The following is a 55893-nucleotide window of genomic DNA, read 5'->3' as shown; positions in this document are numbered from 1 at the left end:
GCGACGCCAATCACCGCAATATCATCCGCTATGCCGATCTCCTCCAGCACCCGCATGACACTCGATAGCTGCCCTTTGCCGCCGTCGATCAGGATCAGGTCCGGCAGGATGGTCTCGTGGCCTCCGGCCTTGGCTTCCGGGTTTTCTTCGCCTTCCGCAAAGTTGCGGAACCGCCGTGCCATCACCTCGCGCATCATCGCGAAGTCATCATTGGTCTGCGCCTCGCGGATGTTGAACTTGCGGTACTGGCCCTTCTCGAACCCGTCCGGCCCGGCCACCACCATTGCGCCCACGGCCTTGCTGCCCTGAATGTGGCTGTTGTCGTAAACCTCGATCCGCTGCGGGGGTGTGTCGAGTTCGAGAAACTCGGCCAGCTCGCGGTTGAGCTTTGCCTTGGTGCCGGTTTCCGCCAGCCGCCGCTCCAACGCCTCCACAGCGTTGCGCTGCGCCTGCGCCATCAGCTTGCGCCGGTCACCACGCTCGGGGACGGAGATCCGCACCTTGCGCCCCGCCACCTCGCTCAAAGCCGCCTCGATCAGCTCGCATTCGGGAAGGTCGCGATCGACAAGAATGGTCGGCGGCGGCGGCACTTCTTCGTAGAATTGCAGCATCACGTCCGCGAGCACCTGCGCCTCCTCCACATCATTGGTGTGGCGCGGGAACAGCGCGCGGTGACCCCAGTTCTGCCCGCCGCGGATGAAGAAGGACTGGACGCTCATCTGCCCCTTGCTGGCGGCAAGCGCGAAGACATCCGCGTCGCCCAGCCCCTGCGCATTGATCGCCTGCGAGCCCTGAATGAAGGTCGCCGCGCGCAGCCGGTCACGCAGCATCGCTGCGGTCTCGAAATCGAGGTTCTGGGCAGCCTCGGCCATCTGTCGTTCGAGATCGGCTTGCACTGCGCCTGACTTGCCCGAGAGGAAATCCTTCGCCTGCCGCACCAGCGCGTCATAGTCCGGCTCGCTGACCCGTCCCACACACGGCGCCGAGCAGCGCTTGATCTGGTAGAGCAAGCAGGGCCGGTCGCGGTTGTTGAAGAAACTGTCGGTGCAGGATCGCAGCAGAAACAGCTTTTGCAGCGCGTTGAGCGTGGTGTTGACGCTGCCCGCGCTGGCGAAGGGGCCGTAGTAATTGCCCTTGGCCCGCCGCGCGCCGCGATGCTTCTGGATGCGCGGAAAAGCATGATCGGCGCGCAGCAGGATGAAGGGAAAGCTCTTGTCGTCGCGCAGCAGCACGTTGAAGGGCGGGCGGAAGCGCTTGATCAGCTGCGCTTCGAGCAGCAGCGCCTCGGCTTCGGAATTGGTGGTGATGATCTCCATCGAACGGGTCTGGCTGATCATCCGCAGAATACGCCCGGACAGCCCGGCGATCTGGGTGTAGTTGGCGACACGCGCCTTCAGCGATCGCGCCTTGCCCACATACAGCACCTCGCCCCGGGCATCGAGCATCCGGTACACGCCGGGAACGGGCTTCAAGACCTTCACCGTCTCGCGGATCGCCTGCAACCCGCCTTCCAGATCGGGTTGCGCGCTGGACACGGTGTAGGCGGCGCGCTCTTCGTTGAAGCGCTCCGCACCGCGCGGATCGTGAGGGGTGCCTGCGGGGGTCTTGGCCATGGGGTGCAGATAGGGACTGCGGGGGGCGATTGGCAATTCCCGCGCGTGCGCCTATCCGCGCCTCTATGGATCAGTTCGACGTCATCATCCTCGGCGCAGGTGCGGCCGGGCTTTTTTGCGCCGGGCAGGCGGGCCAGCGCGGTTTGCGGGTCGCATTGCTGGAAAAGGCCGATGCGCCCGGGAAGAAGATCCTGATCTCGGGCGGCGGACGCTGCAACTTCACCAATCTGGGGGCCGGGCCTGACAATTATCTGTCCGCCAATCCGCATTTCGCCAAGAGCGCACTTGCCCGTTATACGCCCGCCGACTTTATCGCGCTGGTCGAACGATATGACATCGCGTGGCACGAAAAGACGCTGGGGCAATTGTTCTGTGTTGGCTCGGCCAAGCAGATCGTGGCGATGCTGCTGGATGAATGCCCGCCTGACAGGGTGACACTCACCTGCGGGGTCGATGTAGCGGAGGTCGCGCGGGGGGATGACGGGGCGTTCACCGTCACCGCCAGCGATGGCCGCAGTTGGCGCGCTCCCGCTTTGGTGATCGCCACGGGCGGCCCCTCGATCCCCAAGATGGGGGCGAGCGATTTTGCCTATCGCCTTGCGCGCCATTTCGGGTTGAAGGTGGTGGAGCCCCGCCCTGCCCTCGTGCCGCTGACATTGGGCGGCGAAGACGCGCTGTTCCGCGAGCTTTCCGGCGTCGCCGCGCCGGTGCGGGCGCGGGCTGGCAGGGCGGAATTCGCCGAGGCCGCGTTGTTCACCCACAAGGGGCTGTCAGGCCCGGCGATATTGCAGGTCTCGTCCTATTGGCGGCACGGAGAAGAGGTTGGCATCACCTTTCTGCCCGACGCCGCAACCGACTGGCTACTGGCGGCCAAGCGCGATCGCCCGCGCACGCATTTGCGGACGCTGCTGCGCGAAGCCCTGCCCGCGCGGCTCGCCGATGCGCTGGCCGACCGGATCGGGCTGGAGCGGGAATTGGGCAACCTGTCGGACAAGGATTTGCGCGCTGCGCAGACCCAGCTGGCCGACTGGCGGTTTGCCCCGAACGGCACCGAGGGGCTGGCCAAGGCCGAAGTCACCGCAGGGGGCATTGCCACGGCAGAGCTCTCCAGCCGCACGATGGAGGCCGGCAAGGTGCCCGGCCTCTATGCCATCGGCGAGGCGGTCGACGTCACCGGCTGGCTTGGCGGGTACAACTTCCAATGGGCCTGGGCGAGCGGCTATGCTTGTGCAGAGGCGCTCGCCCAGAGGACCTAGAACAACTTCCGCAGATCGATGCCGAGGTAGAGGCCCAGCGGGTCGATCACGAAGGGTTGGTAATTCACCGGCGTGATGCCGTTCGAATCCCGCACCTGTCGCTGCGCATCGAACAGGTTGTCGGCCACGAGGCTGACACGGAAGTCCTTGAGCAGGCCTTCGTTCTTGCCCGTGATTTCGCCCATGTTGGCAAATACCCGCAGGTTGAAGGTGACGATGTCGTCGAAGAACAGGTCGGTGCTGCCGACCGAACCATCAAGCCGCGTCTCGCCGGTGTAGATACCCGAGAGGCGGAAGCCCATGCCCTTGCCGAACAGACCTGCTTCCAGCCGGCTCGAATGGCGCGGCTGGCCGAAGGCACCGGTCGCCTGCCCGTCGAGCTGGTCGAGAGGATCGAGACCGGTGGCGATCAGGATCTCGTTCTTGAGCTCGATCGTGTGGGTCAGGTTGAAGAAGTAACGCCAGCCCGGGAAGCTGCGCTGGGCGAGCGGGTTGAACGCCGGACCGCCTGCCGGTGCTCCGCCAGCCGCTGCCGGAGGGCCGCCAGCGCCCTGTGCCGCGGGCGCAGCCGCGCAGAAGCGCTGCTTGAACTGCTCCAGCGCCTCGGGCGGGATATTGCCATTGGCGTCGCGCGACCGGTCGAGCGCCATCTTGATGAAGGCGGGATCGACGCCCGGAAGTTCGGCCGAGACGTCCTCGCCGCGTTCGATCTTGGCGACCAGCTCGGCAATGGCGGTGGTGCCATCCGGGCCGCAGGCGCGTTCCCGGAAGGCGGCGAGCTGCGGGGGGAGACCAGCCGGTGCCCCGCCTGCGCGAGCGCCTGCTGGAGCACCCGGTGCACCGCCACCCATCATGGCCGGATCAAAGCTGCAAATGCGGGTGCGGAACTGTGCCAGACGGGCTGGATCGATTTTCCCATCGGCACCGCGCACCCGCGCCAGCATCGGGGCGAGACGCGCAGGGTCAATGCCCGGAAACTCGGCAGAGATATCCGCGCCGCTATCGATAGCGGCCACCAGCTTTTCGAGGAAGGCAAGCCCATCATCCGCGCACAGGCGGGTGCGGAAGGCCATGAACTGTTCGCGCTGCTCGGGCGTGGGCGCACCGCCAAAGCCGCCGCCAGCGGGAGGCCCGCCCGCGCCTGCTTGCGGAGCCGGAGCCGCACCCGTGGTTGGCGGAGCAGGCTGGGGCGCCGCAGCCGCAGGAGCGCCGCCGCCCCCGCCGAAGCGTCCACCGCCGCCGCCGCGACCGCCAAAGCCGCCGGGGCCACCTTCGGCAGGCGCACCGATGCTGCCATTGGTCGAGAAGGTGAACTGCACGCGGTCAGCCCGCGTCTCGGCGAAGCTCACCTGACGCCGGTCAACCCGGACAATCCGGCCGCTGCCATCACGCGTCACCCGGCCCGGGAAGGCCGCTTCGATGTCCGAAGTGATCTGCGGGAAGCCGCTCACCACATTGTCCGAACGGTTGCGAATGTAATCCACCGTCAGGCGCGAATTCTCCCAGAACGGCAGCTCCCAATTGGCCGAGAACTTCCAGTCGCGCTGGGTTTCAGCCGGGAGATCGGGATTGCCGCCGGTCAGCACCTCGGCCAGCACCGTCTCGCCGCGCACCAGATCGAAGACCGGCACGTTGAGATTGACGATCTGCGGATTGCCGAGGGAGGTCAATCCCGGCGCAACCTCGCGCCAGATGTAGGTCGCGGAAAGGTCAAGCCCGTCAACCGGTTGCCAGGTCAGACCGGCGTTCCAGTCTCCCAGCACGCCAAAATCGCTAAGATCCTCGACCCCGGCCTGAAGGTTGAGGGTGAAGCTGCCGAGCGCATCGAGGAATTCCTCGCGGCGGCTGGTCAGCGGGATCACCACATTGGCCCCGGTCGACAGATTGCGCCGGGTCAGCGCCACATCCTGACCGGAGCGCGTATCGGCGCTTTCAATCCGCTGCCAGTTGAGCCCGACATCGAAGGTCGCGAGCACTTCCCCTGCGGGCAGGTTGACGAGCGGGCCTTCGAGCGTGGTCAGCGAGCTTCCGGTGATCGAGCGGCTGCGCGCCAGATCAAAGCCGTTATCGGTGTCGGTCGGCAGCGGGCCGGTGACGGCAAGCGTGCCAGCCAGCGCTGCGTTCTGGAACACCTGAAGCTGGTCCGGCCGCAACCGCCGGTCGATGGCGGTCTCGCTCTCGGCAAGCGAACCATCGAAGGTGCTGGTCAGGCGGAAGGCGTTGACCGGCTTGGTGATCGACCCTGCGGTCGACACCGTGTCGGTCGAGGACCGCCGGGCCAGCGGCGTGTCCCCGCCAAAGGTGCGCACCACGCCCGGTCCGGCCGGCGTTGCGCTCAGCACCACGGTGTTCAACCCGTCAAGGCTGCGGCTTTCGTTGCGGGAGTAATTGATGTTGGCACTGAGCGAGGTTCCGCTGTCGATGATTGCCTTGGCCCATGACAGGTTGGCATCAAGGCCGAAGGTATCGGCCAGCAGGCTGCGGAACCGCGCCGGATCAGGATCGCCCGCAACCCCGGAGACCGAACCGGGTGTCTGGGGAATGTCGCGCTCCGCCTCGGTCAGAAGGCTCGCGTCTTCAACCTGGATGTTCGCATTGATCCGCCCGCCATCGGCGATCTTGAGGATGCCAAGCTGCTGTTCGTTGCGGCTGTAGCCCCCGCGCGAAGGCGCCTCGAACTCGAGATCGACCTGGCGGTTCGAATAATTGTCCTTGAGGATCAGGTTGATCACGCGGCGATCAGGCGGAAAGCCGAAGCGCTGGGCCACTTCTTCGGGAAATACTTCGACCCGTGCGAGCGATTCAGGCGGGTAATTGGCGAATTCGCGGAAGGAACCGATGCGGATTCCGTTGACGAGGATCACCGGTTGCCCGCCGCCGCCGCGCCCCCGCGCAGAGCCGGTGCGCGCACTGATCTGGGCGATCAGATCGGTGATGGACGTGACGCCCTCGGCAGCAATCGCCGTCTCGTCAAGCTGGAGCAAGGGAGCCTGATCGACGAACAGCTGTCCGCGCAGCCGCCCGGAACGGACGATGATCTCGTTATCGCTGCCAACGGTATCGCTTGCGCTTTCGGGTTCCTGTTCTTCGGGCTGGGCAACAGTCTCGGGCTGCGGCTGGACAGTGGTGCCCGCTGTTTCCGCAGAAAGCGGCAGCGTGACCGCAAGGCACAAGGCACAGGTGCCTGCGCGCAGACCGGCGCGGGAAAGCGGGGAGAGGTTCATGTAGTCCCTTTGGTTACAAAACTAGCGGCAGGGCGGCTGTTACCGCTCCCTTGGGGCCATTGGATTACGCATGGTGCGGCCCGGCAGATGCGTGCCGCCATGTGAACGGAACCTGCGCAAAGCCCGGCAGATCATAACCCCTAACGCACGAGCCTTCCCTTTTGGTTCCCGCATCGCTAAAGCGCAGCCGCAAATCGACGGGCGTATTGTGCGCCGCAAAACGAAAAAGGAATTTCATGGCCAAGGAAGAACTCCTCGAAATGCGCGGGCGCGTGGTTGAGTTGCTGCCCAATGCGATGTTCCGGGTGGAGCTTGAAAACGGCCATGAGGTTCTCGGCCACACCGCGGGCAAGATGCGCAAGAATCGCATCCGCGTGCTGGTGGGCGACGAAGTGCTGTGCGAGTTGACGCCTTATGACCTTACCAAGGCGCGCATCACCTACCGCTTCATGCCGGGTCGCGGCGGCCCCGGCCCGCAGTAATTGCCTGCGGCCCTGATGGGCGCGCCTCATCTCACACTGGCTTCGGCTTCCCCCCGGCGGCGCGAACTGCTGGGGCGGCTCGGGCTTGATCCGAACGCCGTCACCCCCGCCGATATCGACGAGACCCCGCTCAAGGGCGAACTTCCGCGCGCCTATGCCCTGCGCATGGGCCGTGAAAAGGCTCTGGCGGTGGACGCGCCCGGCGTCGTGCTGGCAGGCGACACCGTGGTCGCGGTCGGACGGCGAATCCTGCCCAAGACCGAAACCGAAGCGGAGGCCCGCGCCTGCCTCGAACTGATGAGCGGGCGTCGCCATCAGGTGCTTTCCAGCATCGTGCTGCGCGCGCCCGACGGCACTCTGCGCGAGCGCTTGTCGGAGACGATCGTCCATTTCAAGCGGCTGAGCCACGAAGAGATCGCTGCCTATCTTGCGGGCGGCGAATGGCAGGGCAAGGCGGGCGGCTATGCCATCCAGGGCGCGGCGGAAGGCCTGATCGAATGGATCAGAGGCAGCCATTCGGGTGTGATGGGCTTGCCGCTCTATGAAACGCGGGCGCTGCTGAAGGCGGCGGGGTTCGCGCTTGGCTGAGTGGCTGATCGAGGACGGCATCGGCGAGCGGCGGGCGCTGCTGGTCGAAGGCGAGCAAGTGCTGGCCGCAAAACTGTTCTGGCAGGGCGAATTGGCCGCCGGCGCGCGCGTCACCGGCAAGCTCGCTGCCAAGCTCAAAGGCACCCGGCGCGGGGTCGCGCTGCTGGATAACGGCGGCGAGGCTTTGGTTGATCAGCTCCCCCCGTCGGTGACCGAGGGGCAGAGCCTCGATCTGGTCATAACCCGCGCCAGCCTTGCCGAACGCGGTCGGCTTAAGCGCGCGCAGGCGCGGGTGGCGGGAGCCGATGCGCCCCCGCCGTCCCCCGCCATCCCTGAAGGCCGCACCGTCCGGCGCTTCCCGGCAGGCCTTTGGGAGGAGGTGTGGCACGCAGCGTCCTCCGCCAGCCTCGACTTTCCCGGCGGCGAAGTGCTGGCCAGCGTGACGCCTGCGATGACGGTGATCGACATCGACGGCATCGGCACCCCGCGCGAAGTCGCGCTGGCGGCGGTTCCGGCGGTTGCGCGGGCCTTGGCCTGGTTCGATATCGCGGGGAACATCGGCATCGATTTTCCGACTCTCGCGACGAAGGAGGATCGGCGCGCTGTCGACGCTGCACTTGATGCGGCGCTGGATCACTGGCCGCATGAACGCACCGCGATGAACGGCTTCGGCTTCGTCCAGCTTGTGGCGCGGCTCGAAGGACCGTCGCTCTTGCACCGATTCGCCACCGCCCGGCTCGGGGCATCGGCGCGGATGGCATTGCGGCAGGCAGAACTGGCAGCGGATCAGGGGACCGGGCGGGTGCTGCAACTGACCGTGCACCCCGCTCTCAAGGCAAAGCTGGATCAGGCGTGGCTGGACGAACTGGCCCGCCGGACCGGGCGCGTGTTGGACATCGCATTCGATCCAACACTTGCGATAGAGACAGCCAATACCCAGCTTGTCCCCGCATGACCCTATCTGCGCATAAGCCCTGCCCGATCTGCCGTAAGCCACGGCACCCGGATCATCATCCCTTCTGCTCGGCCCGCTGCCGGGATCGGGATCTGGCGCGCTGGTTCTCGGATTCCTATGCCGTTCCCGGCCCGCCCGCCGATCCTGACGAAGTGGCGCAGGAAAGCTGGCGCGAGCAGGATTGAGCGGCGCGCGATATTCCTGCGCAATGCCCACGAAATCCCCTTGCCAACACTATCCGCCTTCGCCATAGGGCCGCTCTCATTTGCTCGCCGGGGCAGCCACATGGCTTTTCCCCGTCGCTCGCAGCGAATGCCCGGGTAGCTCAGGGGTAGAGCAGCGGATTGAAAATCCGCGTGTCGGTGGTTCAAATCCGCCCCCGGGCACCATTCGCTAAAGGCCTGAGCCGAGCTGGGAGTGCCGACCTGATGTCCCGCCGCACCAAACTCTATGAAGGCAAGGCCAAGATCCTCTACGAGGGTCCGGAACCGGGCACGCTGATCCAGTATTTCAAGGACGATGCGACCGCCTTCAACGCGGAGAAGAAGGGGACGATCAACGGCAAGGGCGTGATCAACAATCGCATCAGCGAACACGTCTTCACCCGTCTCGCCCATATCGGCATCCCGACCCACTTTATCCGCCGCCTCAACATGCGCGAGCAGCTGATCCGGCAGGTTGAAATCATTCCTCTGGAAGTGGTGCTCCGCAATGTCGCTGCCGGCTCGATTTCCAAGCGCCTCGGGATCGAGGAAGGCGAGCCTCTGCCGCACACGCTGATCGAGTATTACTACAAGGACGACGCGCTCGGCGATCCGTTGGTCGCCGAAGAGCATATCGCCTGCTTCAACTGGGCGTCGAACGAGGAGATGCACGACATTTCCTCGATGGCGATCCGCATCAATGATTTCCTGTGCGGGATGTTCGCCGCGATCGACATCCGTCTGGTCGACTTCAAGCTGGAATTCGGCCGCCTGTACGATGGCGACTACAGCCGCGTGATCCTCGCCGACGAGATCAGCCCGGACGGCTGCCGGTTGTGGGACATGAACACCGGCGAGAAACTCGACAAGGACCGCTTCCGCCGCGACCTTGGCGGCGAGGAAGAGGCTTACCGCGAAGTTGCCCGCCGTCTGGGCCTGCTCAATGGTGAGGACAACGGCCCGGGTGAGGTGTTCGACCTGTCCCACGCTCGCTCGCGCCTGCGTGGCCCGCCGCCCCTGAAGAAATAGGCTGACAGCCCTTTTTCAGGCGCTACTCTCGGCAAGGTCGCAGCCTTCCGAAAGGCGCTTGATATCCATGCGGAATTTTCCCTTTGTCGCCAGCCTCTTGCTGGCACTGTCACCGCTCGCTTTAACCACCGCGCTCGCCGCGCAGGAAACCCCCGCCGCCGAAGCGCCAGCTGACGCGCCCGCGCCGGTCTGGGCCTTCGAAAGCAGCGACGTTCCGGTTGATCAGGGATATACTTTCGGGCGGCTCGGCAACGGGATGCGCTACATCATTCGCCGCAACGCCACGCCCGCGGGCACGGCGCTGGTGCGGATGCGGGTGGATTCGGGCGCGCTGGAGGAAACCGATACCGAACGCGGTCTCTCCCACTATCTCGAGCACATGGCCTTCAACGGTTCCAAAGGCATCCCCGAAGGCGAGATGATCAAGCTGCTTGAGCGCGAGGGACTGGCCTTTGGTGCAGACACCAATGCCTCGACCGGGTTCGAAGCAATCACATACATGCTCAACCTTCCGCGTAACGACGAGGCCTTGCTCGGCACGGCGCTGATGCTGATGCGCGAGACCGCAAGCGAGCTGACCATCTCGGAAGACGCGGTTAAGCGCGAGCGCGGCGTTATCCTTGCTGAAAAGCGCGACCGGGCCGGCTTCCAGCAGCGCAATTTCGAAGACAATGTCGCCTTCCTCGCGCCCGGCGCGCGATACGCAAACCGCATCCCGATCGGCACGTCGGAGGTTCTTGAAGGTGCGACTGCCGCTCAAATCCGCGCGCTCTATGAACGCACCTATACGCCTTCGAACACAGTGCTCGTCGTCGTCGGCGATTATCCGGTCGAAGTGGTCGAAGCCGCGATCCGCACGCGCTTTGCCGACTGGAAACCTGGCGCTTCCCCCGCCGATCCCGATGCCGGGCCGATCGACGTGACAGCCATGGGCAAGACCGACATCCACATCGATCCCGCGCTGTCCGAAAGCGTCGCGATCAGCCGCCTCGCCCCGTGGCGCGACGAGCCTGACACCATCGCCAACCGACGCGGCGGTCTGATGCGCGGGATCGGTTATGCGGTCATCAACCGCCGGCTTGCGCGGTTGGCGCTGACGCCCGACGCGCCGTTCCGCGGGGCGAGCTATGGCACCGGCGACATTTTCAAAGAAGCGCGCATCACCAGCCTGTCCGTGAGCAGCGTCGACGGGGAGTGGAAGAAGGGGATGCTCACCGCTGTGCGCGAGGTCAATCAGGCGCTCGCCTACGGCTTTACCCAAGCCGAGGTGGCCGAGCAGCTCGCCAATATCCGCACCGCGCTGGAAAATGCTGTGAACTCAGCGGACACCCGCAGCAACGCGGTGTTCGCGGGCTCGGCGCTGGCTCTTGTCAGTGACGAGCGTGTGCCGACCACGCCGGAATGGGCTCTTGCCGAGTTCGAACGCCTCGCCCCCGAAATCACGCCCGAGGCGGCATGGAAGGCCGTGCGGGCCGACGCCGCACCGCTGGAAGAACCGCTGATCCGCTTCGAAGGTCGCACCGCGCCCGACGGCGGCGAGGCAGCACTTCGCGGTGCCTTTGCCGAAGGCATCGCCCTGCCAATTGCCGCGCCTGCCGATACCGGCCCGCTCGCCTTCGGCTACAGTGATTTCGGCCCGTCAGGCACGGTGGTGTCCGATACCGTTGAGGAAAGACTCGGCATCCGCCGCATCGTCTTTGCCAATGGCGTGCGATTGAACGTGAAGCGCACCGATGTGCGCAAGGATCGCATCGCCTTTTCCTTCGCGCTCGATGGCGGCAGCCTGCTGAACACCAGGGAGGCCCCGCTAGCGACCTATCTGGCGGGCTCGCTCGATGGCGGCGGGCTCGGCAAGCACAGCACCGACGAGCTGACCAGCCTGTTCGCCGGGCGCAGTGTCTCGCTCCAGTTGGGGCGCAGCACCGACACCTTCACCGCATCAGCCATCACCACTCCGCGCGATCTGTTGCTGCAGATGCAGGTCACCGCGGCGCTGATCACCGATCCCGGTTACCGGCCCGAGGCGGTCGAGCGGTTCCGCAAGGGCATCGACAACTTCTTCAACACCCTCACCTCCACCCCAGGCCGCGCCCTTTCGGCGGCACAGGGCGGCATCATCCACGACAACGACCCGCGCTTTGCCTTGCGCCCCAAGGAAGAGTTCTTCGCGCTCGATTTCAAGCAATTGCAGGCGGTGATCGGTGACCGGCTGGCGTCGGGCGCGATCGAGATTGGGCTGGCGGGTGATCTGGACGAGGCAGAGGCCATCGCGGCGGTCGCGGCAACCTTCGGCGCGCTGACCCCGCGCGAGGCAGAGTTCCAGCCTCGCCCCGAGGCGCGGATCGTCAGTTTCACCAAGGTTCGCGGCCCACGGATGCTCACCCATCAGGGCGAGGCCGATCAGGCGCTGCTGCATTGGGTCTGGCCGACCACCGACGACAGCGATCAGGCCGAAGCTCTGCGGCTCAACCTGCTCGCGCGGATCGTGCGGCTGGAGCTGACCGACCGGCTGCGCGAACAGCTGGGGCAGGCCTATTCGCCCTCGGCCGGATCGGACACAAGCGAGCACTACCCAGGCTTCGGCACCTTCACGATCAGCACTTCGGTGGCGGTCGATCAGGTCGAACCAAGCCGCGCGGCGCTCACTCAGCTGGTCGAAGACCTGCGCGCAGGCCCGCTGGATCCCGACATCATCGAACGCGCGCGCAAGCCCTATTTCGAGTCCTACAACAACTACCTCAAGGACTTGGGCGGCTGGATCACGCTGGCCGCGCGCGCGCAGAGCGAACCGGAGAACATCGACGAATATCTCGATGCACCCGCTATCATGGCTGCGATTACGCCCGAGGATATTCACCAGATGGCACTGAAATACCTCGTGCCCGAGGGGGCGGTCGAATTCACCGTGCTGCCGGAAGCTGTTGCCACGCCCGCGCCCCGGAAATGAAAAAGCCGGCAGGTCGCCCCCTGCCGGCTTTCCCCTAATGGCGCGCCCCGCTCTGGGGCTGACCCTCAGTACTTGACGTTGAACATCACGCCGATCACCCGCGGGTCGTTGACGAAAGCGGTGTTGTTGTTGAAGTCGACGACGCCGAGCACGTTGTCTTCATCGGTGATGTTGCGCGCGAAGGCGGCCAGTTCCCACTGTCCGTCGCCGCCCGAATAGCCGATCTTCAGACCGCCCTCGATCCGGCTGCCGGCGTTGAATTCCCTGCTCTCGTAAAGCAGGAAGTTGGTCTCGCCGAGGAAGACCCAATCGGTGAAGATGAAGAACTCGCCCGAGTTGCCCACCGGGATGCCATAGCGGGCGGTGAAATCACCGCTCCATTCGGGCGCGTTGGGGAAAGGATTGCCGTCGATAAAGGCGCGGCGAGTGCCCGAAATGACGCGGGTGGGATCGGTGACGGTGCACTGCGCGCAGATGCCAACCGCAAGGTTCTCATCCTGGATTTCGGTGCTGTTATAGGCAACGCCGAGCGTCACAAGGAACTGCGGCGAGATCTGGAACGCACCATCGAACTCGACGCCATAGGCCTCACCCTTGTTGGCGTTGACCAGTTGCACGAGGTTGCCGGCCCCGCCCACGGCGGTGAACTGCGGGTCTTCTACGGTGTAATAGTACACCGCACCGTTCAGACGCACGCGGCGATCGGCGAGCTCGGTCTTGAAGCCGAGTTCGTAGGAAGTGATGTTCTCCGACTGCGCGACCGAAGGCGCGCTGAAGAAGGCGACGTCACGGCCCTGAATGGTCGGCCCGCGGAAGGAATTGGCGACCTTGGCATAGACGCTCGCATCCTCCGAAACGTCCGCGAACAGGCTGATGTCCCAATCAAACTGGTCGTCACCCACGCTGCGCGGCTGCGGCGCGGCGCCCGAGCGGACGAAGAAGTCCTTCTGGTCATCAGTATAGCGGATGCCGCCGGTGGCGCGCAGGGCTTCGGTCAGCTGGTAGCTCACTTGGCCGAACAGCGCCCAGGCTTCGTTGGTGTGGTTGACGGTGACCGGCGGCGGGAAGGAGAAGCCGATGGTGGTGACGTCGAAATCGCTCTCGAAATAGAAGCCGCCGACCTGCCAGCTGAGCGGGCCATCGGTGGTCGAGGCGAGCCGCACTTCTTGCGTTGTCTGCTTGAGATCAAGCGAGTCCTGGGTGTCGGATTCAAACGGAATAAGACCCGGCCCCGTACGAATGACAGTGCCAGCAGCATTGCGGACAACAAACCCGCCATCAATATCGCCGCGGCTGCTGCCTTCGCTGGTCCAGTGGCTGGTGATCGAGGTCAGCGTTGCGCCGTCGAATTCGTAAGCCGCCGTCAGTGTGGCACCGAACTGCTGATACTTCGCCACGTTGCCGCCGCCGGCGTCATAGAACACCGTGTCACGGTCGTAATTCTCGTTGAGGCGATTGGTGTTGTTCGGCTGATTGGCGCTGCGCCCCAGCACGTTGCCGCGGAAGAAGGTCGACGAGCCGTCAAGATCGCGGAAGTTCACCGCGGCGAGGATGCTGGCCCGCTCGGTCGGGGTGAACAGCAACTGCCCGCGCACAGCTATGTCGGAAAAGCCGCCAAGCGCGTTATCTTCCCCGGTGAAGCCGTTGTCGATCCAGTCGCCGCGGCGCTGGAGCTGCGCCGAAGCGCGGAAGGCCAGAATGTCCTTGGCGATCGAACCGCCGACAGCGCCGTTCAGCGAGATCGTATCAAGGCTGCCGAACGAGAAGCCCGCGTTGATCGACGTGTCGTGGCTTGGCTTGATCGAGTCGACTTTGACGATGCCCGCCGGGGTATTGCGGCCGAACAGAGTGCCTTGCGGCCCGCGCAGCACTTCGACCCGCTCGACATCGAAGATCGGGAAGCTCTTGAGCGTCACGTTTTCCATCACGACGTCATCGAGCAGAACCGAAACCGGCTGCGATGCGGCAAGGTCGAAATCGGTATTGCCGAGGCCGCGGATGTAGAAACGCGGGGCGACACGTCCGTTCGAGCTTTCGACGTTCAGGCCCGGCGCGGTGCCGGCCAGTGCGGTGATGTCAGCCGCGGCGCTGAAAATGGCGCCCACCCGCTCGGAATCGAGGATGTCCGCAGAAACCGGCACGTCCTGAAGGTTTTCCTCGCGCCGGTTGGCGGTCACGATGATGGTGGCGAGCTGACCTTCGGTTGCGGCATCAGCCTCGCCATCCTGCGCGGCAGCGGGGGCGGCAAAGCCGAAAGCGGCAGCGGCGAGCACGGTGGAACCGGCCCACGCAGCACGAAATGCGGAAAAGCGGTGAGACATCGGACAACCTCTTGGTTGGTTTGTGGAGCTTGGGTGCGGCGGCGAAGTCGCATTTTTGTGCGATTCGCGCGAGGATCAGGCGCTGCAATGTTGCGTGAAAGTGACGCTTGCTTGGCGATCTTCACCCAGTTGTTGCAACTGGGTTACTATCGGGGCCACTCCATGACCGGAATTTGACCGTTCCGGGTCATAAAAATCACCTTACAGCGGTGCAGAAGCGGCACCAGCGCGATTGCGCGCGCAGTGCGGGACGCTATATCGCCCCGCAAGAACCCGGCGTCGATCGCGGGAGCAAATGGAGCATCAGGCCATGCAAGTGCGCGTCCTCGTCCGATTGAAGCCCGGCGTGCTCGACCCCCAAGGCCGCGCGGTGCACCACGCCCTCGAAGGGCTCGGGTTCGAAGGGGTGACCGATGTGCGGGTCGGCAGGCTGATCGAACTCGACGTCGCCGACGGAACCGATCAGCAAACGCTGACGGCAATGTGCGAGAAGCTGCTCGCCAACACAGTCATCGAAAGCTTCAAGATCGAAACCGAAGGGTGCCAGAACTGATGGCCTTCCGCGCCGCCGTCATCACCTTTCCGGGCTCCAACTGCGATCGTGACATGGCAACGGCGCTTGAAGCGGTGTCGGGGCAGGCGGCTCTGCGCGTGTGGCACGGTGATGCCGACCTTCCCGCGGGCCTCGATCTGATCGCCCTGCCCGGGGGCTTTTCTTACGGCGACTACCTCCGCTCAGGCGCGATGGCTGCCACCAGCCCGATCATGCGCGCGGTCATCGCTGCGGCGGATCGCGGCGTGCCGGTGCTTGGGGTGTGCAACGGCTTTCAGGTCCTCACCGAAGCCCGATTGCTGCCGGGTGCGCTGCTGCGCAATGCCGGACAGCGCTTCGTTTGCCGCACGGTGGCGCTGAGGGTCGCGAATACGACATCGCCTTTCACTGCTGGCTATGCCGCCGGTGAAACGATCCGCATCCCGGTCGCGCACCACGACGGCAATTATTATGCCGACAGCGAAACGCTCGACCTGCTCGAAGGCGAAGGCCGCGTAGCATTCCGTTATGGCGAGGCAGTCAATGGCTCGGCGCGCGATATCGCCGGCGTGGTCAGCGCCAATGGCCGCGTGCTCGGCATGATGCCACACCCGGAACGTGCGATCGAGCCGGCCGCGGTCAACGCGCTGGGCGGTGCCGACGGACGCCGGCTGTTCGAGAACATTTTGGCAAGCTTCGCCACCGCATGACGCGCGGCGCTCCGTGCGTCAGGCGCGGCGCTCCCGCACAGCTTTGAACAGGCCGCGCGCGTCTGTCGCGGTCATTGGCCGGCCGAAGTAGAACCCCTGAATCTTGTCGCAGCCGAGGCTGCGGATCAGGTTGGCCTCCTCAAGGGTTTCCACCCCTTCCGCCGTCGTCGTCATTTTCAGGCTGTTGGCCATTGCCACCACCGCATTGATGATGGCGAGACTTTCGGCGCTGCCTTGGGCAGCACCCTGCACGAAGGTGCGATCGACCTTGATGGTCGAGAACTTCAGCTTGCGCAGGTAGCCGAGCGACGAATAGCCGGTCCCGAAATCGTCAAGTGCCACCGAACAGCCGAGTGCCATCACCTTCTCGAGCGCATTGCGCGCAACAGTGGCGTCGCGCAGGAAGATGCTCTCGGTCACCTCTACCTCAAGCCTTTCGGGTTTGAGACCGGTCGCCGCAAGCGCCTCCACGACCTCGTCATGGAAGCCGGGCTCAAGCAGCTGTTCGGGCGAAACGTTGACGTTGACCTTGATGTGATCCGGCCAGTTGCGCGCCTCTTCGCACGCCTTGCGCATCACCCATTGTCCGATCGGCACGATCAGGCGGGTGTCTTCGGCGAGCGGAATGAATTTGCCCGGACTGATGAAGCCATGCTCGGCGCTGTTCCACCGCACCAGTGCTTCGAAGCTGACGACGCTTTCCGTGTTCGCGTCGACGACCGGCTGATAATGCAGCAACAGCTCATCACGGCCGAGCGCTTTGCGCAAAGCCATTTCGAGCTGACGGCGCTCCTCGGCAGAGGCGTGGAGTACCGGCTCGAAACCGCAGTGTTCGCCGCCGCCGCCATCTTTTGCGCGGTAGAGGGCGAGGTCTGCATTGCGCATCATTTCCTCGACAGAGTTGCCGTCGCGCGGCCCCTCGGCAGAGCCGACGCTGGCACCAACATAAAGCGTGTGGTGGTCGACCTGATAGGGCTCCGACAAGCGCTCGATCACCTGCCGGGCAAGATCGCGCACCACACCGGGCGTGCTGGCGTCGCGGATGACGATCGCAAACTCGTCTCCGCCGAGCCGCCCACACAGCTGATTCTCGCCCATCAGCGATTGCAGCCGCGCCGACACCTGCGCCAGCAGCTTGTCACCGGTCATGTGGCCCAGCGAATCATTGACTGCCTTGAACCGGTCGAGGTCGACCATCAGCAGGGCACAACGCGTGCGCCACTGTACTGCGTAACGCAGAGCCTCGCCCAGCGCTTCGGTGAGCTGCAATCGATTGGGTAACTGGGTAAGCGTATCGAAGCGCGCCAGATAGGCGATCTTCTCCGATGACTTGCGCTGTTCCGTCACGTCCGAACCAACGCCGCGGAAACCCGTGAATCTTCCCTGCTCGTCGCGCATCGGGGTGCCGGAAAGCTCCCACCACCGCTCCTCGCCCAGGATCGAGACCTGCACCAGCATGTTCGGGAAGCTTTCGCGGTTCTTCAGGCGCTCGGCCAGATCATGGAGGCTGGGGGGGAACTGCCCGTTCGTCCAGTTGCGTCCCGCCACCATCTCCAGCAGCGGCTTGCCCTCGACATCGGCCTGCGCCCGGCCCAGCGCGAATGCGAAACGGGGGCTTACCGCGCGAAGACGCCGCGCCGGATCAACCTCCCATAGCCAGTCGGCCTCGTTTTCCTCGAATTCGCGCAGCAGCAGCGATACCACCTTATCCTTCTCGATCACGGAGGCTTCCGCGAGCCGCGCCTTGAGGAATATCGTCCGCACCTGAATGGTCGCGACAAGGCTGGCGATGGTAAACAGGATCACACCGCCTACCGCCGGCCATTGCCAGTCAAGCGCCAAGGACAGCGCCGCACCCGCCCCCAACATGGCAATATAGATCAGCACACTGAGCGGCGATGTCGAAAACACGAAGGTCGACGATATCATCAGCACCAATACGCACAGGAGCATGGTGATGTCCTGAGCACCGTCCGCCAAGGGGGGGAACGCGAGCAGGCCTCCCACCCAGCACGCAGCAGCAGCCGCGGAGTTGAGGTTTTGCCGCCGTTCAAGCGCAGCCGGACCGATCCTCATGGCGGCATCCGCCACAAGCAAGTCAGTCTGGCGAGATCTGTATAGAATGATGGCAAGCAACCCGGCCCACGGCCCGACGATCGCGAGGCCGATTAGCGGGGCAAATACCGAAGCCACGAAAAACACGACGATGGCGTTTGCAAACAACCTGTTGCGGCTGGCTTGCGCCAATTCTGCATACTCATCCCCGCGGAGCCGAGTCGGATCGAAAGCCGGATCGCGCGATAGTCCGAGGATGTCGGATATCGGCAATTCGACCGGGGCCGCCGGAGGAATGGAGGGGTTATTCTTGTGCACTCCGCCGCATTAACGCCGAATGGTTAGGCGGCGGTAAAGCTGCGCAAGTCTCAGTGGAAAAAATGGTTAAGCGGCGGAACCTGCTACAAGTGCCTATTCGACCGTCACCGATTTGGCGAGATTGCGCGGCTGATCGACATCCGTGCCCTTCACGACTGCAACGTGATAAGCGAGCAATTGCACCGGCACGGCATAGACCAGCGGCACAATCAGCGGATGAACCACCGGCATTTCTATCGTCGCGATGCAGCCATCGCCTGCCTCGGCAATGCCCTCCGCGTCCGAAATCAGTACCACCTGACCCCCGCGCGCGCGCACTTCCTCCATGTTCGAGACGGTCTTTTCGAACAGCGGGCCGGACGGCGCGATCACCACCACCGGCACAGAATCGTCGATCAGCGCGATGGGGCCGTGCTTCATCTCGCCTGCGGCATAGCCTTCGGCATGAATGTAGCTGATTTCCTTCAGCTTCAATGCGCCTTCAAGCGCCAGCGGATAATCCTGCCCGCGGCCGAGATAAAGCACATCGCGTGCCGGAGCGATGAGGTGCGCCATCGCCGCAATGTCATCGTCATGCGCCAGCGCGGCGTTGAGCGCAGCGGGCGCTTCAAGAAGGTGGCGCACGATCTCGGCCTCCTCTTCGCGATTAAGGCGGCCCTTTTTGACCGCCATGTGCGCAGCCAGGGCGGCGAGCACCGCGAGCTGGCAGGTGAAAGCCTTGGTCGATGCGACGCCGATTTCCGGGCCGGCATGGGTCGGCAGCAGCAGATCGGCCTCGCGCGCCATGGTGCTTGTCGGCACGTTGACGACCACGCCGATGGTCTGTCCGTTCGCCTTGCAATGCCTTAGCGCCGCCAACGTATCCGCCGTCTCGCCGCTCTGCGAAATGAACAGCGCAAGGCCGCCATCTTCCAGCACCGGGTTGCGGTAGCGGAACTCCGAGGCCACATCGATGTCGACAGGGACGCGCGCGAATTGCTCGAACCAGTATTTGGCCACCATCCCTGCATAGAACGATGTTCCGCAGGCAACGATGGTGAGTCGGCGAATGCTCGACAGGTCGAAATCGATCTGCGGCAGCGCCACTGAATTGTCTGACCGGCGCAGATAGGACGCAAGCGTCTGCGCCACCACGGTGGGCTGCTCGTAGATCTCCTTCTGCATGAAGTGGCGGTAATTGCCCTTCTCCACCGCCGCCGCCGAGGCACCCGAGGCGCGAACTTCGCGGGCCACGGGATTGTTGTCCACGTCATAGATCTGCGCAGAGTCGCGGCGGATCACCACCCAGTCGCCCTCTTCGAGATAGGCGATGCGCTGCGTCAGCGGTGCGAGCGCCAGCGCGTCCGAGCCGAGATACATCTCGGCGCCCTCGCCCTCGGGGCCATAGCCGAGCACCAAAGGCGAGCCGAGGCGAGCACCGATCAGAAATTCGGGATGCTGGCGGAAGGCGATGGCGAGCGCAAACGCGCCGCGCAGGCGCGGCAGCACGTTGCGCACCGCTTCAACCGGATCGGAGCCAGCCTCGACCTCGGCCGAGATCAGATGCGCGACCACTTCGCTGTCGGTTTCGCTTTCGAACACCCGGCCCTGTGCGGCGAGTTCGGCCCGGAGGTCCTTGAAATTCTCGATGATGCCATTGTGGACGATGGCCACTTCGCCGGTCGCGTGCGGGTGGGCATTGGCTGCTGTCGGTGCACCGTGGGTGGCCCAGCGCGTATGCGCGATACCGACATTTCCGGGCGCGGGATCGCCCGCAAGAACTGTCACCAGGTTGGCGAGGCGCCCTTCAGCGCGGCGGCGCACCAGCTCGCCGTCATGAAGGGTGCAGATGCCGGCGCTGTCATAGCCGCGATATTCCATGCGCTTCAGACCATCGACCAGCCGGTCGGCGACGCTACTCTGTCCCACGATCCCGATAATGCCGCACATCTTGTGGCTTTTCCCTTGCTGCGAATGGTGCCGCTCTAGCTGCAAGCATCTTAACGGCAAGCCCCACGATGGGGTTCGCCCATGAAGCTTAGGAAAAAAACAACCATTCCGTCCTATTCACCATTCTTCGAGACGCACCCCTCGCCTCATTTGGGCGATGTGCGCATGTGGATTGAGACCCTCGGGGGCTGGGAATGAGCGCATTCGGCAAAAAGGGTAATGCAGGCGGAATGAAGCCGGGTTCACGCCCAGCTTTCGGCGTCGCACGGCCAATGAAGGGTGCAGGATCGGCGCCGCGCGGCGGCGAACAGTTCCCGCCTATCCCGGGCGAGGCTGCGGCGGCGCGACCCGCCCCGGCATCCGCGCCCGCTCAGTCGCACCGGCCAGCCACGACTTCCGAAGCGATCGACCGCCTCAACGAGCGGATGACTGCGGTCAACGAAGGCAATTCCGAAGTCGGCGGCTTCGAGGCTAGCGTCCACAAGATCAAGGAGCAGGTGCTTCCCCGCCTGCTCGAGCGCGTTGACCCTGAAGCGGCGGCTACACTTTCCAAGGAGGAACTCTCCGAAGAATTCCGCCCGATCATCATGGAAGTGCTGGCCGAGCTGAAGGTCACCCTGAACCGGCGCGAGCAGTTTGCGCTGGAAAAGGTGCTGATCGACGAGCTGCTCGGCTTCGGCCCGCTCGAAGAACTGCTGAACGATCCCGATATCTCCGATATCATGGTCAACGGGCCGGACCAGACCTACATCGAAAAGAAGGGCAAGCTAGTGCTCGCCCCGATCCGCTTCCGCGACGAACAGCACCTGTTCCAGATCGCCCAGCGCATCGTGAACCAGGTCGGCCGCCGCGTCGACCAGACCACGCCGCTCGCCGACGCCCGCTTGAAGGACGGCTCGCGTGTGAACGTGATTGTGCCGCCGCTCTCGCTGCGCGGTACTGCGATCTCGATTCGTAAGTTTTCCGAGAAGCCGATCACGCTCGACATGCTGCGCGACTTCGGTTCGATGTCCGACAAGATGTGCACCGCGCTGAAAATCGCGGGCGCGTGCCGGATGAACGTCGTCATCTCGGGCGGTACCGGTTCGGGTAAAACCACCATGCTCAACGCTCTGTCGAAAATGATCGACCCGGGCGAGCGCGTGCTGACCATCGAAGACGCGGCCGAACTTCGCCTGCAGCAGCCGCACTGGCTGCCGCTGGAAACCCGCCCGCCGAACCTCGAAGGCCAGGGCGCGATCACCATCGGCGACCTCGTGAAGAACGCCCTGCGTATGCGTCCTGACCGCATCATCCTCGGGGAAATTCGCGGCGCGGAGTGTTTCGATCTCCTCGCGGCGATGAACACCGGTCACGATGGTTCGATGTGTACGCTGCACGCCAACAGCCCGCGTGAATGCCTTGGCCGTATGGAAAACATGATCCTGATGGGCGACATCAAGATCCCCAAGGAAGCCATCAGCCGCCAGATCGCCGAATCCGTCGATCTGATCGTGCAGGTAAAGCGTCTGCGCGACGGTTCGCGCCGCACCACCAACATCACCGAGGTGATCGGGATGGAAGGCGACGTGATCGTGACGCAGGAATTGTTCAAGTTCGAATACCTGGACGAGAGCGAGGACGGGAAGATTCTCGGCGAATTCCGCTCGTCGGGCCTGCGTCCCTATACGCTGGAAAAGGCGCGGCAGTTCGGATTTGATCAGGCTTATCTTGAGGCCTGCCTCTGACGAGGCGGGCGCTATCGGCCCCTCCGGTCCGATAGCTGCGGCCTAACCGGCCGGCGGCCGCTCGGCCTTGCGTCGCCTGCGGCGTCGTATTGGCGCCTGGAATTGGGCCGATGCGGCTTACAATCCCCCGAGCACAACGGGCAGGCTCATGGCGAGGCACCCGCCGCCAAGCATTGCCGCGAGCATAAACAACCCGGTCCACGGCACCCACCCGACCTGTTCAAGCCGCGCCAGATCGCGCGTTTTGTTGCGGCGACGCTCCATGACTGCCGCAAAGCCGGCGAAGAGCCAGAACAATCCTCCGACCAGCGCCAACTGCGCGGCGTCACTGAGCAGTTCGATTTGTGCAATCACATCCATCGCGGCCCCATGTAGGATGAGGCGCAGCTTGCGCAATCCCGGCGCCTCGGCCAAGCCTTCGCGCGATGGATGGCTCGATCGCTCGCCCCCGGCCCTTGCTCGCGCTATTCGTGCGGCTGCTCGCTGCCTTGGCGCTGGCGACGATGGGGATGCTGGTCAAACTCGCCGGGACTCGCGGCGCGCACCTGATGGAACTTATCTTCTGGCGTCAGCTGCTCACCATGGTGCTGCTCGGGGGCGGCCTTGCACTCACCGGTCGGCTTGCTCTGCTCCGGACGAAGCGCCTTCCAGCCCATGCGCGGCGCGCGGCAAGCGGGCTATTCGGGATGATCTTCACCTACGGCGCAGTGCTACTGCTTCCGCTTGCAGAGGCCACCACGCTCGGCTTCACCGCGCCCATCTTTGCGGTGCTGATCGCCATTGCCTTGTTCCGGGAGCGGATCGGCCCCTACCGGTGGAGCGCAGTGGCCATTGGCTTTGCCGGGGTGATCGTGGTGATGCAGCCTTTCTCCGGCCTTCACGAGGGTGTGACGCTGGCGGGCATAGCCGTGGGCCTTGTCGCACCCTTGATGGTCGCGTTCATCAGCTTCCAGATCCAGGACCTCAACACCACCGAAAATCCGTGGAGCATCGTCTTCTGGTTCGCCGCACTGAGCATGCCCGTGGCCGCGATCGCCCTACCCTTTGTCGCGGCGGCGCATGATCCGGTCACCTGGGCACTGATCCTCGGAATGGGGCTTGTTGGCGCGGCGGCACAGATGCTGCTGACAACCTCGCTAAGGTTCGGATCGGCCGCAGTTATCCTGCTGATGGATTATACCGCGCTGCTGTGGGCAAGCTTCTACGGCTTCTACATTTTCGACCGCGCCGCGCCCGCGAGCCTGTGGCTGGGAGCACCACTGATCATCGGGGCCGGACTGCTGATCGCGTGGCGGGAGCGGCAGCTCGCCCGATCCCGAGTGCACTCTGGCGAATAGTCCAACGGATGATGGACCTTCCGTTGGTTAGGTCAGGTTGCTCACGCGGGGATCACCCCGAAGGAGCCACCTATCATGTCCACTCGAAATCTGATTGCCGCCATCGCCTTCTCCGCTCTCGCGCTCACCACTACTGCGTGCAACACTGTCGATGGCGCGGGCGACGATCTGAAGTCGGCCTCGCGCGAGGTGAAGAAAGAGATCTGACCCCGCTCGTCCGACAGGCGCGGCGATTCACCGCATTGTCAGGATTTATCAGGCAGGGCCATGCGTTGATCCATCGAGATTGACCAAAAGGACCTGCCTGATGATTCGCAAAGTTCTGACCGCCGCTGCCCTCACCGCTCTCGCGCTGACCGCCACTGCCTGCAACACGGTTGACGGCATTGGTGACGATATCAAGTCGGTCGGTCAGGCCGGCAAGCGCGCAATCGACTAAATAATCCTATAAATCAGCATGATGTTGTTGGCGGGCAACGCATATCGCGCTGTCCGCCTCAACCCGTGCTGATCTGCAAGAGCGTCAAGCGCATCGGCAGCGCGCAAGCCCCACGCCGGATTGCGGGCCTTCAGGCTGGCGTCGAAATCGAGGTTCGACGGCGCGGTTTCCACCCCTTGCTCGATATAGGGTCCATAAAGGATCAACGGCCCGCCGGTGCCGGCCAATAGCCGGGCGGCACCATGGAAAAGCCCTTCGGTCGCCTGCCAAGGGCTGATGTGGACCATGTTGATGCACAGAATTGCGGCCGCTGCGACAACCGGCCAACGATCTGGCTCCGCCGCGTCAAGCAGGAGCGGTTCGGCCAGATTCCCGCCAGCATATTCGTCGCGGTAGGCTGCAATCGACGCCAAAGCTTCCGGCGAGGGATCGGTGGGTTGCCACCCTAGCCCGGAAAAGCGCCCGGCGAAAAACACAGCGTGCTCCCCCGTCCCCGCTGCAATTTCGAGTACTGTGCCGCTGGCTGGCAGTTCGCGCGACAGCACTTCGGCGATGGGGCCCCGGTTGCGTTCGGTGGCGGGGGCGTGCTGTTTCAAACTTCACTCTCGAGGGGGAAAGTCACCGAAAAACTTCCCTGACCGGCAAGCTCTGCATCGACTGAGACGACGACCCCGCCGCCCCGGTCCCTGTCACGCGTGGCGATCCAGATCCTTTCGAGCAGTTTTGAAATCTCGCTCCTGTCCTCTCGTGTTGCAAAAAAGCTCTGCCCCTTCTCGCCGTCCTTCACGCAGAAAAACTCATACTTTGAAAAGCCATAGGAACTGCGGGCCTCGAAACGCACGACCGGGCAATCCTGTCCGGCGTAGTGCCGGCTGATCTCGGCGATCTTGCGAACACCATCCTCGACGGGATCGAACGGCATGACATCTCCCTCGGTCGCAATAATCAGCATAAGCGCTTCAAGCATCACGACACCTGCCGCTCCTGCCCCTCCCAATAGGGCGCGCGCAGTTCGCGGCGCAGGATCTTGCCAGAGGCATTGCGTGGCATCAGCGGGATGACATCGACGCTCTTGGGTGCCTTGAACGCCGCGATCCGCTCGCGCGCCCAGGCGATGACGTCGGCTTCATCCACCTCGCAGCCCGGCTTAGCGACGACGCAGGCCTTCACCTCCTCGCCCCACTTGGCGCTCGGCACACCGATCACCGCAACCTCGGCGATGGCAGGGTGGCCGTAGATCGCGCTTTCGACCTCAGCGGGATATACGTTCTCGCCCCCGGAGATGATCATGTCCTTGATGCGGTCCTGGATGTAGACGTAGCCGTCCGCGTCCATCACGCCCGCATCGCCGGTGTGGAGCCAGCCATCGGGATCAATGGTTTTCGCAGTGGCTTCGGGCAGCTTCCAGTAACCTGCGGTGTTCGAAGGCGAGCGAATGCACACCTCACCGATCTCACCGCGCGGCACTTCGACGTTGTCGCTTCCCCGGACTTCGATCTCGACCGCAGGGCAGGCCTTGCCCGCCGAGCGCATGCGCTGGTTGCCTTCAAGGCTGTGATCCTCGGGCGGCAGGATCGAGATCGTCCCACTCGTCTCCGTCATCCCGTAAGCTTGCAGGAACTTGGTGGTCGGCATGGTCCGCACCGCTTCCTTCAGCAATTCCAAGGGCATTGGCGCGGCGCCATACATCAGGTATTTGAGGTTGCTGAAATCGGTGGTGGCCGCACGCGGGTGCTGCACTACCATCTGGAGCGCGGCCGGCACGATGAACATATGCGTCGCGCCTGCTTCGATCGCTTCGAGCACACCGACCGGCGAAAACTCGGCCTGCACCAGCGAACGCACGCCGTTGGCAACGGCAATGTTCACCAGCCCCGTACCGCCAATATGCGCGCACGGCATGGCGACAAGCATGCAGTCATTCGCTTCGTAGAACTGGAAATCCAGCCCTGCTTCGTTCCCTGGATTGCGCAGGCCCAACAGGTTGGTGTTCGAAAGCATCGCCCCCTTGGGATTGCCGGTCGTGCCCGAGGTGTAGAGTTGCAGCACCGGGTCATGCGGGCCGGGCGGCGTGTAGTCCGCTGGCTCGAAGCCTGCCGCAGCCGTCCGCGCCGCTTCGGCCTCGATCACTTCGGGATTGGCGGGAACTTCGCCCGCAACGGCGTGCGCCGTGTCGATGAAGTCGGCGTCGGCAAACAGCAGCTTCGCTTCGGTGTCGGTGAGGATATAGGCGATCTCGCGCGGGGCGAGACGCCAGCCGATCGGCACCATCACCGCCCCCATCCGCGCCGCAGCAATATAGAGCAGGAAATAGGTATCGCGGTTCTTTCCAAGCCATGCGATCCGGTCACCTGCGGCAATCCCGCGGGATTGCATCAGCGCGATCAATTGGCGGGTAAGAACATCAGCCCCGGCATAGGTCGTAATCCGCCCGTCCTGATCGAAAGCCGGACCTTCGGGCCGCTCCCTCGCCCAGAAGTGCAGGATTTCATCGAAGGTCGAAAAGTCATGATAGGCGTTTCTCGCCATGGCGCTGCTCTCTCCCAAAAGCCGTGTGGAGAGAGGTTAAGCGCATTGCCCTGCGCCGGTCCAGCCGCGTTTTAGCGAAACCGCCCTTGCCTGCGCGCTGCGGGCTCACGGAGCAGAAGCCATATGCCAAGTCCCAAGGGTCCGGCCATAAGCGTGGCGAAAAGCACGGGCGCCTGAATAAACCGCGAGATGTTCTTCGCATCCCCATCGCGTGAGATCCACAGGCCGACGAACAGGTCGAAGGCGAGGTAATGCGTCCAGCCGATTGTCACCCCTGCGTCGCTGGCAAAGATCGCCCGCACACCCGCGATGGTCGAAAAGTCGGCTCCGCCGCCGCCCGGATTGGGGATGAGTCCGCTCACCACCCCGATCAGCCCGGCGGCGTAGACCAGGCACAACAGGCCCACGCCCAAGTATAACACCGCCGAAAGCAGCGCCGGCCAACGCGGCAGGAGGATCAGCGCGACCCACCCGACCAGTGCCAGCATATTCACCGCACTGAAAATGAATGCCCAGCTCATGCCGCATCTCCGGTCTCGCCAACGCGGCGCCATTCGCGTGCAGCGCGCCGCATCGCCTCGTTGTCGTGGGTGAAGCGCCCGCCTGCCCGGCGTAGCGCAAGGCCGAGCGCGGCCTCGGCCACCAGCCCTGCGTCGATCGAGCGATAGCGTTCCCACGAACCCGTCAGCAGCGGATCGATCAGCGGTGCGGCGATCAGCGCGGCGCGCTCTGCAAAGCGCAAATCGCCCTGACGCTCACCGCGCAGCAAGCCGGGGTGCAGGATGTCCAGGCGCTTGAAGCCGATCCGTGACAGCGCGTCCTCGGTCTCGCCCTTCACACGCATGTAGAAGCTTTTGGACCGGGCGTCGGCACCCGCAGCACTGACCATCACCATATTGGGAACACCGGCCCGCTTGGCGGCCTCTGCGGTGGCGAGCACCAGATCATGGTCTACCGCCCGGAACGCCGCTTCGTCGCGCCCTGCCTTCTTCCAGGTTGTGCCCAATGCGCAAATCAGCGCCCGCGGGCGCACCGCATCGAGCACATCGCCCCACTTGTCCGGTTCAGACACGAACATTTCCATCCGCGCAGCGGGCGGCAGCGGTGCCTCGCGCCGGGCAATGCCGAGGATGCGGACATCATCGCCCGCGCTGGCAATCTCGATCACCCGACGTCCCACGAGCCCGGTCGCCCCGACCAGCGCGATACGCACAGGTCCGCTCACCCGCGGCTCATACATTGATCAGCCCCGACGGCCGCTCGCCGTAGATCTGGCTTACTGACTGCATGGCAAACCGGTCGCTCATCCCAGCGATGAAATCAGCGATCACCCGCGCGCGGTGCGGTTCGCGATCGGGCAGGCGCGCCTGCCAGTCGGCGGGCATCAGGCGGGCGTCCTGCGCGTAGGCAGCGAACAGCCGAGCGACCACATCACGCGCACGCTCGGCTGCCGAGACCTGTTCGGCGTGGTAATAGAGGCGTTCGTACATGAAGGCCTTCAGCCGCCGCTCCTGCGCGGCCATCGCTGGCGAGAAGCCCGCGAGTTGCCGCCCTGCTTCACGCACATCACTGACCGAACGCAGGCCTTTAACCTGCGCCGAAGTGTGGTCGATCACGTCGTTCACCATCATCCCGATCTGGTCGCGTATCATTTCGCGCAGCAGACGCTCACGCGGGGCATGGGGAAAGCGTTTTTCGACCGTCCGCCACTGGTCTGCGAGGAAATCGAGCGTGAGAAGATCGTCAAGCTGGAGAAACCCCGCACGCAAGCCATCGTCGATGTCGTGGTTGTCGTAGGCGATGTCATCGGCCACCGCCGCCACCTGCGCCTCGAGCGATGGCCATGTGCCAAGCATCAACGGGAAAGCATGATCAAGTTCGGCCAGCGCCCAATTCGGCGCGGTGACCGGGCCATTGTGCTTGGCGAGGCCTTCGAGCAGATCCCATGTGAGGTTGAGGCCGTCATATTCCGGATAGGGGCACTCGATCCGCATCACCGTACGCAGCGCCTGCGCATTGTGATCAAAGCCGCCATGCCGATCCATCGCGTCTGAAAGTGCAGCCTCCCCCGCGTGGCCGAATGGGGGATGGCCCAGATCATGCGCGAGGCAAAGCGCCTCGGTCAGATCCTCATCGAGCGCGAGTGCGCGGGCGATCACCCGGCCGATCTGCGCAACTTCGAGACTGTGGGTGAGCCTGGTGCGATAATGATCGCCGTCAGGTGCAATGAACACCTGCGTTTTTGATTTCAGCCTCCGGAAACTCATCGAATGGACGATCCGGTCACGGTCACGCTGGAAGGCGCTACGCGGGCCGCGGCGTTCGCCCCCGGAGGCACCGCCGAACTCACGCGGCCCGTGGGCCTCAGGATCAGCAGCATAGATGGCGCGGTTCATCACGGTTCCGGCGATTAGGCGAGCAGGCCGCGCTTCTCAACCGGAACGGGTCGGGAACACCACATAATTCGGCAGGATAGCATCAGGATCGGCTGAGGAAATTATGGGGCCGCCCTCCGGTGATTGGGGGGGAGGAAGGCGGCCCCAAGGGCCTGTCGGTGCGACCCGAAGACCCGGATTATGCCTTTATCGTTTCCGTGACAAAATCCGCGGGCGAGATAGGTGCAAAGATCGTCTGTTGCACCCCGTGCAATGCTGCAATGCGGCAAGACGCCCGCCCGAGCGGACGAGAGGAGGGCTAATTCACGACTTCCTGCTCAAGAATCCAGTCCGCAGCGGCCTCGCAATGAATGCGTGTGCTGTCGAAGATCGGAAGAACGTTGGCATCAACGTCCACCACCAGATCAAGCTCGGTGCAGGCCAGCACCACTGCCTCGGCCCCTTCCTGAGCGGTGTTGGTGATAATTGTCTTCAGCGTCCGCTCCGCCTCACGCGTGACTTTGCCAACCATCAGCTCGTCATAGATGATCCGGTCGAGCATCTCGACATAGGCAAGGTTGGGCGGCAGCAGATCGATGCCATGGGCGACCAGACGCTTGCGGTAGAAACTTTCGGTCATGACATTGCGGGTGCCGAGCAGTGCGGCACTGGTCTTGCCGGCGCGCTTCATGGCGAGCCCGACATATTCCGCGATATGCAGGATCGGAATGTTCACCGATGCGGCGACATCGTCATGAAGACGGTGCATCGAATTGGCGCCGATGATCAGGCCTTCGGCCCCTGCCCCTTCAAGCCGCCGGGCGCTATCAATCAGAACGCTGGCCGCACGCTGCCAGTCACGCTCTTCCACCAAGGCATAAAGCTGGCAGAAATCGAGGCTTTCGATCAGCAGCGGGGCGCTCGCCATCGGTGCGGCGCGTTTCTGGACGATGCGGTTGATGCGATCATAATAGGTCGCGGTCGACACCCAGCTCATGCCGCCGATGATCCCGAGTTTACGCAAACGGGTGCCCCTTCGATTCAGTGTGCAAGTGCGAACAACTCTAAGGCGCAACCGCGCCGCGCGTCCAGAGATCAAGCTGCGCGGCGGCGACTTACTCGGATTTTGGCGGCGAGGCGTGCTGCACGAGCCACGGTTCCAGATCGGCAAGGGTCTGCGCTGCCGCCTCTTCGTGGGGCAGATGGCCGATTTTGGGGTAGGTCACCAGCCGGTTGTTGGGCAGCACATTGGCGAGCCATTGTCCGGCTTCGACCGGAATGATCCGGTCTTCCTCGCCCCACAGGATCAACGTCGGCGTTGCCACAGCGGCGATCTGTGCTTCGGACAGCGGGTCATAGGGATAGCCAAAGCGCTTCAGCGTCGCGCGGCGGTTGCCGGGATAGCGGAGCAGTTCCCAGTAGCGGTCGACAGCGGCCTCACTCGCCACAGATTTCACCGAAACCGATTGCTCAAGGCTCTGCGCAATCAGGCTGCGCGGGGTGATCTGTTCGACCAGCAAGTTGACCCCCGGCATCCGGGCGATGGTGAAGCCGATATTGCCGCTGTCATCGTCTTTCTTGTTGTCCAGCTTCAGCATCGGCCCGCCGCTGCCGTCGACCAGCACAAGGCCGGTTAGGCGTTCGGGGTGCGCCGCGGCAAAGGCGAGCGCGTGCTTGCCGCCCATCGAATTGCCGCCGAGGACGAACTGCTTCAGGTCAAGCGTGTCGGCCACCTCGAGAATATCGGCGACATAATTGTCGCGGCTGTAATCGTCCTTGGGATCAGGACCGGTGAGACCATGACCGACCTGGTCGAAACGGATCACGCGGTACTTCGTCTTGAGAGTCTGCACCCACTGCTCCCACGTGTGCAGATCGGCATTCGATCCGTGGAGCAGGATTATTGCAGGCGCATCCTTCGGCCCCTCGTCACGAAGGTGCACGGTCACCCCGTCACCGATCGTCACAAACTGCGATGGCGGCCCGCCATACTTGGCGCGCATTTCTCCAGCGTCCGTGTCCGGCGTGCGGAAGACGAGGAAAGCGATCACCAGCACCGCCAGAAGCGCAAGCAATCCGCGCCAGACCCATTTCATCATTTCATCTCCGCAATCCAGCGCCGCACCACCGCCACGCCGTCCTTGTCGATACTCGACTTACCGAGTTCGGGCATGGCGATACCGGGTTCGGCGCTGTTCATCCGGTAGAGCAGGATCGATTCGTCCGGGTGTCCGGCGACGATCGAGAAATCATATTCGCCCGCACCGCGCCCCGCCGCGACCGGGCGCTTGCCGATGCCGTAGGCTTGCGGATCATGCTGCTCCCAACGCAGATCAAGGCCGGAATTGGACGCGCCGCCCCCGGGCTGGTGGCAATGGGCGCAGTTCACATCGAGATAGGCGCGGGCGAAGGGCGCGGCGGGGCTGTTGGCGGTATAGCCCGCCCACACCGGCATCGTCGCGCCGCCCGGTGGCAGGTGGTCAAGATTGCCCGCCTTGAACATGTCTCCCATCCATTTGACCGAAAGATTACGGGCTTTCGGGCCGATGGGGATCACCTGGCCATCCTTGCCGTGGCAGGACTTGCACTGGTTCTTGTTCGGGATGGCATAGGAAATCGCTTCCCCCGCAGGCGTCGTAAGTTCGACCCGGCCGCCTGCCAGCGCCAGCGTCGCTTCGGTCTGCTCGGCATTCCACCGATAAGGCAGCGCCACCCAACCATCAGCGCGGTGAAGCAGCACGCGGGTCTCGATCAGGCGGCGCTCCTCGCCCTCACCGAAAGCGAAGGTCTTGATGATCGCCGCACCCACGGGGAACTTAAGCAAGCCCTCTCCGTCAGCGACCAGTTTCGTGCCTTCGGGCAAATAGATGAAGCGCAGCTTGTCTGCCCCGTCCGACCAAAGCGGGGTGTTGAGAGCATAGGGATACACCCGTGCCGCCGGATCAAGCCCGCGCCCGTCCTGAAAGAAGGCGTATTCGCTCAGGTTCTTGGGGAAGGCCGCGCTGGTGATCGCGGCGTCGTTGACCGGCGCGGGTTCGAGCACCGTCGCCTGTGCCAGCGCGCCGCCGAGCGTGGCGCAAGCGAGCGCGAGGAGGCCCGCACCGCGCCTCACTTCAGCCGCGCTTCCAGTTCCGCAGGCGCGCCTACCTCGGGGAATTCCCAGGACTCAAGCGGAGTCAGGGTCAGCGGACCGGGCCGGGCTTCAGCTAGGCTCTGGCCGGGCTTCGACAGGTTGAGCGTCCAGCCGGTCACCCCCTCGGCAATGCGCAGGCCATTGCCGTCCTCGACAATTCCGTCCCACAGCACCGGCGGCAGCGCGCCGCCGAAGGCTTCGAGCAGCGCCTCCTTGCCATCAAGCTGCGGATCATCCCCCCCCGCGCCCGAAGGCGTTGGGGCCGACGATCACGTTACGGGCGTAGGGATTGTAACGCGCATCATCGAAGGGCTGGGTATAGGCGATCACCATGACATGCGCCGTGGCGTTGCCCTCGAAGGCGTTCTCCTCGATCAGCACGCCATCATTGGCCATCACCAGCACGCCCGTGCCGCGCCGCACGGAGGCGACGATATTGCCCGGGGGCGCGAAATTGGGGGTGTCGTTATCCTTCACCACATTATGCCGCATGATCACATTGCCGCCCCCCATGACCGGCAGGCCGGGCAGGTCGAACACCAGCAGACCGCCGGTGTTATGGGTGGCGATATTCTCGGTCACCAGCGCGTTGCGGCTGTTCTCGATCTCGATCCCGGCGACGTTGTATTCGACGAGGTTGCCCCGCACCGTAATGTCGCGACTCTGGCCGACGTAGATGCCTGCGTCCGACGCGCCCACCACCTTCGAGCGGGTCACCAGCACGCCCGTGCTTTCGACCGGGTAGATGCCGTAGGCCCCGTTGGTCGGCTTGGGCCCGCCAGTCCATTCGACGCGGATCGAGTTGTAGACGATCATGTCCGCGCCCTTGGACTTGATCCCGTCACCCTTGGGGTTCTCGATCGCGAAGCCATGCAGGGTGACGTTATCGGACGTGACGAGCAACCCTTCGCCCGCACCCTGCTGGCCGGTGAAATCGAGGATGGTCTTGTCCATCCCCGCGCCGCGGACAGTAACGCCGTCAACATCGAGGCTGAGCCCGTCGGTGAGCGTGAACCGTCCTTCGCCCAGTTCCACCACATCACCGGGCACGGCAAGGATCAGTGCTTCCTGCAAGCGCTCGCCTGCGCCCTCGCCCGGTGCGACACGGTGGGTCTCTGCGGCGAGCGGCGCGGCAGTTGCGAGCAATGCGGCGGCTAGAGCCAGTCGGTTCATGATATTCTCCCTCTCCATGCGCAGTGTGACGCATGCGGGGGAGCAAAAGCAAGCGCCTCAAGCAGCGCAGCGGTAGGCGGGCAAAAACGTCAGCCGATGCCGATCGCGCACAGCCCCGCGGAGGTGGTTAGCACGGCGACCGCCTCGCCATCATCGACGCGGCGCAGGCGCTTGACGAGTTCGCCGAGGCCGTAGCCTTCCTCGGGCTCGCCCGCCTGCGGTGCCATGCCCTGTCGCAGCTTCCAAAGCTGAGGAACGGTCAGCCGGTCCACCATGCGTTCGGCCATGCATCCGGCGCGCTTTTCACCGATGCCGGATTGCGTAAGGGCGCTCTTCACCTGCCATTCGATCAGCGGGTTGGCGAGGCCGGTGAATACCGCCCCCGCCCCCAGCAGGATGATCAGCAGAAGGCAGATAATGAGCTTCTTCATCAGTCGAGCGACTTGACGATTTCCTCGACCATCTTCTTGGCGTCGGCCAGCAGCATGACGGTCTGGTTCATGTAGAAGACGTCGTTATCGACCCCGGCATAGCCGACGCCGCCCATCGAACGCTTGATGAAGAACACCTGCTTGGCCTTGTCGACATCGAACACCGGCATCCCATAGATGGGTGAGGACTTGTCGGTCTTGGCCGCGGGGTTCACCACGTCGTTGGCGCCGATGATAAAGGCAACGTCGCACTGCGCGAACTCGGAGTTGATGTCCTCCAGCTCGAAGACCTCATCGTAAGGCACCGATGCCTCGGCCAGCAGCACGTTCATGTGGCCCGGCATGCGCCCTGCGACGGGGTGGATGGCATACTTCACCTCCACGCCCTTTTCCTTGAGCTTGTCACCCATCTCGCGCAGCGCGTGCTGGGCCTGGGCCACCGCCATCCCGTAACCGGGGATGATGATGACCTTCTCGGCCTGTTCGAGCATATAGGCGGCGTCTTCCGCGCTGCCCTGCTTGTAGGGACGTTGTTCGCGCGCACCGCCGGCTCCGCCAGCTTCAGGCGCTGCGCCGAAGCCGCCTGCGATCACCGAGATGAAGCTGCGGTTCATCGCCCGGCACATGATGTAGCTGAGAATCGCGCCGGAGGAGCCGACCAGCGCCCCGGTGATGATCATCGCCGAATTGCCGAGCGTGAAGCCCATCGCCGCGGCGGCCCAGCCCGAGTAGCTGTTCAGCATCGAAACGACCACGGGCATGTCCGCCCCGCCGATCGGGATGATCAGCAGGAAGCCGATGATGAAGGCCAGCACCGCGACCGCAAGGATCATCCAGCCCTCACCCGCCCCGCCCTGCGGCGAGACAGTGTAAAGCCCGATCAGACCGAGGATCGCGGCGAGTGTGCCGAGGTTGATGACATGCCGCCCCGGCAGCATGATCGGCGAACCGCTCATCCGGCCCGAAAGCTTGAGGAAAGCGATGACCGAGCCCGAGAAAGTGATCGCGCCGATGGCAATGCCGAGGCCAAGTTCGATCCGGCTGACCGCAAGGATCTGCCCCGCCCCCTCCGCGCCCCCGAAAGATTGCGGATCGAGAATCCCAAATGATTGCGGGTCAAGCCACGCGCCAAGGCCGACCACCACGGCGGCCAGACCAACCAGCGAGTGAAAACCTGCGACGAGTTCGGGCATCGCAGTCATAGCGATGCGGCGGGCGGTTGTGACGCCGATTACTGCACCGATAGCGATCGCAGCTAGTATCTGCGCGATGGTCCAATAATCAACAACTCGTTCTACCGGTGCTGTAAAGTCATCAGCCGTTGTCGGAATTATGGCCATTGGCACATGCGTAACCAGCGTGGTCCCTACCGCCAGGATCATGCCAAAGATGCCGTAACGGTTGCCCGCCTGACTGGTCGCTGGGCTCGAAAGCCCCCGTAGCGCCAGAATGAAAAACACACCCGCAACGAGGTAAGCGAGCATCGCCCAGGCAGGCGTGCCGCCTTCGCCCGATGCGGCTGCGGAAAGCAGGGAGAAGTCCATCTCTTACTTCTCCTTCTTCTTGTACATTGCGAGCATGCGCTGCGTCACCGCAAACCCGCCGAAGATATTGATGCTCGCCAACACCACTCCGAAAAGACCGAGATATCGGGCAATCGGGCTAGCCGCCTCGGCCGAAGCGATCAGCGCACCGACGATGATCACCGAAGAGATCGCATTGGTCACCGCCATCAGCGGAGTGTGGAGCGCCGGGGTCACCGACCAGACGACGTAATAGCCCACGAAGCAGGCCAGTACGAAGATGCTGAGAATTGAAATGAAGTCCATGGATCGCCCCTATTTCCCCGGCGCAAGATATTCGGTGAGTAGCGTCACCAATCCCGGCACATCCGCGCCGCGGCTAACATTGAACGCAATCGGCGCACTGCCCGAAACGGTCAGCGTGAGTTCGGTATCAAGATCGAAGTGGCCCGCGCTTTCCAGCGTAAAGGTGGTGATCGCGCGATAGGGGATCGTCAGGAACCGCTTCTTCGATCCCGTCAGCCCCTGAATGTCGATCATCAGGATGCGGCGATCAGTGAAAAGGATCGAATCGCGCACCAGCTTGAAAGCGAAGCGCACCGCCTCTCCTTGCGCCAGCGCATAGGAGAGATCTGACGCGGCGTCCTCGACGTCCCAGACCGTGGCGTTGATCAGGCCCATCGGCTTAACCGAGCAGCCTCTCGTTGACCACTTTGCCGCCCTGCGTCAGCCGGATGGCGTTGCCGATTTCCTCGTCGAGCACGGGCTTGCCCGCTTCCTTGTCCCAGAAGGCGCTGAGGAAATTGTAGTGGTTGCGCGCGAACAGAGCCGAGGCGTCGGCGGGAAGGTGCGCGGGCGTGTTCGAGAAGCCGATGATGTTGACACCGTGCTTGACCACGACCTCGTCCGCCTTCGAGCCCTCGACATTGCCGCCCTGCGCTACCGCAAGATCGAAGATCACGCTGCCCGGCTTCATCGTCGCGATCTGCGCGTCGGTGATCAGGCGCGGCGCGGCGCGGCCCGGGATCAGCGCCGTGGTGATGACGATATCCTGCTTGGCGATGTGGCTGGATACCAGTTCGGCCTGCGCCTTCTGGTATTCCTCGCTCATTTCGGTGGCATAGCCGCCCGAGCCCTCGCCCTCGATCCCCGCGACATTCTCGACGAAGATCGGCTTGGCGCCGAGCGACTGGATCTGTTCCTTGGTGGCCGAGCGCACGTCGGTCGCGGAGACCTGCGCACCAAGGCGCCGCGCGGTGGCAATCGCCTGCAAGCCCGCAACGCCCACGCCCATGATGAAGGCGCGCGCGGCCTGCACCGTGCCCGCCGCCGTCATCATCATCGGGAAGGCGCGGCCATACACATCCGCCGCTGCCAGCACCGCTTTGTAACCGGCGAGGTTCGACTGCGAGGACAGCACGTCCATCGACTGCGCGCGGGTGATGCGCGGCATGAACTCCATGCTGAGCGCCTCGTATCCCGCCGCAGCATAGGCATCGACCCGCTCACGCGCCGCAAAGGGATCGAACAGCGCCGCCACCCATGCACCGGGCTTGGCGCCCCCCAGCATGGCCAGATCCGGTGCCTGAATGCCGAGAACGATATCGGCATCCTTCACCGTCGCACTGGCGTCGGCCACGGTCGCCCCGGCTTCGGCATAGGCTTCATCGGTGATCGAAGCGATCACCCCGGCCCCCGCCTCCACCGCGACCGCGCAGCCGAGAGCAGCAAACTTCTTCACCGTTTCCGGCGTGGCGGCGACGCGCGTCTCGCCCGAGGCGCGCTCTTTCAGGATGGCGATTTTCACTAGGGCGCCGGCTTAGCTGGCGATCGCAGCGACGACGGCGAGGGTAATCACCGCGATAACCGGCACGGCCCATTTGAGCGTAGCCATGAACCCGCTGTAGGTGGCCGTGGCCTTTTCCATGTCGTGAACAGTCATGATTTCTTATTCCCCTTGAGCACCCGAACGCGCTGATGCGCGATTGGTTGCCGAATGGTTGTCGAAAGTTCCGGGCACGTGGCCCATGCCGCTCCCGTATCGAAGCAAGCACGCTATCTCAAGTCACCTTTAGTGAGAGGCCGAAGCCTTTCCCCCGAGTCTGTACCTTCGGCTCGGTGTCCCGCCGCGGCACAGTCTTAATCACGTTTTTACCTCCCCACCCTATGCACAGGCTTCTGATGTCGATTTCGGGACAGTTCCCGGGCGAACTAGGGAGCTAAGCGGCAAGACTAATGGCAGAGATGGATTGCCTCCCCCAGGCGCAGGAAGACGCGCGAATCGTCATGCTGATTGACGATGAACCCGCGCAGTCCCGGCTCATTACCGCAATTGCCGCGCGCGATGGCTGGCGCACGATTGTCGCCCCCGATGCCGAAACCGCGATCGCGATGCTCGGCACGCGCGAAGGGATGCAGCTTTCCGCGATCCTGCTCGATCAATGGGTGCCGGGCGATGACGCCTGCGCGCTGATTGCCGAATTGAAATCCCGCCGCCCTGCCCTGCCGATCCTGATGCTGACTACCAGCGCCTCGCCATTGCTGGCGGTCGAAGCGATGCGGGCGGGCGCAAGCGATTACCTCGTCAAACCCGTCTCCCCCGACCGGTTGATGGAAGCTCTGCGCACGGTCACCACCCGCGAATCCCCGCGTGACGAACTCGCCCCGCTGACCGAGAAAATGTCGGCCAGCCTCGATTTCGACGCAATGATCGGCACCGCTCCGCAATTCCGCGCCGCGTTGGCGCAGGCTGCCAAAGCCGCGCGCGGGCATGGTCATGTGCTGATCGAAGGCGAAACCGGCACCGGCAAAGAAATGCTGATGCGCGCGATGCACGGCGCTTCGCCGCGTGCCAAGGATCCGCTCCGGATTGTCAGCCTTGCCAGCGTACCCCTCGGATCAGTCGATTCGGTTCTGTTCGGACACGAACCCGGCTCCTTTCCCGGTGCTTTCGACCGCCAGATCGGCGCCTTCCAGCATTGCGACGGCGGCACCCTGATCCTCGACGAGATCGACCGTCTGAGCCCCGTTCTACAGCAACGTCTTGCCGAGGCGCTCGACAGCGGAATCATCCGCCCGGTCGGTGCCAGTTACGGTTTCCGAGTGGACGTGCGCCTGCTGGTGACAAGCAATGTCGGGCTCGACCGGATGGTCGCTGCCGGACAGTTCGATGCAGGTCTTGCGGCAAGACTGGCTGCGACCCGGATCGTGCTGCCACCGCTGCGCGACCGCACCGGCGACATTCCGGCGCTGACCCGCCATTTCCTCGCGCGGATCGGCGAGCAACCGGGGCTCAACCACCTCTCTGTCTCGGACAGCGCGCTTGCCCTGCTGGCCGCCTATGACTGGCCGGGCAATGTCCGCCAGCTGCAATCGGTGCTGTTCCGCGCTGCGGTCTATTGCGAGGGCAATTCGCTTACGGCCGACAGTTTCCCGCAGCTGTGCGAAATGCTCGGCGAACAGGGCAGCGTCACCGTGGCGAGCGCGCATGAGGGCGTGGGCGTGATGCTCTACACGCCCGACGGCAACTTGCGCCCGCTCGAAGAAATCGAAGCTGACGTGATCCGCCTCGCCATCGGCCATTATCGCGGGCGGATGACCGAAGTGGCGCGACGCTTGGGGATCGGGCGCTCGACGCTGTATCGCAAGCTGAGCGATCTCGGGATTGATAACGCCGCCTGATCGTCCTAGCCCAGCGGGTATGACGATCATTCAGGATTTCACGGGCCGCTCTGCGCTCGTCACCGGGGCTGCATCCGGGATCGGCGCAGCCTGTGCCAAGGCTTTCGCGGATCGCGGCGCATCAAGGCTTTTCCTTGTCGATGTCGATGCCGCAGGCCTTGAAGCACTGGAGCTTCCGGGCTGCGAGGTGCACCGCATTGTCGGCAGCGTCGGCGATGAGGCGCTTTGGCTGGATCTAGAGCCCCGCTTGACCGGCCTTGACCACGCTGTCGTCAACGCAGGCATCGGTTCGGGTGGCCCTATTGCGTCGATTTCGCTGGCAGAATGGCGCCGCGTGATGGCGGTGAACCTTGACGGAGCATTCATGACGCTCGCCTCGTCGTTGCGGGCGATGACGGGCAAAAGCGGCAGCGTGGTGGTGGTTGCCTCGACGACCGGGATCAAACCTGTGCCGGGGATCGGCCCCTATGGCGTGTCCAAGGCGGCGGTCGCCCACATGGCGCGGATTGCGGCCGCTGAAAGTGCCAGAAAAGGCATTCGCGTCAATGCGATAGCGCCAGGCGGGGTGGATACCGCGATCTGGGAAAGCGGCGATGATTTCAAAGCTTCGGTCGCTGCCATCGGCCGCGATGCGACGCTGAAGGCGATGGCAAAAACCACGCCTTTGGGCCGCTTCGCCTCCTCAGAGGAAATGGCCGACAGCATCCTTTATTTGCTGAGCGATGCCGCCGCCAATATCACCGGCCACGTGATGGTCTCGGACGGCGGCTTCACACTTTAAGTCGACTGGATGGTAAATCCGGGCACTGCGGCTGCTTCTTTGTGGCCGGGATGATACATGTCCATATAGACCATCGTCATTTCCGGCGTACTGCCTTCGCACTTCACCTCATAGCCATCGATGATCCGTTGATAGACGCCGGCCCCGAAACTGCCGACCCGCTGATAGGTCGGGCGCTTGCCGTCAGCGCAGCGCAGGCGATTGAGGTAGGCGCGCTGGCCGCCTGGCATGTCGGCCCGCACGGGGTTGTCCTTGCTGCCCAGCGGATAGGCCTGCGCAGCCTCGATCAGCTTGGCGAGCGCCTTGCCGCCCACGACCTTGGTCCCGAAGATATCGACCGTGTCCTGCGCCTGCACGGGCATCGCAATCACACTTGTGGTTGCCAGTGCCATAGCGGTCAGCATCCCTACCCCGAACGAAGGCTTCAACATCCCTTATCTCCCCTGAGAGGTTTGAAAGGTCGCACAAAGCTGTCAGCCGGGCAAGCGCCGATGGCTTGATCAAAGCGTAGGCATCACCACCCGAATGCTTCGGGCGCTCGGCCGGGAAGTTGATCCAGACTTCGAACTGGCGCGCGGAGGAGATGACCTGCGTCGAGGAGTCGACGATCCGCAAATCGGACAGCTTATTGGTTGCCCCAGCGGCGGCGCGGCGATGGCAGCAGCAAGAGTTGTGGCGGCGAGCACAGCTACCTCAGAGCGCCGGGAGCGTGCTGAAATCGGTAAGCGCCGCATCACGCATGCCCCGCCACACATTGCGCGCCTGCACCGTCTCGGCGACGTCGTGAACGCGCAGCAGGTGGACGCCAGCCTCCATCCCCTTGACCGCAAGCGCGATCGAACCGGCCAGCCGCCTGTCAGCCTCCTCCTCGGCCGATAGCGCACCGATCATCCGCTTGCGGCTCGCCCCGAGCATCAGCGGACTGCCGAGCGCGTGGAACAGTGGCAGGGCATTCAGCAACGCGAGGTTCTCTGCCAGCGACTTGCCGAAGCCGATGCCGGGATCAAGGATGATGCGCTCCTCGGCGACACCGGCCGCGATTGCCTTGTCGCGGGCCTCCTTGAGGAAGTCGAAGACGTCGCTTACCACGTCATCATAGGGCGCGCCCTTGTGGAGATCCTCACCTGCTCCCGGCGCGTGCATGAGCACCACCGGGCAGCCGCTTTGCGTCACCACCTCGATGCTGCGCGGGTCATAGCGCAGGGCCGAGACGTCGTTCGCCATGTGCGCCCCTGCACCTAGTGCTGCGGAGAGAACACCTGCACGGCGAGTGTCGACACTGATCGCTGCGCCCATGCTGGCACAGTACTCTACCGCGGGGACGACCCGGCGGATTTCCTCGTCCTCGAAGGTGGCCGCAGCACCCGGGCGGGTGCTCTCACCGCCAATGTCGATGATCGCGGCGCCCGCTTCAAGCATCGCGGCGGCATGGGCGCGGCCTGCCTCCATTGCGTCGTGCTGTCCGCCGTCGGAAAAGCTGTCGGGGGTCACGTTGAGGATCCCCATCACTTGCGGCTGATCCAACCTGACGGTTCGGGAACCCAGTTGGAGGGGGGAGTGGATCTTCCCCAGGTTCACCCATTGGCGCGTTGCGTCTTCTGCGAGGTTCGTTGGAAGCCGGGCGATCGCCGCTGCTATTTGTGCGGGCGTTCCTACAAAACGGCTGTGAACTTCAGTGCGGTTCCGCACCACCAGCGCGAACTCGCGCGCGTAGGACATGGACCCGCCCAGCCGCAGGGCATCGCCCTCCACCGCCTGCGGGCCGGAGACGAGTGTGAGCGGGTGGAGATAGACGCTGTCGCCCATCAAGGGATCAATCCTCGGCCGCCAGCAGGTAGAGCTGGCGCGCGGCATCGATCGGCTGCACATCCCCGCCGTTTTCGTAATGCCAGAAGGCCCAGCCATTGCAGCTCGGCGCGCCTTGCAGATCCTTGCCCAGCCCGTGGATCGAGCCGGTCTTGCCCCCGCACTCCAGCGAGCCATCAGTGCGCACCGTGGCGATCCAGCGGCGCTTCTTGTCGAACACTTGCGAGCCCGGAGGTATCAGCCCGGCCTCGACCACCGCGCCGAACGCCACCTTGGGCGCGCTGCGGGCCGACTGCATCGTGGTGAGCGCGCTTTCATCGAGCGGCAGTTCGCGGGCGATGCGCTTTTCAGCGACCTCGCGGTAGAAATCCTCGCGCTCGCAACCGATCCATTCGCGACCCAGCCGCTTCGCCACCGCGCCGGTCGTGCCGGTGCCGAAGAAGGGATCGAGCACCACGTCGCCCTTCTCGGTGGTCGCCAGCAGCACGCGGTACAGCAAGGCTTCGGGCTTCTGGGTGGGGTGGGCCTTCTTGCCGCCTTCCTTCAGCCGCTCGCCGCCCGAACAAATCGGCAGCACCCAGTCGGAGCGCATCTGAAGCTCGTCATTCAGCGTCTTCATCGCGCGGTAATTGAATTGATAGCGGGCCTTTTCCCCCATGCTCGCCCAGATCAGCGTTTCATGCGCATTGGTGAAGCGCGTCCCCCGGAAATTGGGCATCGGGTTGGTTTTGCGCCAGACGATGTCGTTCAAGATCCAGAAGCCCAGGTCCTGCAAGATCGAGCCGACGCGGAAGATGTTGTGGTAGCTGCCGATCACCCACAAGGCGCCATCGGGCTTGAGCACGCGGCGCGCCTCGGTCAGCCATTCGCGGGTGAACTTGTCGTACACCGCCATGCTGTCGAACTGGTCCCAGTGATCGGTGACCGCATCGACATGGCTGCCATCAGGGCGGTTGAGATCGCCGCCGAGTTGGAGGTTATAGGGCGGATCGGCGAAGACCAGATCGACACTCGCGGTCGGCAGCGAGCGCATCGCCTCGATACAGTCACCGGGCAGGATACGACCCAGCGGCAGATCGGCTGAACGCACAACTTCCTGCGTTTTTACAACGCTTTTTGCGCGCGACTTCACCTTCTCTATTACACTTGCCACGTGGCCCTCGCCTGTTATGCTGGAAACTTATCCACAGGCATGAGTCTTTGAAGAGTCCGCGTCAAGCCTCTAATTTTTCGGTGCTTGTCCGATATCCTGCGCCCGGAAAGCGGAACGAAGCGGGACCGACACAAGATGTTGAGTCCGGCCCCTGTGCGGGGACTCGATATGCAGGGGGTGTGGCGGCGAGGACTCAGTCCCAGGGCCATCACCGTCGTCCCAGCTTACGCTGGTATGACGTGAAGGTATGGCGGGCTGCCTAGATCAACGGCAACTGCGCCACGGGCGCAAAGCTGCGGCGGTGCAGCGGGGTGGCCCCGTGGACGCGCAGCGCTTCCATGTGTTCCGCCGTGCCATAGCCCTTGTTGCGCTCCCACCCGTAATGCGGGTGTGCGGCGGCGGCTTCCAGCATCTTCCGGTCGCGCCATTCCTTGGCGATGATTGAGGCGGCGGAGATCGCAGGCTCGATCCCGTCCCCGCCGACGATGGCGCGCGCGGGCCAGCACCATTCGGTGCAGCGGCCCTGCGGAGTCATATTGCCGTCGATCAGAACTTCTTGCGTCTCGCAGCCCAGAGCCGCCGTCAGGCTGGCGACCGCGCGGGTCATGGCCAGCATCGTCGCCATGAAGATGTTGACCCGGTCGATCTCGTCAGGCTCTACCACCGCCACGGCCCAGCAGCAGCTTTGCCGGATCGCTTTGTCGAGCACGCCGCGCCGCGCAGCCGAAAGGCGCTTGGAATCGTCGAGCCCCGCAGGTATCGCCCGTCCCAGCACAACCGCCGCGGCCACCACTGGCCCGGCCAGCGGCCCGCGCCCCGCCTCGTCAACCCCGATGACAAGCGGCTGGCGCGATGCCGTGATTTCCGGAGTGACCCCTAGCATGATCCGTTCTGTCCCATTGCTCGCCGCTCTTTCCGCTTCCGCGCTGGCGCTGACAAGCTGCGCGAATGCTGAAACCGGGGAAACCGCACCTGCGGCCGCCGCCGATGGCATGCCCTTTGCGGTTTCCGAGGTCGCGACGTTCGAGGAACCCTGGGCCATCGCTTTTGCCCCCGGCACCGCGATGCTGTTCGTGACCGAGAAGGCCGGGACGGTAAAGGTGGTTGACACGGCAAGCGGCAAGACCGGTACGGTCTCCGGCGCGCCCAAGGTCGATTACGGCGGTCAGGGCGGGCTTGGCGATATCGCTTTCCTTCCCGCCGAAGCTGGCATGCCGCTGGATGGGCGCACGATCTATCTGAGCTGGGCCGAGGCCGGCGAAGGCGATACCCGCGGCGCGGTGGTCGGCAAGGGCACGCTCGCCTGCACCGGCGTGGACGCTTGCGCGATCGAAGGCCTCGCCGTGATCTGGCGCCAGACCCCCAAGGTCAGTGGCCGCGGGCATTATTCGCACCGCATCACCTTCTCGCCCGATGGCAAGTACCTGTTTGTCGCCAGCGGCGAACGCCAGAAGATGACCCCTGCGCAGGATACCACCAATACACTTGGCAGCATCGTACGCCTGAACCTTGATGGCACACCCGCAGCGGGCAATCCGATGGCGGACAAGGGCGGCGTGACGGCGGAGATCTGGTCGTACGGCCACCGCAATATCCTGGGCATGGATTGGGACGCGCAGGGCCGGTTGTGGGAAGTCGAGCATGGCCCGGCGGGCGGGGACGAGCTCAACCTTGTGAAACCGGCAGCCAATTACGGCTGGCCGATCCGTTCCAACGGCGAACATTACAACGGCGATCCGATTCCCGATCACACTGCCGATGACGGCTTTGCCCAGCCCGCGCTCAGCTGGACTCCGGTAATCGCGCCCGGCGACATGCTGATCTACACCGGCGACATGTTCGCCGCGTGGAAGGGTCACGCGCTGATGGCAGGCCTCGCCACGCAAGCCATCGTCGATGTCGCCATCGAGGGGGAAACCGCCCGCGAAGTTGCGCGCCACGAATTCGACACGCGCCTGCGCTCCATCGCACAGGGCCCCGATGGCGCGTTGTGGGTGGCAGAGGACGGCAAGGGCGCAACCCTGCTGAAGCTCACCGCGCGCTGATGGCTTCGACGACTGCGACCCTGATCCCGCTCGAGGCGGTCGACCCCGCCATGATCGAGGAGGTGCTGGACCGTGCCTTCGGACCGGACCGGCACGCGCGCACCGCCTATCGCATCCGCGAAGGCATGCCGTGGCTGCCGGGCCTGAGCCTTGCTGCGCTGGACGAGAACGAGATGCTGGTCGGCACAATCCAGTGCTGGCCGATCGGCCTCCAGACTAAGCAGGGGCAGGTCCCGCTGGTGATGGTCGGGCCGGTCGCGGTGGTGCCTGAACGGCAGGGCGAAGGCTTCGGCGTCGGGCTGATGAGCGCGATGATTGCCGAAGACGCGCGGCTTGCGGCGGGCGGAGGACGCGCTCTGCCGCAGGTACTGATCGGCGATGCGGACTATTACGGGCGCTGGGGCTTCTCGGCGGCGCTGACTGGCGGCTGGCGTTGCCCCGGCCCTTACGAGCAGCACCGGTTGCTGGCGCGCGGCCACGGTCTTGCCGCCATGCCCGTCGACGGGATGCTCGGCCCGTGGGAGGGGTAGAGACGCTACCCCCTTCACCTTGGCGCCCGCATCTGCCATCCCCCTGACCCTATGCCTTACGAACCGCCCCCTTACCTTGCTGGCCTGACGCTCGCCGAGATTGCTGCGCTGGTGGCTGATCGCAAGCTCCCCCCGGTCGAAGGGTGGGCGCCGCAGCAAGCGGGCGAAAGCCATATGCGCATAGCGGCTGACGGGACGTGGTTCCACGAAGGCGGCGTGATCCGGCGCGAGGCGATGGTGCGGGCCTTTGCCGGACTCCTCCGGCGTGAGGCGGATGGACAGCACTGGCTGGTCACCCCCTTTGAAAAGCTGTCGATCGAAGTCGAGGATGCCGCCTTCATCGCGGTCGATTGTGTGCGGGCCGATGATGCGCTGGCCTTCCGGCTCAACACCGATGACATCGTGATCGCCGGGCCGGATCACCCCCTGCGCGCGGCGGGGACGGCAGAGGAACCCGCGCTCTATCTCCACGTGCGGCGCGGATGCGAGGCGCGGCTCAACCGCTCGACCTGGGCGCAGCTGGCAGAGATTGCGGTGGCCGAGGGGGCGGAGGCGAATGGCTGGCAGGTCACCAGCCAGGGCGCGACCTTTTCGCTGCTGCCATGAGCCTGTTCGATCCTCTCGCCCGCGCCTTTGCGGAAGGTCACGCGCGCGACATTCCCGATTTGCTGAGCGATGCGCATTTCGCCCGCGATGGCCGTGCGACGCCCGCCGCGGTGCTGATCGCGATCACCGACGTGCCGCATGATCCGCAGGTGATCCTCACCCAGCGCCCCCGCGCCATGCGCGACCATCCCGGGCAGGTCGCCTTCCCCGGCGGCAAGATCGATCCGGGCGAAGATGCCGTGACCGCTGCCCTGCGTGAGGCCGAGGAGGAGCTTGCCCTCCCCCGCGATGCCGTGCGGGTGATCGGCACCAGCGATGTCTACCACACCGGCACCGGCTTTCTGGTGACTCCGGTGGTGGGCGTCGTCCCGCCCGGCCTGCCGCTCGTGCCCAATCCTTCCGAGGTCGAGGCGTGGTTCGAGGCACCGCTCAGCCTGCTGCTCGATCCAGCCAGCTGGACCAGCAACGAAGTGTTCTGGCGCGGGGCGAACCGGCGCTACCTGGAATTGGACTGGCAGGGCTTCCGCATCTGGGGGGTGACTGCGGCGATCATCGCCAACCTTTCGCGGCGCATGGCGTGGGAGGGTGTCTCCGATGCTGCATGACCTGCGCGATGCTGACTGGACGCGCCGCCCCGGCCTTGCCGCGCTGACCGCGGCGCTGGGGGCGCAGAACATCCGCTGGGTCGGCGGCGCGGTGCGCGATGGCTTGCTGGGCGTGCCCGTCCATGATGTCGATTGCGCCACCCTGCTGCTCCCCGCCGAGGTCATCGCCGCCTGCGGCCGTGCAGGGATCCGCACCGTCCCGACCGGAATCGAGCACGGCACCGTAACCGCGATCCTCAAGGATGGCCCGGTCGAGGTCACCACCCTGCGCCGCGATGTCGCCACCGACGGCCGCCGCGCCACCATCGCTTTCGCCAGCGACTGGCCCGAGGACGCCGCCCGCCGCGACTTCACGATCAACGCGCTATACGCCCATCCCGAAACGCTGGAGATCGTCGATTACTTCGGGGGCATAGACGATCTGCGCGAAGGCCGCGTGCGCTTTATCGGCGACGCGCACCAGCGGATCGCCGAGGATCACCTGCGCATCCTGCGCTATTACCGCTTCCAGACCCGCTTCGGCGCGGCGCTGGACGCCATTGCCGAGGCCGCCTGCGCCGAACTTGCGCACACGCTGAAAGGCCTAAGCCGGGAGCGGATTGCCGCTGAACTCCTCGCGCTGCTCGCCCTGCCCGATCCGCACGCCACCATTGCGCGGATGCATGGCAATGGCGTGCTCGGCGTGATCCTGCCCGAAGCCTGCAAGGCCCATGTCGCGGCCCTCGCGCGGCTGATCACGGCCGAGCGCGAACAGGGCATTGCCGCAGATCCGGTGCGGCGGCTTGCCGCGCTGCTGCCGCCCTCGCCCGAGATTGCCGAGACCGTTGCCGCCCGCCTGCGCCTATCCAAGGTGCAGAGAAGCCGCCTTGTCGCCGCTGCCGAGCGCGGGGCAGGTGACACCGCCAACCCGCAAGCGCTCGCCTATCACCTCACCCCGCCGGTCGCGATCGACCGCCTGTTGCTGACCGGCGGTGATGCGCGCGTGCTCGCCGACTGGACGGTGCCGGTCTTCCCGCTCAAGGGCGGCGCGATTGTCGCGCGCGGGATCACCGCCGGACCGGAAGTGGCAAAGCTGCTCCAGCTGATCGAGAAACGCTGGGTCGCCGAAGGTTTCCCGAGCGCAGACCGGGTCAACCAGATGCTCGCCGAGGAACTTGGGACCAGCGCCTTCCGGTTTGATTAGTCAAACCGGCCCGACTTCGGGAACCCCTGCGGCGGCATCCGTCCGGCCGCGCCGCGCGCGACCTTCCACATGCGGATTTCGGTCTCGGTGCGGGTGCGCTCGCCCGATCCGCCCATTTGCCAGCTGAGGCCATCGGCGAGCACAAAGGTAATCGCATCGGACATTCCGCCATCGCGGTAACGCTGCAACTGCACGCCCTGCCCGCGCGACATGACCGGCAGTTCTTCAAGATTGAAGACCACCAGCTTGCGATTGTCGCCGACGCAGGCGACGTGATCGTGGCCTTCGGCAACCTGGCGGATCACCGCCAGCTTGGCGCCATCCTTCAGGTTCACCACCTGCCGCCCCTTGCGGGTCTCGGCGAGCAGCTCGTCCATCTGCGCGACAAATCCCTTGCCGTGGCTGGACGCCAGCAGCAGCTTGCCACCCGGACGATGCACCATCATCGCGCTGACATTCGCCTCGCTTTCAAGGTCGACCATCGTGCGCACCGGCTCGCCAAAGCCCCGCGCGCCGGGCAGCTTGTCACAGCCCAGCGTGTAGAACCGCCCGTCCGAAGCCGCGAGCAGCAGCTTGTCAGTTGTCTGCGCGTGGAGGATGAAGGCGAGCGCATCGCCCTCCTTGTATTTAAACTCCTGATCCAGCGGCACGTGGCCGCTGGCCGCCCTGATCCAGCCCTTCTGGCTGAGGATCACGGTCACAGGTGCCTTCTCGATCATCGCATCCATGCTGAACTCGATGGTCGGCGCAGCTTCGGCAATCAGCGTGCGGCGGCGGCCGAGCGGCGTGTCCTCGGCATAATCCTTGCGCAGATTGCGCAGATCGCGCTTCAACCGGGTGCTCTGCTTGGCCGGGCTTTCGAGCAGGGCGGTGAGATCGGCCTCTTCGGCCAGCAACTCGTCCTGCTCCTTGCGCAGCTGCATTTCCTCCAGCTTGCGCAAAGACCGCAGCCGCATGTTGAGGATCGCTTCGGCCTGCCGGTCGGTCAGTTCGAACTCGGCCATCATCACCGGCTTGGGCTCGTCCTCGGTGCGGATGATCTCGATCACCCGGTCAAGGTTGAGGTAGGCGATAATATAGCCGCGCACCAGTTCCAGCCGGTTGGCGATCTGGTCCAGACGGTGTCTGGCGCGGCGCTGGAGAATGTCGATCTGCGCGAAAGTCCAGCTTTCCAGCAGTTCCTTCAGCCCCATCACCATCGGCGTGCGCCCCAGCCCCGGCGGCGCATCGAGCACGTTGAGGTTGAGGCTGAAACGCGTTTCCAGATCGGTCAGCTTGAACAGGCTTTCCTTCAGCAGCTCCGGATCGACATTGCGGCTTTTGGGGACGAGCACGATGCGGATCGCGGTGTCGCTTTCGTCGCGCACGTCTTCAAGGATCGGCAGCTTGCGATCGGCAATCGCCTGCGCGATCTGTTCGATCAGCTTGCCCTTGGGCACCTGGTAGGGGATTTCCGAGATGACGAGCTGCCATTGCCCGCCGCCCAGCCGTTCGATCCCGGCGGCGATGTCATCGGCGTCCTTGGCCTCGGGCGCGAGGAACCGCCCGCGCAGCCGGAACGCGCCGCGCCCGGTACGATAGGCTTCGGTGATCGCGGCCTTGCTGTCGACCACCTGCCCGCCGGTGGCGAAATCGGGGCCGTGGAACAGCTCCATCAGCTGTTCGTGGCTGATCGAGGGATTGTCGATCAGCGCCAGCGTCGCATCGATGATTTCCGCGACATTGTGGCTGGGGATGCTGGTCGCCATGCCGACCGCAATCCCGCTCGATCCATTGGCGAGCAGGTTGGGGAACAGGCCGGGGAAGATCTCGGGCTCGATCTCCTCGCCGTTATAGGTGGGGATGAAATCGACCGTGCCTTCGTCCAGCCCGGACATCAGGGCCAGCGCGGTCTTGGTCAGCCGCGCTTCGGTGTAGCGGTAGGCGGCGGCATTATCGCCGTCGACATTGCCGAAATTGCCCTGCCCTTCGACCAGTGGATAGCGCAGGCTGAAATCCTGAGCGAGGCGGACCATCGCGTCGTAGACCGACTGATCGCCGTGCGGGTGGTACTTGCCGATAACGTCGCCAACCACGCGCGCCGATTTCTTGAAGGCATCATTGGGGTTCAGCTTCAGCTGCCGCATCGCCCACAGCAGGCGGCGGTGCACCGGCTTCAGCCCGTCACGCAGATCGGGCAGCGAGCGCGCGGTGATCGTCGAGAGCGCATAGACCAGGTAGCGCTCGGACAGCGCGGCATCGAAGGGGGCATCGACGATGGCGTCAAAGCCGTCGTCGGGTTCCTTGGGCAGGACGGGATCGGACATGCCCCCCGTCTAGCAACCCCCGCGCAAGCGAGGGAGAGGGGTTTCCACAGGGTTGAATTCGGGCAGCTGGGAGCCGGCCCGCCACATTGTGGCAAAATTGCGGTTTAATTATGGCGAAAATAAGGCATGCTTGCGGCGAAGCAGGCGCAGGCATTGCGAGTCGCGTGCCCCCGACCGGCTTCACGAGGAGAGAGAAACATGCGTAAGACCTTGATTCTTGCTGCCACTGCCACCCTCGCCCTTGCTGCGTGCAGCAAGCCCGATGATGAAGACCCTGCCGCCAGCGAAGCCGCCGATATCGCCTCGAGCGAAGTCGCCCCGGCGGAACCCGCCGCCGCCGCCGCGCAGGAAAGTGCCGCCATTCCCCAACTCGGCAGCATCCCGGTCAGCCTGCCGCAGCTCGCCTATGTCTATGATTACCGCTGGCGCATGGCAGCGGACGAAATCGGCAGCCTCCAGCGCCGCCACGCGTCCTTGTGCGAGCAGCAAGGCCCGGCGGTCTGCCAGATCATCGGCATGACCAAGACGGGCGAACTAGAAGGCGAGGTTGCGGGCGAGCTCGAGATGGCAGTCGCCACACGGCAGGCGCGGGCATTCGGCGCGCTGCTCGAGGACGAGGCGCTGGACGCCGGGGCCGAGCAGGTCGCCGCCGAGATTGCCTCGGAAGAACTGTCCAAGCAGCTGGTCGACACCGAAGCGCGTCTGGAAGCCCGCAAGGAATTGCGCGACCGGCTCCAGCAGGTGCTGCGCACCCGCAAGGGCACGGTCGAGGAACTGGTTGAGGCTGAACGCAGCGTCGCTGCGGTCAACGAGGAAATCGATCAGGCGCGAAGCTGGCTCAAGGAGATGGAAGGCCGCGTCGCCTACAGCCGCGTTACCGTTCATTACGAAACCGGTTCGGCAGCCACCCGCGACTTCTTCGGCCCGGTCAGCGGCGCGATTGGATCGCTGGGAGCGATCTTCGGTTGGGTGGTCGCGCTGTTGATCCTGGTCGGCGCGATTGCCCTGCCAGTGGGGGGCGTGTGGTGGACGGGCCGGGCCTTGCGCCGCCGCCTCGCCGCGCCTGCGCCTGACCCGCAATAAGCGCCAGAAACGCCCTGCCGCACGCCGCTCCCGCTCTGCCTTGGCAGGCGGAACATGAGCGGCGTGCGGGGGCTAGTCCTGCGGTCATCAACCACAGGAGACCCCCATGCAGCGCGTCCTCATCATTGCTACCGACGGTTACGAGCAATCCGAACTGATGGAGCCCAAGCGCCTGCTTGAAGAAGCCGGTGCGCAGGTTACCCTCGCCAGTCTCGAACATGGCGAGATTCGCGGGTGGGACCAGAAGGACTGGGGCCAGAGCGTCCGCGTCGATCTGCTGGTCCGGGACGTTTCGACCGAAGATTATGACGCGCTGCTGCTCCCCGGCGGTCAGATGAACCCTGACATCCTGCGCATGGAATCCAAGGTGATCGATCTCGTCCGAGAATTCGATGCTTCGGGCAAACCGATTGCGGCGATCTGCCATGCGCCGTGGCTGCTCGCCGAAGCTGCCATCCTCGAGGGGCGCACCGTGACTGGCTGGCCTTCGATCCGCACCGATCTCGCCAATGCGGGTGCGGCGGTGGTCGACGAGGAAGTGGTGGTCGATGGCAACTTCATCACCAGCCGCAAGCCGGGTGACATCCCCGCCTTCACCGAAGCGCTGATGGCGGCGCTCAATATGGAAGCGGCCGAGGCCTAGGCTACATCCGCCGCGCGTCGCTGCTTTCGGCGGGGATCGAGACGGTCAGGCCGTCCATCTCCGCCGTCAGCTCGATCTGGCAGGAAAGCCGCGAGGTGCGGCGTGCCCCGGCGGCGAAATCGAGCATGTCCTCCTCCTCCTCGGCAGCGGGGGGGAGGCGGTCGAACCAATCGGCGGCGACGATCACGTGGCAGGTGGAACAGGCCATCTGCCCCTCGCAGGTGCCCTCCAGCGGCAGGCCCGCCGCCTGCCCGACGCGTAGCAGATTGTCGCCCGGTTCGGCGGAGGCCGCGATGGTCTTGCCGCGCGGGTCGAGGAAGGTGATGGTGATGCTCACAGGCCCTGCTCCTTTGCGGCGGTGTTGATCATGGCGGCAGCGGATTCGACGTCCTGCGCTGTCGTATAGCGTCCGAATCCGAGGCGGATAGAGGACTTTGCTTGCCGGTCCGAAAGGCCAAGTGCGCGCAGCACATGGCTGGGCCGCCCCGATCCGCTGGCGCAGGCCGAACCGGCGGAGAACATGACGTTGCGGCAATCGCTCATCAGCCGGGCGACATCGAGGCCTTCCTTGCGGATGTTGAGATTGCCCCTCCAGCGATCCACCGCGCTGCCGTTCAGCTCCCAGTCTGCGAAAGCCTCTCGCGCAATGTTCCACAAATGTTCCACGTGAAACAATTGCTCCGAGAAGCCCTCCTGCGCCACCTGTGCAGCCGCCCCGAAGCCTGCGCAAAGCGCGGGCGAGAGGGTGCCTGACCGCAGGCTAGCCTCCTGTCCGCCGCCCCAAAGCAGGGGCAAGGGGGGGCTGGCATCGGGGCCGATCCACAATGCGCCGATGCCCTTGGGCCCGTGCACCTTGTGCGCCGAGATCGCGATATAGTCCGCCGCGACCTCGACCGGCACCTTGCCATAGGCCTGCACCGCATCGACCAGCACCCGCGCCCCCACCGCCTGCGCGATAGCGACCACCGGGGCGAGCGGGTTCCGGACCCCGATCTCGTTATTGATCGCCATCACCGCGACGAGCCCGGTCTGCGGCGTGATCGCGGCTTGCAGCGCGTCGAGATCGGCGCGGCCATCGGGCGTCACGGGGAGGACGGTAAAGCGCCGCCCCTGCGCTTCGACCACCTTCGCGCAATCGAGCACGGCGGCGTGTTCGGTGGCGAAGGTGATGACATCGCCGGGGGTGCCTTGCAGGACCATGTTGAGCGCTTCGGTGGCGCCAGAGGTGAAGATCAGCTTCCCGCCTTCAGGCAGCAAAGCGCCCACACGCTCCCGCGCGGTTTCCACCGCAGCGGCGGCCATCCGGCCCATGCGGTGCGGGCTGTGCGGGTTGCCGAAGGTGTCGCTATCCGGCCCGCCGAGCCAGCGCAACATCGCCTCACGCGCTTCAGGCGCGAGCGGGGTTGTGGCTTGGTAATCGAGGTAAATCATGGCCTCTCTTCCCCGCCCCGGGCTTGACCCGGGGTCTCGCTTCCTTCCTCTCGGGGATCAAGACAGCTGGGTCCCGGGTCAGGCCCGGGACGGGGGGTGGGGTTCAGCATAGCGAAGCCCAAGCCTCGGCAAACCGCTCCAGATCCTCGGGTGTGGTCGACCACCCCAGGCTCACCCGGATCGTGCGCGCCGCGACATCATCGGGCACGCCGAAGGCGTCGAGCACCCGGCTTTTCTTCAAGGTGCCCGACGAACACGCGCTCCCTGCCGAGACGGCAAAGCCCATCGCGTCGAGCCGGATCAGGAGAGCTTGCGCGCTGATGGTGGGGTGGGTCAGTGCGATAATGTAATCGACCGGTTCACCGACGGTCAGGCGATGGCCGGCGACTTGCACCGCAAACGCCACGCGCTTCTCCGGCGTGGTCGCCCACGCGCCCGCCTCAAGCGCTGCGGCCATGCCGAGCGCACCCGGCAGGTTCTCTGTGCCGCGCCGATAGCCGCGCTCGTGCCCTCCGACGGGCTTGAGCATCTTGAAGTCCTTGACCAGCAGCGCACCCACGCCAATCGGGCCGCCAAACTTATGCGCCGAGACAATCACCATGTCGGCAAGCTGGGGTATCTCGATCTTGCCCGCGCTCTGTGCGCAGTCGACGAGAAGCAGGCCACGCTGGTCGTGAACGACTTCAGCCACCAGCCCGATGTTCTGGCGCGTCCCCGTTTCGGAATTGACGTGCTGGACGGCAACGAGAGTGCGGTTCTCCCAATCGTCACCAGCGATTGAAGATGGTGCTGCGGCCGCCGAGAGCGCATTCAGGTCAACCCGGCCGTCAGGTCCGACTTCCACGACAGGCACACCTCGGTTCTTCTCGAACTGACCGATGGCGTCATGCTCGACCGCACTCACCACCTCATGAATGACCGTCGCATTGTCGAAGGCGAGGAGCGCCGCCTCGCTCGCGCCGCTGGTGAAGATCAGCTCCCCGCTCCACCCCAGAGCCCGCTTGATCCGCTCGCGCGCATCCTCCAGCGCGGCCCTCGCCTTGCGGCCCTCGGCATGGGGTGAGGACGGGTTCGCCCAGATGCGAAACCCCTCCTCCATCGCAGCCTTCGCCTCGGGGCGCAGCGGCGAGGTGGCCGCGTGGTCAAGGTAGACCCGCTCAGCCATTTGCAGTCACCCGCACAGCCGCCGCGACAAAAAATTGCGAAAATACCATCGCACCCTATATAGAGCCCGCTTTCGCGCGCGCCACCCGGCGTAGTGCGGCTCCTCGATCACAAGGTCTACCGATGCCCTCAGTCATCTTCCCCGGCCCCGAAGGCCGCCTTGAAGGCCGTTTCTCGCCCCCGCCGCGCCCGCGCGCACCTGTGGCGATGATCCTGCATCCGCACCCCGAAGGCGGCGGCACGATGAACGACCGGATCGTGCAGCGCCTCTACAAGACCTTCGCGGATCGCGGGTTTGCCACGCTGCGCTTCAACTTCCGCGGCGTGGGCCGTTCGCAGGGGTCGTTCGATTCCGGCATTGGCGAGTTGTCCGACGCGGCGAGTGCGCTCGACTGGGTGCAGTCGATCCACCCCGAAGCGCAGAGCACCTGGATTGCGGGCTACAGCTTCGGCGCGCTGATCGGGATGCAATTGCTGATGCGCCGCCCCGAAGTGCGCGGCTTCATCTCGGTCGCGCCGCCCGCCAACATGTATGATTTCAGCTTCCTTGCGCCTTGCCCCGCCAGCGGCATCTTTGTGCAGGGCGCGGCCGATACGGTGGTGCAGCCCAATGCGGTGCAGAAGCTGGTCGACAAGCTGCGCACCCAGAAGCACATCACCATCCACCACGAGGAAATCCCCCGCGCCAACCACTTCTTCGAAAACGAGCTCGAAGAACTGATGCGCTCGGTCGACAATTACCTCGATTTCCGGCTGAGCCCGGATTGTCCGATTAAGTAAGGCTGTTTGTGTGCGTGCCCGCCTCCGCGGGCACGTTCCTCGGCGCTGCTTCAAGCCCTGCGGGCTTCAGCGCCTGCGGGCGCGCGGTCGCGCTTGCGACCCGTCCGTTGGCGGGCCGAACCAGAATATTCCATAGCCCCCGCCCCGGACCCGATCCGGGGCCCCGCTCCTCATTACGACCACAAGATAGCTGAGCCCCGGGTCAAGCCCGGGACTGAGCGACATGATCCACCAAATGCTTCGCTGAGCCTGAGGGTTGAGCGTTTGTTTTCGCTTACCTTTCTCTACCGATTTGGTTGCAAAAAATACAGTCCTGAAAAACAACGCGAAAGTTCTTCGCCCCTAGCAAAAATCATAGTACTCTCGCGAGTGAGCAGGGCCGGAGGGTTTGTGCTCACAGCGTTGGTGTCATCTGCACTCCGGCCACTGCTCCCACGATGATGGAGAGAGGAGCCCCTGCATGACCTATGCTTCTGCCAATCGACGTCCCAACCCTGCCGCGCTTGCCGGAGCGCTGGGAATACCTGGTGCCTTCGGCGCGCTGCTGGTGGTCGGCCTTGCGGTGACGGTGGTTACCGTGCCCGACAAGCCCCGCCTCAAGGGCGAGACGATAACCGACACCGTCCTGCCCCCGCCGCCCCCGCCCACACCGGACAAGCCGCAGCCCGACAGCAAAACAGCAACCACCACGACGGTTACCGCGCCTCCCACGACCTCGCGGCCGACCAACCTGCCGGTCGATCTGGGCATGGGCGATCCGGTCCCCAGCTACACCGGTCCCGGCGACTTCAGCGGCACCGGCCCGGTCGAATTCACCATCCCCGGCCCCGCGCCGAGTGCCTCTCCCTTCAAGCCGGTCGGCGCAGTGCCGCGCGGCAATACCGGCAAGTGGGTGACCAATGACGACTACCGCCCACGCTGGATCCGCGAGGACATGGCGGGCCGCGCCGCCTTTACGCTCAACATTGATGCCAGCGGCAAGGTGGCGGGTTGCACCATCACCCGCTCCACCGGGCACGCCCCGCTCGACGCGGCGACCTGCGAGCTGGTGACCGAGCGCGCCCGCTTCACTGCGGCCCGCGACAGCAGCGGCAAGCCGGTCGCGGGGAGTTATTCGGGCAGCGTAACCTGGAGAATACCCGAATAAGTGAGTTCCGCCGGGGAGGGCTACCGCCTAGCCTTCTCCGGCGGTCTTGATCTGCTCGATCGGGGCCTGACCCCCTTCGGTCGGCACGGTCCAGATCAACACGTTGATCACCGCGATCAC

At 64.6% G+C, this 55893-nt stretch carries 56 protein-coding genes and 1 tRNA gene (2 of these 57 running past the window's edge); 25 read left to right on the top strand and 32 right to left on the bottom strand.

Annotated features, from left to right (window positions below; translation table 11 throughout):
• Nucleotides 1–1613 carry the 5' portion of an excinuclease ABC subunit UvrC gene (gene uvrC, locus KVF90_RS08835; RefSeq protein WP_264391221.1) on the bottom strand. 349 nt of this gene lie to the left of the window's left edge, so 1613 of the gene's 1962 nt are visible here — the first part of the coding sequence; the start codon lies at nt 1611–1613; its stop codon lies beyond the left edge, outside the window.
• A 65-nt stretch (nt 1614–1678) separates the two neighbouring features.
• Here uvrC and KVF90_RS08830 point away from each other — a divergent pair, with 65 nt between their 5' ends.
• Entirely contained in the window at nt 1679–2869 is a 1191-nt protein-coding gene (locus tag KVF90_RS08830) for an NAD(P)/FAD-dependent oxidoreductase (RefSeq protein ID WP_264391220.1), read from the top strand.
• Here KVF90_RS08830 and KVF90_RS08825 read toward each other — a convergent pair.
• Nucleotides 2866–6093 (bottom strand): hypothetical protein, encoded by a 3228-nt coding sequence (locus KVF90_RS08825; protein WP_264391219.1) that lies wholly within the window; start codon nt 6091–6093, stop codon nt 2866–2868. The genes KVF90_RS08830 and KVF90_RS08825 overlap by 4 nt on opposite strands.
• 236 nt (nt 6094–6329) lie before the next feature.
• Here KVF90_RS08825 and infA point away from each other — a divergent pair, with 236 nt between their 5' ends.
• The 7 genes from infA to KVF90_RS08790 all read left to right on the top strand — a co-directional run bounded on the left by infA (nt 6330) and on the right by KVF90_RS08790 (nt 12297).
• A complete protein-coding gene (gene infA, locus KVF90_RS08820; RefSeq protein ID WP_007163491.1) occupies nt 6330–6575 on the top strand; it encodes a translation initiation factor IF-1 in 246 nt (81 codons plus the stop codon).
• 15 nt (nt 6576–6590) lie between these two features.
• On the top strand, nt 6591–7163 hold the full coding sequence (locus KVF90_RS08815; protein ID WP_264391218.1) for a Maf family protein: 573 nt from the start codon (nt 6591–6593) through the stop codon (nt 7161–7163).
• Nucleotides 7156–8118 (top strand): ribonuclease, encoded by a 963-nt coding sequence (locus KVF90_RS08810; protein WP_264391217.1) that lies wholly within the window; start codon nt 7156–7158, stop codon nt 8116–8118. The genes KVF90_RS08815 and KVF90_RS08810 overlap by 8 nt, the downstream gene beginning before the upstream one ends.
• A complete protein-coding gene (gene yacG, locus KVF90_RS08805; protein ID WP_264391216.1) occupies nt 8115–8303 on the top strand; it encodes a DNA gyrase inhibitor YacG in 189 nt (62 codons plus the stop codon). Before KVF90_RS08810 ends, yacG begins: the two co-directional genes overlap by 4 nt.
• A 129-nt stretch (nt 8304–8432) precedes the next feature.
• A tRNA-Phe gene (locus KVF90_RS08800) sits at nt 8433–8507 on the top strand.
• 39 nt (nt 8508–8546) lie between these two features.
• Complete coding sequence (purC, locus tag KVF90_RS08795) at nt 8547–9350, top strand: phosphoribosylaminoimidazolesuccinocarboxamide synthase (protein WP_264391215.1); 804 nt, start codon at nt 8547–8549, stop codon at nt 9348–9350.
• 67 nt (nt 9351–9417) lie between these two features.
• On the top strand, nt 9418–12297 hold the full coding sequence (locus tag KVF90_RS08790; RefSeq protein WP_264391214.1) for a M16 family metallopeptidase: 2880 nt from the start codon (nt 9418–9420) through the stop codon (nt 12295–12297).
• Between the two features lie 65 nt (nt 12298–12362).
• On the opposite strand, the gene KVF90_RS08785 is transcribed toward KVF90_RS08790, so the two are convergent.
• Entirely contained in the window at nt 12363–14618 is a 2256-nt protein-coding gene (locus KVF90_RS08785) for a TonB-dependent receptor (RefSeq protein WP_264391213.1), read from the bottom strand.
• A gap of 310 nt (nt 14619–14928) precedes the next feature.
• On the opposite strand from KVF90_RS08785, the gene purS reads away from it, so the two are divergent.
• A complete protein-coding gene (purS, locus tag KVF90_RS08780) occupies nt 14929–15171 on the top strand; it encodes a phosphoribosylformylglycinamidine synthase subunit PurS (protein ID WP_264391212.1) in 243 nt (80 codons plus the stop codon).
• Nucleotides 15171–15860, top strand: a complete 690-nt coding sequence (gene purQ, locus KVF90_RS08775; protein ID WP_264391211.1) for a phosphoribosylformylglycinamidine synthase subunit PurQ — start codon at nt 15171–15173, stop codon at nt 15858–15860. The genes purS and purQ overlap by 1 nt, the downstream gene beginning before the upstream one ends.
• An 18-nt stretch (nt 15861–15878) precedes the next feature.
• Here the strand turns inward: purQ and KVF90_RS08770 are convergent, their stop codons facing one another.
• Nucleotides 15879–17936 carry a putative bifunctional diguanylate cyclase/phosphodiesterase gene (locus tag KVF90_RS08770; RefSeq protein WP_264391210.1) on the bottom strand — a complete coding sequence of 686 codons (2058 nt, stop codon included), beginning with the start codon at nt 17934–17936 and terminating at the stop codon, nt 15879–15881.
• Nucleotides 17937–18326: 390 nt separating this feature from the next.
• A complete protein-coding gene (gene glmS / locus KVF90_RS08765; RefSeq protein WP_264391209.1) occupies nt 18327–20162 on the bottom strand; it encodes a glutamine--fructose-6-phosphate transaminase (isomerizing) in 1836 nt (611 codons plus the stop codon).
• A 230-nt stretch (nt 20163–20392) separates the two neighbouring features.
• Here glmS and KVF90_RS08760 point away from each other — a divergent pair, with 230 nt between their 5' ends.
• Nucleotides 20393–21889 (top strand): CpaF family protein, encoded by a 1497-nt coding sequence (locus KVF90_RS08760; protein ID WP_413676982.1) that lies wholly within the window; start codon nt 20393–20395, stop codon nt 21887–21889.
• Nucleotides 21890–22006: 117 nt separating this feature from the next.
• Here the strand turns inward: KVF90_RS08760 and KVF90_RS08755 are convergent, their stop codons facing one another.
• Nucleotides 22007–22249, bottom strand: coding sequence for a hypothetical protein (locus KVF90_RS08755; protein ID WP_264391207.1), 243 nt, complete (start codon nt 22247–22249; stop codon nt 22007–22009).
• A gap of 65 nt (nt 22250–22314) precedes the next feature.
• Between KVF90_RS08755 and KVF90_RS08750 the strand changes: the two genes are divergently transcribed.
• From KVF90_RS08750 to KVF90_RS08740, 3 genes are all read left to right on the top strand, one after another.
• On the top strand, nt 22315–23226 hold the full coding sequence (locus KVF90_RS08750) for a DMT family transporter (protein WP_264391206.1): 912 nt from the start codon (nt 22315–22317) through the stop codon (nt 23224–23226).
• A gap of 75 nt (nt 23227–23301) precedes the next feature.
• Nucleotides 23302–23433 (top strand): Entericidin EcnA/B family protein, encoded by a 132-nt coding sequence (locus KVF90_RS08745; protein WP_264391205.1) that lies wholly within the window; start codon nt 23302–23304, stop codon nt 23431–23433.
• Nucleotides 23434–23533: 100 nt separating this feature from the next.
• Nucleotides 23534–23665: an Entericidin EcnA/B family protein gene (locus KVF90_RS08740; RefSeq protein WP_264391204.1), complete on the top strand. Its 132-nt coding sequence runs from the start codon at nt 23534–23536 to the stop codon at nt 23663–23665.
• Here the strand turns inward: KVF90_RS08740 and KVF90_RS08735 are convergent.
• The 17 genes from KVF90_RS08735 to KVF90_RS08660 form a co-directional block, all read right to left on the bottom strand.
• Nucleotides 23662–24261 (bottom strand): class I SAM-dependent methyltransferase, encoded by a 600-nt coding sequence (locus KVF90_RS08735; RefSeq protein WP_264391203.1) that lies wholly within the window; start codon nt 24259–24261, stop codon nt 23662–23664. The two genes, KVF90_RS08740 and KVF90_RS08735, sit on opposite strands and share 4 nt — an antisense overlap.
• Nucleotides 24258–24632, bottom strand: a complete 375-nt coding sequence (locus KVF90_RS08730) for a hypothetical protein (protein WP_264391202.1) — start codon at nt 24630–24632, stop codon at nt 24258–24260. Before KVF90_RS08730 ends, KVF90_RS08735 begins: the two co-directional genes overlap by 4 nt.
• Nucleotides 24632–26194, bottom strand: coding sequence for a long-chain-fatty-acid--CoA ligase (locus tag KVF90_RS08725; protein ID WP_264391201.1), 1563 nt, complete (start codon nt 26192–26194; stop codon nt 24632–24634). The genes KVF90_RS08730 and KVF90_RS08725 overlap by 1 nt, the downstream gene beginning before the upstream one ends.
• Nucleotides 26195–26265: 71 nt before the next feature.
• A complete protein-coding gene (locus KVF90_RS08720) occupies nt 26266–26715 on the bottom strand; it encodes an ABA4-like family protein (RefSeq protein ID WP_264391200.1) in 450 nt (149 codons plus the stop codon).
• On the bottom strand, nt 26712–27419 hold the full coding sequence (locus KVF90_RS08715; RefSeq protein WP_264391199.1) for an NAD(P)H-binding protein: 708 nt from the start codon (nt 27417–27419) through the stop codon (nt 26712–26714). The genes KVF90_RS08720 and KVF90_RS08715 overlap by 4 nt, the downstream gene beginning before the upstream one ends.
• A 7-nt stretch (nt 27420–27426) precedes the next feature.
• Nucleotides 27427–28590, bottom strand: a complete 1164-nt coding sequence (locus KVF90_RS08710; protein ID WP_264391198.1) for a deoxyguanosinetriphosphate triphosphohydrolase — start codon at nt 28588–28590, stop codon at nt 27427–27429.
• A gap of 298 nt (nt 28591–28888) precedes the next feature.
• Nucleotides 28889–29593 carry an aspartate/glutamate racemase family protein gene (locus KVF90_RS08705; RefSeq protein WP_264391197.1) on the bottom strand — a complete coding sequence of 235 codons (705 nt, stop codon included), beginning with the start codon at nt 29591–29593 and terminating at the stop codon, nt 28889–28891.
• A gap of 91 nt (nt 29594–29684) precedes the next feature.
• A complete protein-coding gene (locus tag KVF90_RS08700) occupies nt 29685–30668 on the bottom strand; it encodes an alpha/beta hydrolase (protein WP_319641016.1) in 984 nt (327 codons plus the stop codon).
• Nucleotides 30665–31681, bottom strand: coding sequence for an SO2930 family diheme c-type cytochrome (locus KVF90_RS08695; RefSeq protein WP_264391196.1), 1017 nt, complete (start codon nt 31679–31681; stop codon nt 30665–30667). Before KVF90_RS08695 ends, KVF90_RS08700 begins: the two co-directional genes overlap by 4 nt.
• Complete coding sequence (locus tag KVF90_RS17385; RefSeq protein WP_319641015.1) at nt 31678–31875, bottom strand: hypothetical protein; 198 nt, start codon at nt 31873–31875, stop codon at nt 31678–31680. The genes KVF90_RS08695 and KVF90_RS17385 overlap by 4 nt, the downstream gene beginning before the upstream one ends.
• 58 nt (nt 31876–31933) lie before the next feature.
• The gene (locus KVF90_RS08690) at nt 31934–32875 is read right to left on the bottom strand and encodes a parallel beta-helix domain-containing protein (protein ID WP_319641014.1); all 942 of its coding nucleotides are present in this window, start codon (nt 32873–32875) and stop codon (nt 31934–31936) included.
• Between the two features lie 89 nt (nt 32876–32964).
• The gene (locus KVF90_RS08685; protein ID WP_264391195.1) at nt 32965–33306 is read right to left on the bottom strand and encodes a hypothetical protein; all 342 of its coding nucleotides are present in this window, start codon (nt 33304–33306) and stop codon (nt 32965–32967) included.
• Nucleotides 33306–34850, bottom strand: coding sequence for an NAD(P)(+) transhydrogenase (Re/Si-specific) subunit beta (locus KVF90_RS08680; RefSeq protein WP_413676981.1), 1545 nt, complete (start codon nt 34848–34850; stop codon nt 33306–33308). Before KVF90_RS08680 ends, KVF90_RS08685 begins: the two co-directional genes overlap by 1 nt.
• 3 nt (nt 34851–34853) lie before the next feature.
• A complete protein-coding gene (locus KVF90_RS08675) occupies nt 34854–35135 on the bottom strand; it encodes a proton-translocating transhydrogenase family protein (RefSeq protein ID WP_264391193.1) in 282 nt (93 codons plus the stop codon).
• Nucleotides 35136–35144: 9 nt separating this feature from the next.
• On the bottom strand, nt 35145–35510 hold the full coding sequence (locus KVF90_RS08670; RefSeq protein ID WP_264391191.1) for a PH domain-containing protein: 366 nt from the start codon (nt 35508–35510) through the stop codon (nt 35145–35147).
• A 4-nt stretch (nt 35511–35514) separates the two neighbouring features.
• Nucleotides 35515–36636, bottom strand: coding sequence for an NAD(P) transhydrogenase subunit alpha (locus KVF90_RS08665; protein WP_264391190.1), 1122 nt, complete (start codon nt 36634–36636; stop codon nt 35515–35517).
• A 12-nt stretch (nt 36637–36648) separates the two neighbouring features.
• Nucleotides 36649–36771, bottom strand: a complete 123-nt coding sequence (locus tag KVF90_RS08660; RefSeq protein WP_264391189.1) for a hypothetical protein — start codon at nt 36769–36771, stop codon at nt 36649–36651.
• 302 nt (nt 36772–37073) lie between these two features.
• On the opposite strand from KVF90_RS08660, the gene KVF90_RS08655 reads away from it, so the two are divergent.
• Complete coding sequence (locus tag KVF90_RS08655; protein ID WP_264394463.1) at nt 37074–38510, top strand: sigma-54-dependent transcriptional regulator; 1437 nt, start codon at nt 37074–37076, stop codon at nt 38508–38510.
• Nucleotides 38511–38529: 19 nt separating this feature from the next.
• Nucleotides 38530–39291 (top strand): SDR family NAD(P)-dependent oxidoreductase, encoded by a 762-nt coding sequence (locus KVF90_RS08650; protein WP_264391188.1) that lies wholly within the window; start codon nt 38530–38532, stop codon nt 39289–39291.
• Here KVF90_RS08650 and KVF90_RS08645 read toward each other — a convergent pair.
• The 4 genes from KVF90_RS08645 to KVF90_RS08630 form a co-directional block, all read right to left on the bottom strand.
• Nucleotides 39288–39722, bottom strand: coding sequence for a hypothetical protein (locus tag KVF90_RS08645; protein ID WP_264391187.1), 435 nt, complete (start codon nt 39720–39722; stop codon nt 39288–39290). The two genes, KVF90_RS08650 and KVF90_RS08645, sit on opposite strands and share 4 nt — an antisense overlap.
• 262 nt (nt 39723–39984) lie before the next feature.
• Entirely contained in the window at nt 39985–41097 is a 1113-nt protein-coding gene (gene folP / locus KVF90_RS08640; protein ID WP_264391186.1) for a dihydropteroate synthase, read from the bottom strand.
• Nucleotides 41098–41104: 7 nt separating this feature from the next.
• On the bottom strand, nt 41105–42250 hold the full coding sequence (locus KVF90_RS08635) for a site-specific DNA-methyltransferase (protein WP_413676980.1): 1146 nt from the start codon (nt 42248–42250) through the stop codon (nt 41105–41107).
• Between the two features lie 259 nt (nt 42251–42509).
• Nucleotides 42510–43133 carry a ribonuclease HII gene (locus KVF90_RS08630; RefSeq protein ID WP_264391185.1) on the bottom strand — a complete coding sequence of 208 codons (624 nt, stop codon included), beginning with the start codon at nt 43131–43133 and terminating at the stop codon, nt 42510–42512.
• Between KVF90_RS08630 and KVF90_RS08625 the strand changes: the two genes are divergently transcribed.
• From KVF90_RS08625 to KVF90_RS08605, 5 genes are read left to right on the top strand one after another with little or no spacing between them, the layout of a single operon-like run.
• Complete coding sequence (locus KVF90_RS08625; RefSeq protein ID WP_264391184.1) at nt 43132–44295, top strand: PQQ-dependent sugar dehydrogenase; 1164 nt, start codon at nt 43132–43134, stop codon at nt 44293–44295. The genes KVF90_RS08630 and KVF90_RS08625 overlap by 2 nt on opposite strands.
• The gene (locus KVF90_RS08620) at nt 44295–44825 is read left to right on the top strand and encodes a GNAT family N-acetyltransferase (protein ID WP_264391183.1); all 531 of its coding nucleotides are present in this window, start codon (nt 44295–44297) and stop codon (nt 44823–44825) included. The genes KVF90_RS08625 and KVF90_RS08620 overlap by 1 nt, the downstream gene beginning before the upstream one ends.
• 51 nt (nt 44826–44876) lie before the next feature.
• Nucleotides 44877–45431: a DUF1285 domain-containing protein gene (locus KVF90_RS08615; protein ID WP_264391182.1), complete on the top strand. Its 555-nt coding sequence runs from the start codon at nt 44877–44879 to the stop codon at nt 45429–45431.
• The gene (locus tag KVF90_RS08610; RefSeq protein ID WP_264391181.1) at nt 45428–46036 is read left to right on the top strand and encodes a CoA pyrophosphatase; all 609 of its coding nucleotides are present in this window, start codon (nt 45428–45430) and stop codon (nt 46034–46036) included. The genes KVF90_RS08615 and KVF90_RS08610 overlap by 4 nt, the downstream gene beginning before the upstream one ends.
• The gene (locus tag KVF90_RS08605) at nt 46026–47219 is read left to right on the top strand and encodes a CCA tRNA nucleotidyltransferase (protein WP_264391180.1); all 1194 of its coding nucleotides are present in this window, start codon (nt 46026–46028) and stop codon (nt 47217–47219) included. Before KVF90_RS08610 ends, KVF90_RS08605 begins: the two co-directional genes overlap by 11 nt.
• On the opposite strand, the gene parC is transcribed toward KVF90_RS08605, so the two are convergent.
• Nucleotides 47216–49525 (bottom strand): DNA topoisomerase IV subunit A, encoded by a 2310-nt coding sequence (gene parC / locus KVF90_RS08600; protein WP_264391179.1) that lies wholly within the window; start codon nt 49523–49525, stop codon nt 47216–47218. The two genes, KVF90_RS08605 and parC, sit on opposite strands and share 4 nt — an antisense overlap.
• Before the next feature lie 198 nt (nt 49526–49723).
• Here parC and KVF90_RS08595 point away from each other — a divergent pair, with 198 nt between their 5' ends.
• On the top strand, nt 49724–50608 hold the full coding sequence (locus tag KVF90_RS08595) for a DUF4349 domain-containing protein (protein ID WP_264391178.1): 885 nt from the start codon (nt 49724–49726) through the stop codon (nt 50606–50608).
• 106 nt (nt 50609–50714) lie between these two features.
• Nucleotides 50715–51251, top strand: a complete 537-nt coding sequence (locus tag KVF90_RS08590) for a type 1 glutamine amidotransferase domain-containing protein (RefSeq protein WP_264391177.1) — start codon at nt 50715–50717, stop codon at nt 51249–51251.
• A gap of 1 nt (nt 51252) precedes the next feature.
• On the opposite strand, the gene KVF90_RS08585 is transcribed toward KVF90_RS08590, so the two are convergent.
• From KVF90_RS08585 to KVF90_RS08575, 3 genes are all read right to left on the bottom strand, one after another.
• On the bottom strand, nt 51253–51588 hold the full coding sequence (locus KVF90_RS08585) for a 2Fe-2S iron-sulfur cluster-binding protein (protein WP_264391176.1): 336 nt from the start codon (nt 51586–51588) through the stop codon (nt 51253–51255).
• Nucleotides 51585–52682 (bottom strand): cysteine desulfurase family protein, encoded by a 1098-nt coding sequence (locus KVF90_RS08580; RefSeq protein WP_264391175.1) that lies wholly within the window; start codon nt 52680–52682, stop codon nt 51585–51587. The genes KVF90_RS08585 and KVF90_RS08580 overlap by 4 nt, the downstream gene beginning before the upstream one ends.
• A gap of 103 nt (nt 52683–52785) precedes the next feature.
• On the bottom strand, nt 52786–53781 hold the full coding sequence (locus KVF90_RS08575) for a cysteine desulfurase family protein (protein ID WP_413677026.1): 996 nt from the start codon (nt 53779–53781) through the stop codon (nt 52786–52788).
• A gap of 188 nt (nt 53782–53969) precedes the next feature.
• Between KVF90_RS08575 and KVF90_RS08570 the strand changes: the two genes are divergently transcribed.
• Nucleotides 53970–54626: an alpha/beta hydrolase gene (locus KVF90_RS08570; RefSeq protein WP_086734251.1), complete on the top strand. Its 657-nt coding sequence runs from the start codon at nt 53970–53972 to the stop codon at nt 54624–54626.
• Between the two features lie 460 nt (nt 54627–55086).
• Nucleotides 55087–55773: an energy transducer TonB gene (locus tag KVF90_RS08565; RefSeq protein WP_264394437.1), complete on the top strand. Its 687-nt coding sequence runs from the start codon at nt 55087–55089 to the stop codon at nt 55771–55773.
• 27 nt (nt 55774–55800) lie between these two features.
• Here the strand turns inward: KVF90_RS08565 and KVF90_RS08560 are convergent, their stop codons facing one another.
• Nucleotides 55801–55893 carry the final stretch of a hypothetical protein gene (locus tag KVF90_RS08560; RefSeq protein WP_264394436.1) on the bottom strand. It continues 120 nt past the right edge of the window, so 93 of the gene's 213 nt are visible here — the last part of the coding sequence; the start codon falls outside the window, past its right edge — the gene reads right to left on this strand; its stop codon occupies nt 55801–55803.

This window comes from Porphyrobacter sp. ULC335 (genome assembly GCF_025917005.1).
GTDB lineage: Bacteria > Pseudomonadota > Alphaproteobacteria > Sphingomonadales > Sphingomonadaceae > Erythrobacter.
Note: the sequence above shows the minus strand (reverse complement) of the source record. Positions and strands in the feature narration are given on the sequence as shown.

Bases quoted from the DNA above. Each gene is read 5' to 3' on its own strand.
- KVF90_RS08830 (WP_264391220.1), top strand. From the start codon at position 1,679: ATGGATCAGTTCGACGTCATCATCCTCGGCGCAGGTGCGGCCGGGCTT.
- KVF90_RS08825 (WP_264391219.1), bottom strand. From the start codon at position 6,093: ATGAACCTCTCCCCGCTTTCCCGCGCCGGTCTGCGCGCAGGCACCTGT.
- infA (WP_007163491.1), top strand. From the start codon at position 6,330: ATGGCCAAGGAAGAACTCCTCGAAATGCGCGGGCGCGTGGTTGAGTTG.
- KVF90_RS08815 (WP_264391218.1), top strand. From the start codon at position 6,591: ATGGGCGCGCCTCATCTCACACTGGCTTCGGCTTCCCCCCGGCGGCGC.
- yacG (WP_264391216.1), top strand. From the start codon at position 8,115: ATGACCCTATCTGCGCATAAGCCCTGCCCGATCTGCCGTAAGCCACGG.
- purC (WP_264391215.1), top strand. From the start codon at position 8,547: ATGTCCCGCCGCACCAAACTCTATGAAGGCAAGGCCAAGATCCTCTAC.
- KVF90_RS08790 (WP_264391214.1), top strand. From the start codon at position 9,418: ATGCGGAATTTTCCCTTTGTCGCCAGCCTCTTGCTGGCACTGTCACCG.
- KVF90_RS08785 (WP_264391213.1), bottom strand. From the start codon at position 14,618: ATGTCTCACCGCTTTTCCGCATTTCGTGCTGCGTGGGCCGGTTCCACC.
- purS (WP_264391212.1), top strand. From the start codon at position 14,929: ATGCAAGTGCGCGTCCTCGTCCGATTGAAGCCCGGCGTGCTCGACCCC.
- purQ (WP_264391211.1), top strand. From the start codon at position 15,171: ATGGCCTTCCGCGCCGCCGTCATCACCTTTCCGGGCTCCAACTGCGAT.
- KVF90_RS08770 (WP_264391210.1), bottom strand. From the start codon at position 17,936: ATGAGGATCGGTCCGGCTGCGCTTGAACGGCGGCAAAACCTCAACTCC.
- glmS (WP_264391209.1), bottom strand. From the start codon at position 20,162: ATGTGCGGCATTATCGGGATCGTGGGACAGAGTAGCGTCGCCGACCGG.
- KVF90_RS08760 (WP_413676982.1), top strand. From the start codon at position 20,393: ATGAAGCCGGGTTCACGCCCAGCTTTCGGCGTCGCACGGCCAATGAAG.
- KVF90_RS08755 (WP_264391207.1), bottom strand. From the start codon at position 22,249: ATGGATGTGATTGCACAAATCGAACTGCTCAGTGACGCCGCGCAGTTG.
- KVF90_RS08750 (WP_264391206.1), top strand. From the start codon at position 22,315: ATGGATGGCTCGATCGCTCGCCCCCGGCCCTTGCTCGCGCTATTCGTG.
- KVF90_RS08745 (WP_264391205.1), top strand. From the start codon at position 23,302: ATGTCCACTCGAAATCTGATTGCCGCCATCGCCTTCTCCGCTCTCGCG.
- KVF90_RS08740 (WP_264391204.1), top strand. From the start codon at position 23,534: ATGATTCGCAAAGTTCTGACCGCCGCTGCCCTCACCGCTCTCGCGCTG.
- KVF90_RS08730 (WP_264391202.1), bottom strand. From the start codon at position 24,632: ATGCTTGAAGCGCTTATGCTGATTATTGCGACCGAGGGAGATGTCATG.
- KVF90_RS08725 (WP_264391201.1), bottom strand. From the start codon at position 26,194: ATGGCGAGAAACGCCTATCATGACTTTTCGACCTTCGATGAAATCCTG.
- KVF90_RS08720 (WP_264391200.1), bottom strand. From the start codon at position 26,715: ATGAGCTGGGCATTCATTTTCAGTGCGGTGAATATGCTGGCACTGGTC.
- KVF90_RS08710 (WP_264391198.1), bottom strand. From the start codon at position 28,590: ATGAACCGCGCCATCTATGCTGCTGATCCTGAGGCCCACGGGCCGCGT.
- KVF90_RS08700 (WP_319641016.1), bottom strand. From the start codon at position 30,668: ATGATGAAATGGGTCTGGCGCGGATTGCTTGCGCTTCTGGCGGTGCTG.
- KVF90_RS08690 (WP_319641014.1), bottom strand. From the start codon at position 32,875: ATGAACCGACTGGCTCTAGCCGCCGCATTGCTCGCAACTGCCGCGCCG.
- KVF90_RS08685 (WP_264391195.1), bottom strand. From the start codon at position 33,306: ATGAAGAAGCTCATTATCTGCCTTCTGCTGATCATCCTGCTGGGGGCG.
- KVF90_RS08680 (WP_413676981.1), bottom strand. From the start codon at position 34,850: ATGGACTTCTCCCTGCTTTCCGCAGCCGCATCGGGCGAAGGCGGCACG.
- KVF90_RS08675 (WP_264391193.1), bottom strand. From the start codon at position 35,135: ATGGACTTCATTTCAATTCTCAGCATCTTCGTACTGGCCTGCTTCGTG.
- KVF90_RS08670 (WP_264391191.1), bottom strand. From the start codon at position 35,510: ATGGGCCTGATCAACGCCACGGTCTGGGACGTCGAGGACGCCGCGTCA.
- KVF90_RS08660 (WP_264391189.1), bottom strand. From the start codon at position 36,771: ATGACTGTTCACGACATGGAAAAGGCCACGGCCACCTACAGCGGGTTC.
- KVF90_RS08655 (WP_264394463.1), top strand. From the start codon at position 37,074: ATGGATTGCCTCCCCCAGGCGCAGGAAGACGCGCGAATCGTCATGCTG.
- KVF90_RS08650 (WP_264391188.1), top strand. From the start codon at position 38,530: ATGACGATCATTCAGGATTTCACGGGCCGCTCTGCGCTCGTCACCGGG.
- KVF90_RS08645 (WP_264391187.1), bottom strand. From the start codon at position 39,722: ATGTTGAAGCCTTCGTTCGGGGTAGGGATGCTGACCGCTATGGCACTG.
- folP (WP_264391186.1), bottom strand. From the start codon at position 41,097: ATGGGCGACAGCGTCTATCTCCACCCGCTCACACTCGTCTCCGGCCCG.
- KVF90_RS08625 (WP_264391184.1), top strand. From the start codon at position 43,132: ATGATCCGTTCTGTCCCATTGCTCGCCGCTCTTTCCGCTTCCGCGCTG.
- KVF90_RS08630 (WP_264391185.1), bottom strand. From the start codon at position 43,133: ATGCTAGGGGTCACTCCGGAAATCACGGCATCGCGCCAGCCGCTTGTC.
- KVF90_RS08620 (WP_264391183.1), top strand. From the start codon at position 44,295: ATGGCTTCGACGACTGCGACCCTGATCCCGCTCGAGGCGGTCGACCCC.
- KVF90_RS08615 (WP_264391182.1), top strand. From the start codon at position 44,877: ATGCCTTACGAACCGCCCCCTTACCTTGCTGGCCTGACGCTCGCCGAG.
- KVF90_RS08610 (WP_264391181.1), top strand. From the start codon at position 45,428: ATGAGCCTGTTCGATCCTCTCGCCCGCGCCTTTGCGGAAGGTCACGCG.
- KVF90_RS08605 (WP_264391180.1), top strand. From the start codon at position 46,026: ATGCTGCATGACCTGCGCGATGCTGACTGGACGCGCCGCCCCGGCCTT.
- parC (WP_264391179.1), bottom strand. From the start codon at position 49,525: ATGTCCGATCCCGTCCTGCCCAAGGAACCCGACGACGGCTTTGACGCC.
- KVF90_RS08595 (WP_264391178.1), top strand. From the start codon at position 49,724: ATGCGTAAGACCTTGATTCTTGCTGCCACTGCCACCCTCGCCCTTGCT.
- KVF90_RS08590 (WP_264391177.1), top strand. From the start codon at position 50,715: ATGCAGCGCGTCCTCATCATTGCTACCGACGGTTACGAGCAATCCGAA.
- KVF90_RS08580 (WP_264391175.1), bottom strand. From the start codon at position 52,682: ATGATTTACCTCGATTACCAAGCCACAACCCCGCTCGCGCCTGAAGCG.
- KVF90_RS08575 (WP_413677026.1), bottom strand. From the start codon at position 53,781: ATGGAGGAGGGGTTTCGCATCTGGGCGAACCCGTCCTCACCCCATGCC.
- KVF90_RS08570 (WP_086734251.1), top strand. From the start codon at position 53,970: ATGCCCTCAGTCATCTTCCCCGGCCCCGAAGGCCGCCTTGAAGGCCGT.
- KVF90_RS08565 (WP_264394437.1), top strand. From the start codon at position 55,087: ATGACCTATGCTTCTGCCAATCGACGTCCCAACCCTGCCGCGCTTGCC.